The organism is Fibrella aestuarina BUZ 2 (genome assembly GCF_000331105.1).
Classification (GTDB): Bacteria; Bacteroidota; Bacteroidia; order Cytophagales; family Spirosomataceae; genus Fibrella; species Fibrella aestuarina.
The window spans coordinates 288,358-346,028 of sequence record NC_020054.1; the positions used below are offsets into that span (position 1 = coordinate 288,358).

Below are 57,671 nucleotides of genomic sequence, written 5' to 3' on the forward strand. Positions count from 1 at the left end.
ACGTGAGCAACAACTGGCTCTGTTTCTGCTCCGTTGCGTACTGACGGGCAAAGCGCTGATCCAGAAACTGATACTCGAACACGCCCCCCGGTTCGACCTGCTGGTACACCTGCTGAATCAACGCCAGTGCGGCTTCGGTCTGCCCCGCCCGAATGCGCACGTAGACGTTATCTTCGTCGTTGGCGTCGGGCGGGAGTTGCAGCACCAGCGGCTCAATTTTGTGTTGCAGCGAGTGCGTGTGAAAATCCTTCACCACGCCCACCACCTGCCGCTCAGCGGGGCCTTTGTTCGAGAAGAACTTCACCCGTTTGCCAATCGGGTTCTGCCAGCCAAGCGCCTTGACCAGCGTTTCGTTCACCAGCACGGCATACTGCCGGTCGGCGGCGACGTTCTGGCTCGAAAAATTCCGCCCTTTCGCCAGCTTGATTTCCATTGTCGGCAGAAAATCGGGATCGACTTTAAGCGTGCGCGTCATCCGGGTCGATTCGCTCATCTTGCCATCGACTTCGAAGAAGTAGCCGCTCCCGCCCAGGTCGTTGGTACCGACGGGGTTGCTCGCCGCCGCGACGCGGTCGATCAGTGCGCTACCCAGCAGTTGGGCTTTGATCGCCGGGAGCTGCGTGCGGCTCTGTTCGTCGTTCAGGTGGAAGGTCAGCACCTGCTCTTTATTGAACCCGAGCGGCCGGGTCAGCGCGAACCGCAGTTGCTGGTAAATAATCCCCGAGGCGGCAATCAGCGCCACCGTAATCACAAACTGGAACGTGACCAGCGACTTCCGAAACGCCAGCGTCGCGGCCTGATCACCAAGTTGCCCGCGCAGGGCCGTAACGATGCGCGCCCGCGACATAAACAAGGCTGGATACGCGCCGCTGAGCAGCGTAGTCAGCAGCAGGAAACCCAAAAGGGCCAGTATGCTATAGCCCGGCCCAAACCGTTCCAGCGAGAGTTGCTTGCCGGTCAGGTCGTTGAACAGCGGCAGGGTGCTTTGCGCCAGCAACAGCCCTAGGGCCGTAGCCAGCGTGGTTAGCAGCAACGTTTCGGCCAGAAACAGCCCCACTAACTGCCCCCGCCCGGAGCCAATCGCCTGCCGGATACCCACCTCGCGAATGCGGATCGTCGAGCGGGCGGTGCTGAGGTTCATGTAGTTGATGCTGGCCAGTAGCAAAATAAGGCCGGCGATGATGGCAAACACCCAGACCGTCTGGCTGCTGCCATTGGGCCCGGCTTCGTAGTCGAGGTCGGAATGCAGGTGAATGGACGTGAGCGGTTGCAGGTCCATCCTGTAAGCCACGTCGCCCAGTTTTGCCTTCAGAACTTTCTGGAAAAAGGCGGGAAACTGTGCTTCCAGCGCGGCCGGGTTGGTGCCGTCGCGTAGCAGCAGGTACGTATACAGGCTCGACTCCTGCCACTCGCCCGAAAAGTTGGCGGGCAGTGAACGGATACCGCTAAACGTCAGGTGCGCGTGGCTGGGTACGTCGTCGATCACGCCCGTCACGACGTTACCAAAATTATTCTCGAACAGCACCGTTTTGCCCAGCGCCCTGGCCGGGTCGCCAAACAGGCGGCTGGCGAGCGTACGGGTCAGCACGATCGACTGGGGTTTGCTCAGCGCCGTTTGCGGATCGCCGTACAGAAACGGATGCGTAAACACCCGAAACAGGCTCGCGTCGGCAAAGACAATATCGCCGACGTTAAGCTTCGTGTTGGCGTATTGCAGCGTACCACCGCCTTCGGGCAGCACCCGCACAGCCTCTTCAATGGCGGGGTACGTTTGTTTGAGCGTCGGCGCAAAGGGGGCCGACGTAACGGCGAGGTGCAGGTCGCCACCCTCCCACTGCATGTGGTGCACCACCCGGTAGATCCGGTCGGCCTTTTCGTTAAAGCGGTCGTAGCTCAGCTCATTGGCCACGTACAGCGCAATCAGCAGGCAGGTCGCCAGCCCCACCGCCAGCCCCACTACGTTGATGCCGCTGTAGATGCGGTTTTTCCACAGGTTGCGGAACGCGATTTTGAGATGATTTTGAAGCATAACGATGTCTTAGTTGTGTAGCGCTCGCCGTGACCCTTGTGGGGCTACTCGGCGCGTAAAGAGTTGACGGGATTCATCAGGGCCGCTTTGATACTCTGAAAACTGACCGTGGCCAGGGCAATGGCGATGGCTAACGTACCGGACAGGGCAAACACCCACCATTCGATCTGGATCTTGTAGGCGAACGTACCCAGCCATTGATTCATGGCCCACCAGGCCAGCGGCGAAGCGATGAGGATGGCGATGAGGACCAGCTTGAGAAAGTCTTTGCTCAGCAGGGCTACGATGCTGCCCACGCTGGCGCCCAGCACCTTGCGCACCCCGATCTCCTTTGTGCGGCGGGCCGTGCTGAACGTAGCCAGCCCAAACAGGCCCAGGCCAGAAATCAGCAGGGCCAGCAGCGCGAAGCCGCCGAAGACCTGGCCCGTCCGGAGGTCAGACTGGTACGTTTTATTGAAGCTGTCGTCCAGAAACGTATAGGTAAAGGGCCGGTCGGGGAATTGACTCTTCCAGGTACGTTCGATCTGCTGAATCGTCTGGGGCAGGTTGCCCGCCTGTAGGCCAACGGCCATCTGACTTTCCCAGCCTTCAGCCAGCGAATAGATCATCGGCTCGACGGTACGTTTCAGGTCGGCGTGGTTGTAATCGTCGACCAGCCCCACCACCTCGCCAACCTGCGGTAGTTCTTTATAGCCACCCGCGCTGTTGGGGTCATAGACGAAGTTGTAGTAGCCCGTTCGTTTCCCCGCAATGGTCGTCCAGCCGAAATACCGCATGGCGGCCCGGTTGACGAGGAAAGTTGTCTTGTCGGCGGCCCGGTTCCGGTCGAAGTTGCGCCCTTCCAACAGCCGAATACCGAAGGTTTTCAGGAAATCCGCATCGACCGTCAGGCGTCGGATACTGCCGGTTTGAGCTCCTTTCGGCACAAATTCACTCACCAGTTTGCCCCCTATCGCGGCCCCCGACCCCGGCAGGCCAAACGCCCGCGTAGCCGACCGGACACCCGCCAGCGTCTCGACCTGCCGTTTGAATTGCTCTTTGGCCTCGTTGGGTGCATCGCGCAGGTCGAGCGTCAGTACCTGCGCGCGCTGATAGCCCACGTTGGTTTGCTGCACATAGTGGAGTTGGGCGTAGACAACCAACGTAGCCACGATCATCCCCACCGACACGGCAAACTGCCCCACCACCAGCGACTGCCGGAGGGCCGCCCCGCGTGTTCCCTGTTCGGTGGCTTGTCCGCGTAGCACCACTACCGGCTGATAACGCGCCAGCACAAAGGCCGGATAGCTACCCGCCAGCAGTACCAGCGCCCCGATCCCCAGCGCAAACGCCAGCAGCCGCACCGGTGTAACCAGCGCTAGCACTGACAGGTCTTTACCGGCAATTTCGTTGAGCAGGGGCGTCAGCAGGGCCGTGAATAGCAGCGCCAGCCACAGCGATACGCCAACTGCCAGCGCCGCCTCGCCCAGAAACTGCCGCCACAATTGCGGAACCGACGAGCCGAGGGCCTTGCGGATACCCACTTCTTTGGCGCGGGCCATGGCGCGGGCGGTGGCCAGGTTGATGTAGTTGAAAACGGCCAGCCCCAGAATCAGCAGCGCCACCAGCGCAAACGTGTAGACGTAGGTCAGCCGGTTTTGGGCGAAGAGGTTGGTGCGCAGGTACAGATCGCGCAGGGGTACGAGGGCCATTTTCCAGATGGCTGCGTTGGGGTCGCCCAGGCTTTTCACGTAGGCAGGCAGTTGGCTTGCCAGATCGGCGGGTTGGGCGTTGGGCGCCAGCAGCAGGTACGTGTAGGTATCGCTGCCGCCCCAGTAATTGGTCGTTACATCGAAGCCAAGTAATTCATTGGCATTGGCGTAGTTGACCAGAAAATCGGGGCGAAGGTGCGTGTTGGCAGGCGTTGGGGCCAGCACGCCCGTTACGTGGAGGGTGGCTTTCGGCCCGCATTTGATTAGCTGCCCCAGTGGGTTCTGGTTCGGGAAATAGTGGCGGGCCATCGCGTCGGACAGGACCACGCCGTATTGCTCGCGCAGGGCGGTGTTGGGGTTGCCCACGGCCAGCCGGTAGGAAAACACGCCAAACAGGCTGCTGTCGGCAAAAAAGACTTGTGGTTCGTAGCGAGCCAGCGCGGGCGTGGTCATCAGCAGGTTGGCGCGGGTGAGCCGGACCGCCTGCTCGATGGTGGCGAACCGGCTTTTCAGGTCAGTCGCGAATTGGCCGCCACTGCTGGGTGCATTGTCGAATTGCTGCAACAACACGATCCGGTTGGCGTTGGTATGAAACCGGTCGTAGTCGATTTCATCGAGCACATAGGCCGTCACCAGCAGGCAACCGGCCAGCCCCAACGCCAACCCGATCAGGTTGATCATGGTGATGGATAACTGAGTGCGCCAACTGCGCCAGACTGAACGAAGAGTAAACCAGATCATGGGGAGTGGTCATTACGCCGCGCGGTCTCTGGCCGGTCGGGCATTACGCCGTCGGGCCGGGATCACGAAGCCACTGTTCCTCGTCCAACAGCCGTGCCAGCTACCAAAAAGGCCGTTTCTGGTTTAGAAACGGCCTTTTTTTCGAGTCTCCCTGTCCGATACTGGACAAGTTTTCGTCCGAAAGTGTACGGGTCACAGCCCTGGCTGATTAGCATTACTTTTAGGCCTACTCAGTCCGTATCGACTTGACCGGGTTGGCCAATGCGGCTTTTAGCGCCTGGAACACCACCGACACCAGCGCAATGCCCACGGCCATCAGCCCGGCTACGGCAATGTGCCACCACTGCGGCTGCGTGTGGTAGGCAAAGTAGCTCAGCATGGTGTCGCCCAGCCACCAGCCGATGGGCGCGGCAATCAGGATGGCCAGCCCCACCAGTTTGAGAAAATCGGACGACAGCAGCACGGTAATGTTGGCGACGCTGGCCCCCAGTACTTTGCGCACGCCGATCTCTTTGGTACGCTGCCGGGCCACGAGCGTAATCAGCCCGAAAATACCCGCGCAGGCCGTCAGAATGGCGATGAGCGTGACGAAGCTCACCATCTGCCAGATGCTGTCGATGGGTTTATACGCCTTCTCGACCTCGTCGGCCAGGTACGTATACGACAGCGCCCGCCGGGCCGGTATCTTCTTAAACTGCCGCTCCATCTCCCGGATCAGGACGGGGGCGCCCGCTTCGTTGGCAAGACGCACCGACAGGAACGTGCTGAGCCGCTCGCGACCACCGTACCATTGCAGCATCGGACCAACCTTGTCGGTCAGGTCGCGGTAGTGGTAATTTTTGGTCACGCCGATGATGGTATAGGTGTTGGGATCGCTTTTCTGACGGAGCTTTTTACCAACGGCGGTGGTCCAGCCAAACGCTTTCATCAGTGCTTCGTTGATCACGACGGCCCGGTTGATTGAGTCGGCGGGCGTGGCGGCTGAGAAGTTGCGGCCTTCCAGCAGCGGGATGTTGAAGGTTTCGGTATAATTGACCGCCCCCTGCACGTGCCGGACGTTTACCTGCCGGGCATCGTCGCCATCGGGGTAGTAGGTGTTGAAATTATCCCAGTAGTAGGCAGGCGTCAGTCCCGAGCTGGTGAACGACACCACATTGGGGTTCTGGCGCAGGCTGTTCAGGATGCTTTGCCCCTGCACGGCGGCCATTTTCTCGTTGCGGTACGCCAGATCGGTCTTGAATACCAGCACATTCTGGGGGTTGTAGCCCACGTCGGCGCGCTTCATATACTGAAGCTGCGCACGCATACCGATGGTGCCCAGAATCAGCAGCACGGCCAGTGTAAACTGCACCACAATGAGTGCATTCTGCCGCAGCCGGCCCTGTTTGGGGCTGGCCGAGAGTTTCCCTTTCACGGCCTCGGTGGTTTTGAGGCCCATCAGGTACAGCGCTGGGTACGTTCCCGCTACCGCCGCTACCAGCAACGACAGCCCCAGCACGGTCAGGATGGTAGGCGAGTCGGTAGCCCAGTTGATGTCGAGCTGCATATTGCCATCGCGCAGGGCATTGAACCGGGGAATGAGGTAGTAGATCGTGAAAGGTACGGCCAGGGCCAGCGACGTCAGCACGACCAGCGCCGACTCGACCCAGAATTGCCCCAGCACCATCCATTTGGAGGCCCCCACCACCTGCCGCATCGCCACCTCTTTGGCGCGGGGCAGTGCCGACGCCGTGTTGAGGTTGATGAGGTTGATGCTCAGAATCAGCAGCAGAAAGATGGCGATGGCAATGGCGCCGCCAATGAGGTTTTTGAACGTTGGATTGGCCGTGTGGATGAAGTCTTTGAAAGCCGCCAATAGCAGGGTACGATTCTGACCGTCGGCGCTGAAGTGCTTCTTCACCAGTTGCGGCAGCTTGGCTTCCAGCCGGTTTTTATCGGCCCCTTCTTTCAGCAACACAAACATGGTCGAGAAGTTGTTGTACCAGTTGGCGTTGTCGCGGAAACCGGCATCAGCCAGTAGGTTGGCGGTGGGCAGCATCACCTCAAACTGAAGCGATGAGTTGGCCGGTAGTTTGGCCAGTACACCCGTCACCGTGTATTGCAGCGTGTCGTCGAGCGTGACCTGCCGCCCCACCGGATTAACCGCACCAAAGAGGTTCTGCGCCATTTTCTCGCTAAACACCACCGAGTAGCGGTTTTGCAGCGCCGTGGCCGGGTTTCCGTATTTCAGCGGCAGCTTGAATACCTGAAAAAACGTCGAATCCACGTAGTCGGTTGGTTCCTGCATGTCTTTACCGCCATAACTAATCCAGGGGCGGCTCCAATTCTGCACGTGCGTACCGGCTTCGATGTCAGGGTAATCGCGCAGCAGTTGATCGAGCAGCGGGTATACGCTCTGGTTATACGGGTTATCCCCGCCCTCTTTGGTCTGGATCGTGTAAATCCGGTCGATGTTGGGATGGAAGGTGTCCCAGGTCAGGCCTTTTTGGGCAAACAGCACCAACACGACCACACAAGCCAACCCGACCGATAGGCCCAGCATGTTGATGGCTGTGAGCAGGCGGTTGCGCATCAGTTGGCGCAGGGCGATTTTGAGGTAGTTGCGGAACATAAAGGGAAGGGTTTATTCGGTTTTCAACGACGTCACCGGGTTCATCAGCGCCGCCCTGACTGACTGGTAGCCCACGACCAGCAGCGTCAGCAGCAGCGTGCCGCCAACGGCCAGCGCAAACACGCCTACGTTCAGATCGATGTGGTAGATGAACCCCTGCAACCAGGTGTGCATGGCCCAGCCCGCCAGCGGGGCGGCTACCGCAAAGGCAACCAGCACCAGGGCAATAAACTGCCGATCAAGCTGCCAGATAACGTTCCCTACGCTGGCGCCCAGCACTTTGCGCACCCCGATCTCCTTGGTCCGTTGCGCCACCACGAAGGTGACCAGTCCGTAGAGCCCCAGACAGCCGATCAGCAGCGCGATGGCCGCAAACGCCAGAATGAGACGCAGCATCTGCTCTTCCAGCTGGTAGAACCGGCCAATGTGGTCATCGAGAAACTGGTAGCTATACGGGAACGCCGGGAAAATACCGTTCCAGGTACGTTCCAGCGCCGCTAGTGTGCCAGGTACGTTGCTCAGGTTGATTTTGAGGGCGCAGAGGTTATAGTCGGGGAGCGACGTGGTGAGGCAGAGGGGTTCGATCACCTCGTGGAAGGAGAGGTTATGAAAATCTTTCACAATGCCCACGATGGTGCCGGGTTTTTCGTTGACCTGAATGGTTTTGCCGATCGCCTCCTCGGGCGTACGCAGCCCCAGTTTCCGGGCGGTGGTTTGGTTGATGAGGTACTCCCGAACGGTATCGGAGGGCATCAGGTTGCGGCCCGCCACGAGCGTGAGGCCAAAGGTTTCCAGGTACTGCTCATCGACGTGTTTGAGGTTGATGTTGAACGCCTCGCGGCTGGTGCGGGTGTCGTACCGGAAACTGGTGCTCTGGTTGAATTCGGAAGCGGGGGCCGCCGCGCAGAAAGACATCGTCGTGACGGCGGGCAGTTGCGCCAGCTGGTTTCGTAGCGTGGCAATATTGGCTTTGCTGGCTTCTGGCACGGGCAACAGCACAACGGCATCTTTGGTGAAGCCCAGATCGGCCTGCTTGGCGTAGCGCATCTGACTCGTGATCACCAGCGTGCAGATCACCAGCGCCTGCGCGATCACAAACTGCCCCACCACCAGCACCCGCCGTAGCGGAAAGCCGCCAATCTGCCGCTGGTTGATCTTCCCCCGCAGCGCCGTAATGGGCTGGAAACCGGCCAGTACCAGACCCGGATAGCCGCCTGCCAGCAACACCACCAGCCCCGACAGCACGACCAGAAAGCCCAGCAGTGGCCCATTCTGGAACAGGTCGAGCGAAATATGGGTCTGGAACCATTCATTTATAAACGGCAGGGCCGTATTGGCCAGCCCATAGGCCAGAACGGTGGCGATCAGCACCAACAGGGCCGTTTCGGCCATAAACTGGTTCAGTAGCTGGCTTTTGTGTCCGCCCAGCACCTTCCGAACCCCCACTTCTTTGGCGCGTTTCAGGGCCTGTGCCGTGGCCAGATTGATAAAGTTAAGACAGGCCGTAACCACCAGCACCAGCCCGATCAGGCCGAGCGTCAGCAGGTATTTCTTCTCGACCTTTCCCCCGAAACGCGCATCAAAGTGCATATCGGCCAGGGGTTGTAACAGGTATTTGTTGAACCGTTCGGGGGTGGGTTTGTCGTATTTCTTCACAAAAGCCGGAAAGACCCGGTCGACACTTGCCGCCGACACTCCCGGCCGCAGCTTTATGAAGCACTGCATCCCGCTGTAGATGCCGCCCCAACTGTCGTTGCTGGACAGCCACTGCATCAGTGGGTCTTTGGCGCCTTTCAGCGTCGAAAAGGCCGTGTAGAGTTGCTGGGGTAAATCGGTCTGATTGGGTACGTTGGCCAGCACACCAGCCACACGCAAGTCAAGGTCGTTGTTCCAGCGGATGGTTTTGCCTAGCACGTCGGGCAGGGGCGTGGTGGTGCCAAAATAGCGCCGGGCAACCTCCTCCGTGATGAGCACCGTATTGGGCTCGGCCAGGGCGGTGCGGGCGTTTCCTACCCGCATCGGAAAATTGAATATGGCAAAGAAATCGGGGTCCACGCAGGCAATGCCCGCCGCCTCAGTAAACTTCAGCAACTCGTTCTGGCGCTTTACAGCCATGATCTGTTCCTCAAACTGGGCGGCACGAGCCACCCGTTCGGCCAGGTCATAATCGGCCCGGAAGCGTTCGCCCAACGGCCCCGGCACCGCCCCAACGTAGGATATATCTTCGCGATGCGACTCCGTAACGACCCGGTAGATCCGGTCGCTGTCGGTGTGAAACGTGTCGAAATTGAGGTGATACCCAACCACCGCAAAAGCCACAATGGCGCAGGCCATGCCCAGCCCTAAGCCCACCAGGTTGATGATCGTATAGCTTTTGTTACGCTGTAAATTCCGACGGGCAATATTGATGTAGTTGCGAAGCATACCGGGTAGCCTGATTAACTGACCACTTCCCACACAAAGCCTATGCCGCCATATTAACCAACTAATTATCAGTGTCTTACCCTTAAGCGGGACACAAAAAAATGTCCGCTAACGGACGGCTTGCGTTCGTCGGCGGACAGCGCGATGGGGAAAAAGAGTTGATTACCGGGTGCGCCGGAACGTAATGGGCATGCAGGCCGTAGCGGCAGGATCGCAGGTTTCCTGCAAACCCGCATCGAGGCTATTGTTCACCTCCCCAGGTACGTTGAGCCGAAACTGAATCACCGGCAGACCATTCAGCGGCGTTGATGAGCCGGTCAGAATAAAGGCGTCGGAGTCGTTATACGTTTTGTTGTCACCCGTTCCCTGGTTCCAGCCGGTCAGTTTATACGCTTTTTTGCCCACGCGCAGGAGTTGATGCTGGGTATCGAACTGCTGCGTGGCCAGGTCGACGCCGATAGCGATCAGGTACGTAGCATTGCTGGGTAAGGGAAGGCTCGCGCTCGACCGGAAGCTGTAGCGCCCCTCTTCGTTGGTCCGGGTTGAGGCCAGCCAGTTGCCATCGGCGGTGTAGAGCGAGAGCCTTACACCCGCCAGCGCCGGTTCGTCGGGATCCTGCACGCCGTCGCCGTTGGTATCGACCCACAGTCGGTTGCCGATGGCGACGGGGGCCATATCGCACAGGGCGCAGAGCATCCCTAAACCGTTGGCCGAACCAAACGTAGCCCGGGGTGCCGCGGGATCACTGCTGAGGCCATCACGGTACACTTCGTAGCGCCGGATCAGGTCACCATTGTACATGTCGAACATCGACGCCCCACCCGACCAGGTGGTGAGCGGATTGTAGACCGAAGCAACGAGGTTTGTCAGGTTTGGATTCGCCAGCAGTGAGCCGGTAAAGGTTTCCTGGTTGGTTGTTGTTGCAAACGGTGGGTTGTACTGCTCCCAGGCGTAAAATTCACCGTTCGCCGTGCCATCGCTGGGGCCTTGCCCATTGCCCACACCGCTGCCCGAGTGCGAACCTGCCGAACCGTTGGCCTCAAGCACGTACGTATCGTTCAGCAACGCAGCCCGTAGCAGGTCGCCTCCTGCGTAGCCACTGTAGAGCACCGTTGGCGTCGGTGACGACTCGGTGGGCGACGGCTGGTTACGCGATGTCTGGTGGCCGGTGCGGTCCATAAAGCCCAGCACCATGGCGCCTTCGGCGTCAAAGACGATCGACGACAGGATGGGTTGCGGGCGCACCACGCGCAGAAGCTGCGGCGTGCTGCTGTTGTTGAGTACATTGGTGCTGTAATCGGCCCAGTTGTCGCTCCACCACTCCCAATGGTTGGCCAGCGACGACGCGTCGTCGGCCCCGCGCAGGGTCCAGCCTTTCTGGTACGCCAGTGAGACAGTCAGAACGGGCGTCGGATTGAACTGCTGCGTCGCCAGGTCAAATGCATAGACATAGGCTTTCAGGTCGTTTCGGTTGCGGCTTATGGAGGCATCGTTGACGACGCCGACGTAGAGTTGCCCGCGGTAATAATTGACCGCCCAGGGTCGGTTAATCCCCTTGTCGGTATCCAGTTGCGGAATGGCGTAGCTGGTAAAATCGCCCGCGCCAATCTGGCTACCGGGCCGGGCGGGTGCGCCCAGGTAGATGCTCACCAGCGTTTTTTCGTACAGATTGACCGTCCAGAGGCGGTCTTCCTGCGGCGTGAACGTAGCCCCACCGAACCCAACCTTACCAATCATCGGGAACACCGACGCGTCGACACTGGTGGCACCTACGGTAGCAGACAGCGTGCGGGAGGCTAGGGCGGTTTTGTCAGCATTGGACGCTAGCGTCAGGAAATTGCCCGCGTCGACGTACGAGACGGTGCCGCTGTTGCCGCTATTGGCCCAGTAGATACCGCCCAGCCCCAACGGCCCCAGCGCAGCATGCCGTTTCAACACGCTCAGCGTAAACAGTTTTTGCGACTGCCGCTGATAGGCCGTGCCCCAGACCGTACCCAGGCTGTTGCTCGACGTGACCTGCGTAGGCGTGACGTTGTCGGCCAGGGCCGTCGTCAATACCGTTGCTGGGAACGAGACCATACCCTGGGCCTCGCGCAGTGCCCCACTCTGGTACACCGGTACGGCCAACGGGGCGTCGGCCTGGCAATAATCGCTGGGATCGCCCAGGCCGAAGAGTACGGTGGTGGTGGGTGCCTGTACAAACTGCACCGACGAACCCGTACCGGGCGAGTCAAACGTGTAGGGGAGCCGGTTGGCCAGTTCGAGGCGAACCCGTTTGCCACTGGGGACCTGGCTCGCGTCAAACGTAAAATGGCCATCAAGACCGGTTGTTGCCGTGACGGGCTGCGGGATACCTTCTACGTAGGCTAGTACGGGAAGGCCAAAAGCACCCAATTCAGCCGGCTCGGCCGTTGACTGAATGCCATTACGGTCAAAATCCCAGAAAACGACGCCGCTTACCTGGGCCGATACGGGTGTGCTCCCCAGGCTAAGAACGAGTAGTAACACGCCACTGACCGCCCGGCAAGTATGTTGCGAAAATAACCTAAGGCACAGGCGAACGTGCGTCCGCCGAGCTAAGGCTACGAGGCCGTGATTCATGAATTTCCACATTTACAGATGTATAGAGGGCGTAGCCAAAACCGTGCCATTTCCAGTGGCGCGTATTTTCCTCTATACTTGCGCAGCGTTTGGCCTTATTTATACTCAACTTGCTGAGGGGTCGCTAGTTGGCGGCAAGCCACTTGCTGGCAGCCCGCTTCGTTATCAGACCTCAGGCCAACATCAGTCCGGCGCGTTTTTCTGATCTACATGTACCACATCGTAACGCATAACTCCGCTTCTACGCCGGCCTTACCAGCGTACAGCGAAGCAGGGTTCTGGTTCAACGAAGAGGCGCAGCTTCGGCAGCAGGACGGAGGCAATTTTCGGTTGTTGACAGTCCACAATCCGCTTACCCGGCTGGCCGATGCCCGTTGCGCTTTGTTTATCGACGATCAGTTGGCCACTAGCCCCAAAGCGGCCCCTTTCGGGTCGATCGAATTCGTGGAAGCCCTGCCCGACTCAGCCCTGCATGCGCTGATCGATTCGCTGGAGGCCGAAGTACAGCACCTGAACGTACCGACCCTGCGGCTCACCAACTACCCGCACGCCTATGCGGCCCGGCAGGCCGAGCGGCTCGTGGGGCTGTTGCGGCGGCGTGGATACCGGGTAGCCGACCAGTTCCTCAACTTTCATATCGACGTGTCGGCGCAGCCTTTGGCGGGCAAACTGCATCGATCTGAGCGGCGTCGGCTGGCAAAATGCCTTCGGAGTGGGTTTACGGTGGCGCATTGGGCGCAGCCACCCGTTGCCGAGGTAGTTCGGTTTATTGAGCGGAGTCGGCAGCAGCAGGGCTATCCGCTCACGATTTTGCCCGACCGCTTGGCGCAGCTGCTGAAGCGGTTTCCTGAGCAATACCCCGTCTTCGCGGTATGGGACGGCAGCACGCTTGCCAGCCTGACGGTGGCAGTGCGGGTACGGCACGACATCCTGTACAATTTTTTACCGGCTGACAATCAGCATTATCGGACTTTTAGCCCGGCGGTGTTGCTGACCCAGGGACTCTATACCTTTTGCCAGCAACACGCCATCACGCTGCTCGACCTTGGCGTTTGCCTCGACGCCCAACGAGCGCCCAAGCCCAGCCTCATGCGGTTCAAGCGCAATCTTGGCGCGACGGCCAGTTGGAAGGTTGTGCTGGAAAAACAGCTACAGGTACGTTGATCGAGCAGCTGGCAACGTACCTGAACGCTTAGAGCGTTTCGCTGATCAGGCGGCCGATAGCCTCCAGGCCCTCTACATCGGCCTGCGTGAAATCGTCGAGCTGATCACTATCAACGTCGAGCACCATAGCTACCTCGCCCGCCCGATCGAAAATGGGTACGACGACTTCTGACTTCGACAGCGAGCTACAGGCAATATGCCCCGGAAACGCTTCTACGTCGGGCACGAGCAGGGTTTCGCGGCGGGTGTAGGCGGCGCCGCACACGCCCTTATCGAAGGCTATCCGCGTGCAGGCGATAGGTCCCTGAAACGGCCCCAACACCAGTTGATTGTCTTTTTTAAGGTAAAAGCCCACCCAGAAAAACCCAAAGGCTTCTTTGAGCGCCGCCGCCGTATTGGCCAGATTGGCGACCAGATCGGATTCACCGGCCATCAGGGCCTGTAGCTGCGGAACCAGGCTATCGTAAACAGCCGCCCGCGCCTGCCGGTTGGCCGGGTCTACTTGCGGGAGAATCAGGGATTCAGCCATAGAAAGGAAAAAAGATAACGGTCAGTTGCCGACGGTATTGTCTGGTATTGACAACCCCGCCAGACAGCGAATCAGCTCAATTTACCGAACCGCTGTCTGGAAAAAATAGCGCTTCAGCCAGGTTGACTGAGCGGGCACTTGCCATTGCGACAGGTAGTCGGCCTTGGTTTTGATCAGAGTGTTGAACACCGGCGTGTCAGGCGTGAGTGTCCCATCGGCTACGGCAGCTTTGATCGCGGGCAGGGGGAGTGCCTGTACCGACCCATCGGCCGCCAGGTACGTTGCCGAGCGGTCCATGAAGTCGACAGGCTCACCGTCGCGGCTCAACTGCTGGCCAATGGCCTGCACGGTATGCACCGATGAATCGATGGAACAACCACTGGGCAAACCGGCTCCTTCATCGACAGCCAGCAGCAAAAACCGGTTGTTGACCACCTGTGCCGAAGCCAGCAGCGGATGGCCGTGGGCAGCCCACGACTCCAGGGCGGGCCGGATCGCCGTTTCGATGGCCGATGCCTCAGCCGTCGTCAGAGCGCGGCTGGCCTGATACACCCAAAGCCGGGCGCCGGGCGTGATTTGATCGAATGAGATGAACATAGCAGCGAATGAATGATGACTAGTGGACAGTGTACACAGAGCTCATGCGTCGGCCCTTGTACCTTGTCCATTAGTCATCATTCATTCCTTACAACCCCTGCCCCTGGGCGATGAGTTCCGAAATGTCGTAGACCCGAACACTGTCTTCGCGGTTCTGATTTTTGACCCCGTCGCTCATCATCGTCATGCAGAACGGGCAGGCGACGGCGATGGTATCGGCCCCCGTGGCGAGGGCTTCCTGGGTACGTTCGACGTTGACGTCTTTCTTGCCGGGTTCGGGCTCTTTAAAGTATTGTGCGCCACCGGCTCCGCAACACAGACCGTTGGCTTTCACCCGCTTCATTTCGACCAGATCGGCATCGAGCGCAGCCAGCACGTCGCGGGGCGCTTCGTAGACCTTGTTGGCCCGGCCCAGGTAGCACGAATCGTGGAAGGTAATCTTGCGGCCTTTGAATGACTGGCCCCCTTCGATCTTTACCCGGCCTTCGTTGATCAGCTGCTGCAAAAATTGCGAGTGGTGAATCACTTCGTAGGTACCGCCCAGATCGGGATACTCGTTTTTCAGGGTGTTGAAGCAGTGCGGGCAGGCCGTCACGATCTTCTTCACGTTGTAGCCGTTCAGCACCTGAATGTTGCTCACGGCCTGCATCTGAAACAAAAACTCATTACCGGCCCGGCGGGCGGGGTCACCCGTGCAGGCCTCTTCAGGACCCAGCACGGCGAACTTGATGCCCACGTGGTTCAGGATGCGCACAAAAGCGAGCGTCACGCGTTTGTAGCGGTCATCAAAAGAGCCGGCGCAGCCAACCCAGAACAAAATTTCGGGCTCCTCACCAGCGGCCATCATGTCGGCCATAGTGGGCACCGAGAAAACTCTTTCAGCAGTATCCATATCAATTCGTCCAATTACGTCAAAACAGCCCGTCGCCGGGGGATTTGTCGCTTTGTGACCAGTTGTTGGAAGGCTTTTCTGACGAAATAGGCGACGCTTATCAGCATAACTAAGCCCAGGCAGTATTCGGTAACGTTCAGGGGTGTGCGGATGAGCTCGACGCGCGTGTAGATGGGTTCATTGAGCGACCACCACAGGGTAGGATGAATGGCCGATGCCGCCGACAGAATTAGTAGCATCACCACGTCGCGCCGCTGCTGCCAGTCGATTACCAGCAGCACGAGCGGCAGCAGGATGATATAGGCGTAATTGCCGAATGAGCTTTTATGCACCAGCATCAACGAGCCATACACAACCACCCATACCATGGGCAACGCCCGTTCGTAGGACGCCGACGCCTGCCGGGCTTTCCAACCGGCAAAGCCGCTGATCAGCAGCATGGCAACCAGCCCGATGGCGCTTACTTGACCGGCATACGCCATAAAATCGCCGATAAGGGGAGCCGCCACCGTCCAGAGGTTGGGGGCAAAGCGCATCTCGCCCATCGCCAGCGGCGTGAGCATTTTTTCGCCCGTCAGCCAAACGGTCAGCGCCAGCGCAGGTATGCCCACGGTTGCCAGCCCCAGCACGTAGCGCCAGGGCCGGGCTACCCAAGCCAGCACGGCCAGCACCACAAACAGCGTCAATGCTTTGGTGGTGAGCAGGGCAACAGCCCACCACACCCCCAGCCAGAACGCGTTACGCCAGCGGTGCCATACCAGCACGCTACCAAGGGCAAACAACCACATCAGGATGTCTTCCTGCCCGCCCAGCACGGCGAACACCAGGGGGGCCGGTAGCATCAGGTACAGAATGGCCAGAAACGTCGGGTTACGGGCAGGCATCGTTTGGCGAGCCAGCTGGTACGTCAGCCACCAGGCAATCCCTTCCAACACGAGCATTTGCAGCGTGATCATCCTGACGTCATGCCAGACCAGCAACGGCAAGCCGGTGAAATAACTGAACAGCGGGCTGTAGGGCGACCAGAAATCGCGGTAGACCACATCCCCCCAAAGCGCCTGCGTAGCGGCCTCGTAGAAGAGCGGCACGTCGGAGCGAGGTTCCAGCCCTAGCACCAGATAAATGCCAACAAATGGCACAATACGACAAAGAACAAAGGCACCAACCAGCAGCCTGTACGTCTGCGGTGGTTTTAATTGACCCAGGTACGTTCTGAACCTGCCAGCGGTTAAACAACCGATGGTGGCCAGCACAACGAGGGCGATTTTTAACAAAAGCGTATTCATAAGTAGGTGATCACTGAACGGCGGTTGCCGAAAGTTACGCCTATTTTGATACGCAAGTAAGCCAAAAGGTAAGGTGAGAAATGCTAAGTCTTTTTACTTCGAAACCGGCTCATTGACCTGCGCGGCCCAGTTAAACCGATCGCTCGGCGAGAACTTCCAGGGGGCCATGTTATTCTCCACGTTGCTGAACATAGCATTCCAGGAGGCGGGTGCCTGTGCATCTTCCATCACTTTAAAGCGGCGCATCTGCAAAATGATGTTCAGCGGGTTGATGTTGACCGGGCAGGCATTGACACAGGCCTGGCAGGTCGTGCAGGCGTTAATCTCCTCGACCGTCGTATAGTCGCCCAGTAGCGATTTACCATCGTCGTAATCGGCGCCGTGCTGTTGCCGGTTGTTGATAATCTCTTCGGCTCGCCAGCGCGTATCCATCATGATCTTGCGTGGCGAGAGTTTCTTGCCCGTGATATTGGCCGGACAGGCGGCGGTACAGCGGCCACACTGCGTGCAGGAGAACGCGCCCATGACATCGACCCACGACAGGTCAGGTACGTCTTTGGCGCCAAAGCGCCCGATGTCCGACGGCTGCTCGCCGTTTTCGTTGGGCTGACTCCCGTCGGCTTCCACCGTCTCCGGCGAGTTCGCGTCCGGCTGAATACCCAGCGCCAGCTGCACCTCTTTGGTGATACTGGGCATGTTCTTCATTTCGCCCTTCGGTTGAAGATCGGAGAAATAGACGTTGGGGAAAGCCAGGCCAATGTGCAGGTGCTTCGAGTAGGTTACGTAAGCGGCAAAGAACAGGATGCCCAAGATGTGGAACCACCAGGAGAACCGCTCGTAGGCCACCAGCGCGGTATCGCTCAGCCCCGTGAAGAGCGGTTTCAGGTACTGGCTGATCAGGAAATCGGGCACGACGCCCTTCAAATCGCCGTAGTAGCCAACGCCCCGGTCGCGCAGCACACTGTCCGACGCGTTCCAGGTCAGGAAGGCAATCATGAGCACGATCTCGAAGACCAGAATAAGCGTGGCGTCGAGGCGGGGCCAGCGCGGGCGCATCTCCTCGTGATTGTCAGCTTGCAGGCGGGGCACGCGGGTCAGGTAGCGGCGGCTCAGAAAGACCACGCAAACGGCCAGCACGCCGAAGGCCAGCACCTCGAACACGTTGATCAGGAACGGGTAGACGGGCGCGATGTAGGGCGCAAAGACCCGGTGCGTACCCAGGAGACCATCGATAATGATCTCCAGAATCTCTAGGTTGATGATCACAAACCCCAGGTAGATAACCAGGTGCATTAGTGCCACGGTGAGGTTGGTAAACATCTTTTTCTGCCCAAACGCCACCAGCAGCATCACCTGAAACCGTTCGGCCGCGTTGCCGGAGCGATCTTCGGGACGACCCAGGTTAATGGCGCTGGCAATGTATTTTACCCGCCGGGTGATGATGACGGCCGCCGCCGCCAGCGCAAGAGCAAACAGAATTTGTTGAACGATGTGCATGTAAGGATTTATAAAAGATGACTGACGATGTACAAAGTAGCGATCATTTTACAGGCTAACCAGACGACTAAACGCACTGACCACCAACCGATAGCGACTGGCACAGCCGGAGCTAACCGTGTAGTAGAAACTTTTTTTCGGGCTTAGGGTTGCAAAACCTGTATCTGCCCCCTACTTTTGCACCCACGTTTGACACACAGACGTCGCGGTGATGTAGCTCAGTTGGTAGAGCAAAGGACTGAAAATCCTTGTGTCGGCGGTTCGATTCCGTCCATCACCACCGCGCCGAGCCTCACTGCTCATGAAAGCCTTCCCCATCGGGAAGGCTTTTTTATTGGCCCAACTGGCCGTTGCAGGCCACAGACCGGCAACAAAGGTTTGCGATGGAAGCGAATTACTGACACTGACTTTCATGGCGGCGAAGGTACATATTTTTTTGAATAGTATGCATGCATACTATTTCTGCTATATTTGTGCTTATTCCGAACTAACTTTTGTTATTACAGAAAAGACGTAACGAGCGGTCTGTCGCTACACGCGGAACGCTACGGTTACGCCTCTACGAATATGGACGCATACATTGTTGCTGGCTATCGTAGCCCCGTTGGTAAAGCCCCGCGCGGTGGCCTTCGTCTGACCCGCCCCGACGACCTTGCGGCAGAAGTTATCAAGCATTTGCTGGCGCAGGTGCCCAACCTTGACCCCGCCCGCGTTGAAGATCTGATTGTTGGCAATGCCGTGCCGGAGGCCGAGCAGGGCATGCAGATTTCGCGCTACATCGCGCTGCTGTCACTGCCCAATAGCGTACCCGGCATGACCATCAACCGCTATTGCGGCTCGGGGCTGGAAGCCATTGCCATTGCATCGGCCAAAATCCACGCCGGGCTGGCCGACTGCATCATCGCGGGCGGCACCGAGTCGATGTCGATGGTGCCGGTGATGGGCTGGAAGACAGCGCTTAACTACAATATCGCTCAGGCGCACCCCGATTATTACATTGGCATGGGCCTGACCGCCGAGCAAGTCGCTCAGCAGTTCAACATCAGCCGCGACGCGCAAGATGAGTTTGCCCTCGAATCACACCAGAAAGCGCTGAAAGCACAGGCCGACGGCAAGTTTGCCGAGGAGATTGTGCCGATTAACGTGAAAGAAACGTACTTCGATGCCGATAGCGGCAAGAAGAAAACCCGCGAATGGACCGTTGCCCAGGATGAAGGGCCCCGTAAAGACACGAGCGCCGACGGACTGGCCAAACTGAAGCCGGTTTTTGCGGCGGGCGGTTCGGTAACGGCCGGTAACTCCTCACAGACGTCGGACGGTGCTGCGTTCGTGATTGTGATGTCGGAACGGCTGGTGAATGAGTTAAGCCTGAAACCGGTAGCCCGGATGATGTCGTACGCGACGGCCGGGGTGGAACCGCGCATTATGGGCATCGGACCCGTGGCGGCTATTCCCATCGCGCTGCAGAAAGCCGGTCTGAAGCAGGATGACATCGATCAGATCGAGTTGAACGAAGCCTTTGCCGCTCAGTCGCTGGCTGTTATTCAGGAACTGGGTCTCGACCGCAGCAAAATCAATCACAACGGCGGGGCCATTGCCCTGGGCCATGCCCTCGGCTCAACCGGTGCTCGCCTGTCGGTACAGCTGCTGAACGAGATGCGCCGCCGCGACGAAAAATACGGCATGGTGTCGGCCTGCGTAGGTGGCGGGCAAGGTGTCGCTGGTATCTTCGAGCGCATCAACTAACGCATACGCTTTCCAACTAGAAGGGCGTTTTCCGAGCAGACCACGATTGTTCTGCTCGGAAAACGCCCTTTTTATAACGTACCTGGGGTTAAGTTCCGGTCAACGTGCCGGAGGCAACGTCTCGTCGGGCGATTTGACCAACCCCCGATGATCGTGTGTGTCGTCGCTTCGTAGCTTCTTGCCGGTTTCTCTGATGGCTTCTTCGACGGAGTGCGATTTTCGCAGATCACTGGCCTGTCGCGTCAGCTCGGCCATGGTGTGGTAATGTTCGCACAGAATCTGTAGCTCCTGTTCCGTGAGCTCTTCAACCGAAACGAGCCGATTGCTGGCGCCTTTGGTGGCGGCAATCAGCTCGTTTAGCTTAAGCTGAACCGCCAGCGATTCTTTATTCTGGGCTTTCTGAATGACAAAAACCATCAGGAAGGTGATGATGGTGGTCCCGGTGTTGATCACCAGCTGCCAGGTTTCGGAGTAGTGGAAAACCGGTCCTGTAACCGCCCAGATCAGTACGGTGCCCAGCGCTAACAGGAAAGCGGTTGAGCTGCCGGTGATGCGCGTAATCTTGAGCGCAAACTGATCGAACCGCTCCGACCAGCCTTGATGCGGCTTGACGTCATGGGAAAGGGTCGTGTCTGTCATATCGAGTGAAGTGTTTTGCGGTGAACGTTGGCTTCTGCGTAAACGCCTTATTCGTACCAAACGGCCTGCCGAATACCATTAAAATGATTATAAATCGAGCAACGGCCCCAACCGTTCGCCAGGTTAAACAAGGCTACGCCACCGCTGCTGTGTTGACCAGTGGCGGTGGCGTAGCCTTGTTTACTGAGATCAGGCTGTGAGGGCCTCTTCCCGCTTCGCCTGCTTTTTGCGATGCTGCCGCGTGTAGATCAGGTCGTACATAACGGGCAGGATGAGCAGCGACAGAATGGTGCTGGTGATCAGCCCGCCGATCATGACGGTGGCCAGCGGCTTTTGCGTTTCGGAACCGATGCCCGTTGAGAGGGCCGCCGGCAATAGCCCCAACGAGGCCATCAGGGCGGTCATCACGATGGGTCGCACGAGCGAAATGGCGCCTTCACGCACGGCATCGTTGATATTCATCTTATTATGCTGATTTTCCTTGAAACGTCCCAGCAGAATCACCCCGTTGAGTACCGATACACCAAATAGGCAGATAAACCCAACGCCCGCCGAGATGCTGAAGTTAATGCCCGTCAGCCACAGCGACAGGAAGCCTCCGATCAGGGCAAACGGTACGTTCAGAATGACGAGTGTGGCGTCGAGCGCCGACCCAAACGTGAAGAGCAAGATCAGGAAGATCATCACTATGGAGATGGGCACGACCATTTCCAGCGTTTTTTCGGCGCGGGTCTGGTTTTCAAACTCACCCGCCCAGCGCATCCGGTAGCCGTCGGGCAGTTTGACCTTCTGAGCCACGGTTTTCTGCGCTTCGGCGATGGTACTGCCCAAATCGCGGCCTCGCACCGAGAATTTGATGGCGATAAACCGGGCGCTGTTTTCGCGATACACGAACGCCGGACCCGACTGCGTGCCGATGGTGGCAATCTCTTTCAGGGGCACTTTGGCGCCCGAGCGGGTCGGCACCAGCAGGTTCTCGATCAGTTCGGGCGAGTAGCGGAACTGCTCACCGTAGCGCACCTTCACGTCGTAGCGGCGTTCGCCTTCAAAATATTGCGTCACGGTCTTGCCCCCAATCGCCGTTTCGATCACCGACTGCGCCATCTCCGTAGGTACGTTGTACAGCGCGAGTTTCTGCGGGTCGAGCGTGATCCGGAATTCCGGCTGCCCCAGGTTGCGGAACACCCCGAGGTCTTCCACGCCGTTGATCGTCCGCATCACGTTGTAGACCTGCGTGGCTTCCTTGTCGAGTACGTTCAGGTCCTGCCCGATGATCTTGATCGCCATCGACCCTTTTACGCCCGATACGGCCTCTTCCACGTTGTCAGAAATGGGTTGCGAGAAGCCAAACGTAACACCCCGGAAACGAGCCAGTTTCTGGCGCATCTGTTCGATCAGCTCTTCTTTGCTCACCGCCTTGCCGTTGTTGCGCTCGGGCCAGTCTTCTTTCGGGTACAGGTCCACGAAGAATTCGTTGTTGAAGAAGCCCGTCGGGTCGGTACCGTCGTTGGGACGGCCCGTTTGCGAAATTACGCCGCGCACTTCGGGGAATTCGCTGAACACCGCCCGGAACTTGCGGGTGTAGGCGTAGCTTTCGTCGAGCGACACCGAATAAGGCAGGCTGGCCCGCACGTAAATCGAGCCTTCGTTCAGGCCCGGCAGAAACTCGGAACCGACCCGCGTCAGAAAGAGGAAACCCGATACCAGCAACGCCCCCACGGCAATACCGATGATGGTTTTGGGCTTACGAATGGCCCAGTCGAGGGCGGGTGTGTACCCTTTAGTGAGCCCTTCGACCAGCGGGTTATGCCGCTCGCGGACGTTCTTTTTCAGGAAGAGCGAACACAGTAAGGGAATGAGCGTAAGGCTCACGATCAGGGCACCAAGCAGCGCGAAGCCGATCGTCCAAGCGAGTGGACTGAAGAGTTTGCCTTCGACTTTCTGGAAGGCGAAAATGGGCAGCAGGGCCGTGATGATGATGATCTTAGCGATGAAGATCGACTTGCCCACTTCGGTGGCCGTGCCCGCAATCCAGCTTAGCTTCGCCCGCTTGTTGAACTGCATCATCCCCATGGTTTCGGCCCGGTGCGCCAGCATGACAAACACCCCTTCGACCATCACCACGGCCCCATCGATGATGATCCCGAAATCGAGTGCGCCGATACTGAGCAGGTTGGCCGTCATGCCCCGCGCTTTCAGGCAGACAAAGGCAAAGAGCAGCGCCAGCGGAATTACAATGGCCACGGTGAGCGTGGTGCGCCAGTCAGCCAGGAACAGCAGCAGGATGACCGTAACGAGGAAAATACCCAGAAACACGTTTTCGCCCACCGTATGCATGGTGTAGTTATTCAGCGTGGTGCGGTCGTAGAAGGTTTTGATCTTCACGTCCTTGGGCAGGATCGAATTGTTCAGCTCGTCGATCTTCTCTTTCAGGGCGGGAATTACCTCGTTGGGGTTTTCGCCTTTCCGCATCACCACGATGCACTCAACCACGTCGTCCTGCTTGTTGCGACCCACGATACCCAGCCGGGGCTGGAAGGATTCGCGCACCGTGCCCACGTCACGTACCCGGACCGGCACGCCGTTGACGTTATCGATGATAATGCCCGCCACGTCTTCGGGTTTGGTGAGCAGGCCAATGCCCCGCACCACGAGCGACTGATTGCCTTGTTTGATCACATCGCCCCCCACGTTGATGTTGCTCTGGTGAATGGCATCATCCACGTCGAGCGTCGTAAAGCCGTAGTTAGCTAGCAGCGTAGGGTCGAGACTTACCTCGATGGTTTTCACTTTCCCGCCGAAGCTCACCACGTCGGCAATGCCAGGAACACTCTTGATCTGCCGCTCGATCACCCAGTCCTGGATGGATTTCAGCTCGGTGATGTCTTTGGTTTTGCTTTCCAGCGTGAACCGATAAATCTCGCCCGTCGGGCCATACGGCGGCTGAATTTCAGCCTGCACGCCTTCGGGCAGATCGACGTTGGCGATGCGGTTGGCCACGTTAGTCTGTGCCGTGAAATTGTCGACGCCATCGTCGAAAATCATGGTCACGACAGATAGCCCAAACAGCGACACCGACCGCAGCGTCGTCTTGCGCGGCACCGAGTTCAACTCGGTTTCGAGCGGGATGGTCACGTAGCGCTCCACCTCCTCGGCTGATCGGCCCGGCCATTGCGTGATCACAATGGTGTTGGTGTTGGTCACGTCGGGAAACGTCTCGACGGGGGTATTCAGAAAGCTCACCACGCCGCCCACAATCAGGAGCAGGATGCCGAAGAACACCGCAAAGCGGTTCGTCAGCGAGAAGGTGATGATACTGCGAATGAACTTGTTCATAAGCTTAAAGAGCGAACGAATGAACGAGCGAAAGAGCGATGCCTACACCGCAAGAGAAACAGGCCCCGGCAGGCCACTCTTTCATTCGTTCACTCATTATTTTTAGTCCGTTAAATCATTGTATAGCAGCAGACTTCCTTCCGTCACGACGGTGTTGCCGGGCTTTAGGTTACCCCCTTCCACGAAGGCATAGCGAGTCGTGTTTTTCTCCACGTTCACTTCCCGCACTTCGTATTTGTCTTTACCTGTTTGCAGAATCACGTAGTAATGGTCGCGGTCGAAAACGACGGCTTTCTGGGGCACCGCGAGCACATTGGCCGACGTACCCCCTACCGGACTGGCACCGCCGTTGTTGCCTACGTGCACGTGGATGGTGGCAAACATATCGGGTTTGAGCAGCCCGTCTCTGTTGTCGAGCACAATCCGCACCTTGAGCACCCGCGCCTGATTGTCGAGGATGCTGCTCACGTTGTCGATGTGGCCGCGAAACGTGCGGTCGGGATAAGCCAGCACCTGCACGTCGACGGCTTCACCCTGCTGAATCTGGGGAATATCCTGCTCATAGACGTTGGCCATCACCCAGATCCGTTGCAAGCTCGAAATGGTGTAGAGCGGGTTCTGGTTGTCGGCGCGCAGGTCCTGACCCGTGTTCACGTTCTTTTCGACGATGTAACCGCCAATGGGGGCTTTCACCGTGAAGTACGGCTGCCCGTTGCTGGCGTTGGTGCCACCGTAAACCCGCAGCACGTTGGCCGACTTACCCAACTCTTCCTGCGCTTTCTTGAGGTTGTTTTTGGCCGTCAGCATATCCGTCTGCGAGGCAAACCCAGCTTTGAACTGCGCTTCGGTGTTTTTCAGCGCCTGTTGCGCCACTTCCAGATCGGCCTTATCCGACTGGTAGTTGTTCACATAATTCGAGATATCGCCCGAGCGGATCACGGCCAGGTCCTGCCCCTTTTTTACGTAAGCGCCCAGCGTTACGTTGGCTTTCTCGACGTTGCCCGATACCAGCGGAAACACCCGCACGACGTTGTCCTGGTCGAAGGTAACAGTACCGTTGAGCGTCAGTTCGTTTTCGGGGTTCATGCGCCGAACCGAATCGGTCAGAAAGCTGGCCGTTGAATCAGCGGCAGACGTGGGTACGTTGGCCGCTTTTTCGTCCTGTTTATGCCCACAGGCAGCCAGCAGCAGCAGGGCGGGAATGATGAGGTGTGTCGTTTTCATGGAGTCGAAAAGTGAGAGCGCGAAAGAGTGAATGCGGAACGTACCTGCGAAGAGCATTTCGCTCATTCACTCGTTCACTCATTAAAAGAAGCGCGTGTTGGTTACGTAATCGAGCTGTTGCTGGCTCTGAAACAGGTTGTTAAGCAGATTGATGTGGTTGAGTTGCGCCTGTTGGTAGGTCCTGATTTTGTCGAGGTAATCGAGCAAGCCAATGACACGGCCATTGTAGGCCTTGGTAGCTTCCGTCGAGATCGTCTGGATGCGGTCGAGGTAACCAGCGGGGCGATCGTTCAACTGTGCGTAATAGGCGTTGAGTTTGTCGTAGGCGTTGAGCACATCGCTCTGCACCACGGCCTGCTGGTTTTCGACGCCCGCCTCCGCTGTTTTCGACGCCAATTCGGCGGCTCGAATGCCCCCCTGATTGCGGTTGCGCACGGGCAGATCCATCGCCGCCTGTAGTCCCGTAAAGTTGGTGAAGGCGTTGCCGTACCGCTCATACAGCACACCCAGCGTCAGATCGGGCGTGCGTCGGGCCTTTTCGAGGGTCAGGCTACGCTGCGCGTTGGTGATCTGTTCCTGCGTCAGGGCCAAGTCGGGCCGGTTGGTCAGGGCCGAGTCGAGCGCCGACGCCAGCACGGGCATCGGTTTGGTGGTCACGGGCAATTCGGTCGGTAAAATGAACGTACCGGCGCTCTGACGAAGCAGGACCCGTAGCGTCGCCTGCTCATCGGCAATCTGCGCCCGGTAGTTCGAGATGTTGGCTTGCAGGTCACGGTTGGCCACGTCGAGCCGGGTTACCTCATACTGGGCTGCGCCGCCCGTTTGCAACGCAATCCGCGTCGACTCGACGAGCCGCTGCTGCCTGGCCAATTCGGCCTGAAACAGGTTCAGCGCCTGCAAGTCGAAATACAAATCGGCGTAGGTGCTGTAAAGTTGGTAGCGGATCGACCGCAGTACGTCGCGAAAGGCGATCTGCGCCAGACTGCGGTTGCTTTCGGCCAGCGCAATCAGTTTGCTACGCTTACCCGCCAGCAGAATCACCTGCTGAAGTTGCAGGGCAACGTACCCACTGTTGAATGTCTGCGCGTTGAGTTCGGCCTGCGACGGTGTCGCCAGTGGCAGCACTTTTCCCGTGTTGGGGTTATACAGGTTGGTTTGAAACCACAGGTTTGGGTTGGGGCGCAGACCCGCCTGCGTGATGTTGGCACCAGCGATATCGATCTGGTATTTCTGAGCCAGCAACTGGTAGTTTCGCGCTAGCACCTGCGCTTCCAGTTGAGGCAGATTCAGGCGAATGGTGTCGGTAGCCGTTGGTGTGGTGGGCACATCAACAGTGCGGGGCTGAGCCTGCGCGGCCAGGCCAATGAGCCAAAACAGATTAGAAAACAACCAGCTTCTGGGGCCGCTTCCAATGCTAAAAGTCATAGTAATAACAGCGTTCGGTGTAGTAGTCGGCCCTATGTAGAATTACATCGGCTTTCTGGCTGCAAGTACTCGTGGTGCTGTTAAGGGCCGCTTAAAGAGCTATTAAGCCTGTCTTAAATACCTTGTTGTTTATCCTTAGTTTTATCATGGCCTTTTAATTAACCCCTCATCTGTCTTTAATACCCCCCCGGTAGGTTGCGCGCTTTCGCCAGATCACACTGAGCCATGCGCTTTCTCATCAGCCGTACCCCTTGTTTCGTTCTCCTTTTTTCCGCGCTTTCTTTTTCCGCCATCGCTCAGAAAGACAACAACAATAATTACCTGGACTCATCCAGCAATTGGAGCTTACACTACCAGTTCACAACGATTGTGCAGGGCCACACGGGCTTCCGGGGCGCTGGGTACGTTGGCCGAAACACGCTCAGCGATTTACCCGACACAACGCTTTCGGTCACGACAACCCTGTTTGTGGGGCGGCGGCTCTGGAAAGGCGCCGGCCTCTACCTTAACCCGGAGATTGCGGGCGGGCGGGGTGTGGGGCACCGCGATCCGAGTGCGCCTTACGACGAGACGCTCTACAATGCAGCGGTAGGGCTGGGTGGCTTTCCCAACGGCGAATCGTTCCGGATCGGGAGTGCCAAGCCCGCCGTGTATGTGGCTCGCTTTTATATGGAGCAGGTGTTTGCGCTGCCCGGTGCCCAGCCGGAGAACATCGAATCGGAGGCGAACCACGTGAAGCAGCAACGGCCCGACGCCCGCGTGGTCATTACGGCGGGGAAATTTTCGGTGGCCGATATTTTCGACAACAACCGCTACTCACATGACCCCCGCACCCAATTTATGAACTGGTCGCTGATGAGCTACGGCGCCTGGGATTACCCCGCCAACACGCGTGGCTATACCTGGGGGCTGGCGCTAGAATATGTGCGGCCCGCCTATGAACTGCGCGTAGCCTACAGCCTTATGCCCAAAACGGCCAATGGCGGCGTGCTTGACTGGAACGTGGGGCAGTCGGGGGGGCTGACGGTCGAGCTGGAAAGCCGCTATCGCCTGCTGAAACAGCCCGGCACGGTGCGGCTGCTTGGCTTCCGCAACACGTCGAAAGCGCCGCACTACGCCGACGCCACGCAGCGGCTGCTAACCGGCACGTATAACCCAGACCGACCCTACATTATATATGGTGATCAATATGGCGGGGTGAAGTATGGTTTCGGGCTGAGTCTTGAGCAGCCTCTGGCCCGGAATAGCGGCCTGTTTGCCCGCGTCAGCTGGAACGATGGCAAAACGGCGACCTGGGCCTTTACCGAAATTGACCGGAGCCTGGCGGTGGGGGCGTTTCTGGCCGGTCATGCCTGGGGGCGGCCCGAAGACGCGCTGGGCATTGCGGGGGTCGTCAACGGACTATCGCCCGAACACGTGGCCTTTCTGAATGCAGGCGGCGTGGCCTTTATGCTCGGTGATGGCCGACTACCCAATTACCAGACGGAGCAGATTCTGGAGGCCTTTTACAAGACCCGCCTCACCCGCACCCTGTTCCTAACCGCCGACTACCAGCTGATCGACAACCCCGGCTACAACGGCGACCGCGGCCCGGTGAACCTGTTCGCTATACGTACCCACGTGGAATTTTAAAACAGAGGACTATTTTTTTACTCTTCCGCCAGCACGCGCGAGATATTCATGCGGTAGACGCCTAACGCGGGCAGCGCCGCCGATACCAGCCCGATACCAATGGCGACGGCAAGCAGCCACCATTCGTCGGGCAGGATGGCGAGGTTGGCAAGGCTGTAATGGTAGTTTCCCTCGACAAACTGCGACAGCAGCCACAGCCCCAGCCGGCTGATGGCCAACCCGGCAACGAAGCCAATCAGCGCCAATACCAGTCCTTCGAGTAATAACATTCCGAATAGCTGCGCCCGCGTGGCCCCCATCGAGAGCATCAGCGCCATTTCATAGCGGCGTTCTTTCAGCGAGTTGTAGAGCGATACAAACACGCTGATACCCGCCACGATGATAATGGCCAGGGCCAGCCCGCGCAGGGTTTGCACGCCAACGCCCAGCAGTTCAAACAGCCGGTTTACCTCAATGGCTGGCAGGGCCGCCTGTAGCTTCGAATTGTTGTCGATGCCCCGCTTGAGCATCATCCCCATCGGGTTACGGAATTTGATCAGCATGGCCGTGATCTCGGGGCCGGGGCCAGCTTCGTGCTCGTCGGGGCCTTCCTCTGATACCGCTGCGCCCGGCCCGTCAGCGCCCGCAGGTACGTTGGCCGCTACCTCGTCGTGGTGTTCTTCATGCTCGTCGTGTCCGGCTTCACCATCTTCGTGCTCCTCATGGTTGTGCACCGCCCAGATGCTCGACACGTTGGTCAGGATGAGCTGATCGCAGACGCTGTTGCTGGGGGCCAGAATGCCGACCACCTTGTATTTTTTGTCGCCATGTTCTTCGCCATTGGCGTCCAGCCCGTGCTGACTGGCGAATGAATCGCCAACTTTCAGGCCTGTGATTTCGGCCACGCGCGGGCCAAGCACCACCTCCAGATCGGCCGCGAAGGGTTTTCCCTCACCAATGGTAGCCCCGAAGTGATCGAGGTATTTCTGGTTGGTACCCACGATACGAAACGAGCGGTAGCTGTCGCCCATCGCCAGCGGAATCGCCGTTTTGATGAGCGGATTGCGCGTCAGGCGTTGGGCTTCCTCAAGCGGAATATTGCCGGTGGGTGAGTCGATCTGGTAGATACTCGACAGAATCAGTTGCAGCGGCGATCCTTTGGCCCCAATGACCATATCGATCCCGCGCACGTTGCGGCTAAACTGATCCTGCAATTGCTTGTTGAGCAGCAGCAGCAGCGAAATAATGGCAATCCCCAGCGTCATCAGCAGGCCGCTCAGGAAGCTGCTCAACGGCTTATCTTTCAGGTTACTCCACGAAATCTTGGCGAGGTTCATAAATAAAGAGTGAAAGAAGGAATGAGCGACGGCGGAAACCCGCGCCCGACGGGGTCAGATCGGCAGAGAAAAATGATGGCTACTGATACGGAATCGTTTGTTCAGGTAAAGGCGGTGGGCCTCGGCGCGGTTCTCGCCATGGCCCGAATCCAGCGAGACCTGCTGAAAACCAGCCTGCCTAGCATGGTCGATCACAAAATCGAGCAACGCGCCTGCGTAACCATTACCCCGCGCCGTCGGCAGCGTGGAAAGATCATCGATATAAATCGTTTTGCCCGATACCAGCAGGGTCATTTTCCGAAAGGTAATCACAGCGGGCGCGTCGGTCTCGTCGCCGAGATCGACAAACGCCACGCTAAACCGCTCATGGGCCTGCTGCTCCTGCACAAGCGCCAGAATCTGTTCGGCAGTCAGGTGGGGACGCAGCGCCAGTAGGGCGGGTAAACAACGACGCAGGTCGGCTTCGGTTTGGGCAAGACGAATGAGCATAACGATGATGAGGGTGAGTAGACCGGTTAGAGTGCCGCCCGAATGCCCTGTAGCATAGCGTCGCCACCCCGCGTCAGCACGGCTTCGGCAAGGTCGTGACCCAGTTTTTCGGCCTCAGCAGGTGGCCCCACAAAGGTTTCGCGCAGCCACTCGTTGCCATCAAGGCTGATGATACCACCCGTCAGGCTGACCTGGCCCTCGGTCGTGTGGGTCGCCAGCGCAAACACGGGAATGCTACAGCCACCTTCCAGCCGACGCAGGTAAGCCCGTTCGGCTTTCACGCACACTTCGGTTGGTTCATGATTGGTCAGTCGACGAACGGCGGCCAGCTTATCGAGGGGCAGTGTATCGGCCACTTCAATGGCCACACTCCCCTGCCCCACGGCTGGCGTAAAGTCGTCGGTGGGCAAATGTTCGGCAATGAGGTCATCATAGTGCATCCGGTGTACGCCCGCATAGGCCAGTAGCAGCGCGTCGCATTGGCCTTCGTCGAGTTTGCGCAGGCGCGTTTGCAGGTTGCCGCGCATATCGACGACCTTGATGTGCGGACAGTAATGCTTCAGCATAGCTACCCGCCGCGTTGACGACGTACCCACGACGAAAGCCTGCCCACTCGTCAGCGAGAGAGTGGTATCACGGCTGACGAGCACATCGTTCACCCGTTCGCGTTCGGTAAAGGCAATAAGGCTCAGATCAGCGGGGAGGCTCGATTGCAAGTCTTTGGCCGAATGCACGGCGATGTCGATCTGCCCGGCGCGGAGCTGATCTTCCAGTTCCTGCGTAAATACGCCCTTGCTTCCTATCTTCGACAGCGACCGGTCCAGGATCTGATCGCCTTTGGTTTCAATCAACACCAGTTCAGACGTGAGGCCACCCGCCTGAAGCAATTCCTGTATGTATTCAGCCTGCCAGAGTGCCAGCCGGCTGCTACGGGTTCCAATCCGAATATGCATAGTACAAAGGTACAAACCATTAGCGGACGCGTGATGAGCTACAATGGATTGGCTGCACCGCTGAAGCCGTTCAGCCGCTACGATCTCTACAGTTGTGCGCAATTTTTGCCACACTGTTTCCCACATCCCACACTAGCTTCAACGCCAGTAACAACCCGCCAAAAAGGCTGATTTTGAGCCAGAATGGCTGTTTTCTCTGACACATTGGCGTTAAAAAAGCGCATTTTTCAGGTCGGCACAGGATTTGAATAATGGTATGCAGAACAGTAAACAACCAATACGATGAGAGCCATAGATCATGTGTTTAAAGGGAACGGCGGTCAGATCGACCTGCTGAACACCTTATACGGTGGGTCGAGTATGACCAATATGGACGTGAAACGTGAAGACGAGCGTCTGGTCATCAAACTGTCGGCCCCCGGCGTTAGTGCCAACGCGTTCAACGTACTGGTTGAAGGCAGCAAACTGGTGCTGTACACGTTGTTGGTGCAGGATAGCGACGAGGCATCGCAGCGTCTTGCCGTACCAATGTTTCTGAAAGTGGTAGACATCCCTGAGTTTATCGATGCCGAGCAGATCGAAGCCGAGCACGATCATGGTCAGGTAATGGTGTACCTGCCCTTTAAAGACGAAGAACATCTGCATCGCAAGATCGATATCAAGAATCTCTTCTAATGCTAGTGTTTTGCCTCTCAGGGCTACCTAAGTCGCCCTGTCAATCATAGATGCGTGCCGCCCAGCCTTACGAGGTTGGGCTTTTTTTTGCCCGACGCACTAGCGGCCTGATGGTATCCCACTCTACCGCTACCACGCAGCTCAAAAACAGCCCAAACAAGGCAAGATGGTATGGCACCGATAACCAGAGGTTGCGAATCTGGATAAACGAAGCCAGGTAAATCAATAGGCCCCCACCGGCAACGTACCCAACTGCCGATGCTACGTTATACGGAACAGGGTAATGCTTTTCGCCCAATACGTAACAGAGCGCCATCATCACGAAGCTGGAAATCAGAAATGCCCACGCGCACCCCATGTAGCCCAACTGCGGTATCAGCAGCCAGTTGAGCAGGAACGTTACGGCCAACCCTACGACGGTGATCAGCGTGCCGTATTTCGTCTTATCGGATAGCTTGAACCAGAACGAAATATTGTAATACACGCCCAGAAACAGGTTGCCCAGCATCAGCAGCGGCACCACGCCCAGCCCCACCCGGTACTTTTTCGACAGCACCAGGCCGGCCAAGTCCATATTCAGGCTGACGGCAACCCACAGTGCCACGCACACGATTACAAACCATTTGGTAACCCGCGCCAGCAAATCGGGCGCGTTTTTGTCTTCTGCCTTCCCAAAGAAAAACGGTTCCGCCGCAAACTTAAACGACTGAATGGCAAGGCTGATAAATACCGACAGCTTGAAGCACTGCCCGTAAATGCCCAGCGCATCTTCGGCAGTCTGCCCCGGATAAAAGCCGTCGGGCAGGAATTCGCGCAGAAAGAGGCGGTCAGTGAGGTTGTTGAGCACAGCCGCCAGCCCCGTCAGCATAATCGGGAAGGCGTAGGTGACCAGCGTTTTGGCTTCGGGCCACGCCAGTGTGAAGCGGAAGCCCCGGAAAGCGTTGCGCAGGATCAGGAAATAAAGCGCATTGGCCAGCAGGTTGGCCAGCAGAATATAGCCGGGGCCAATACTGGGCCGGTAGAAGAAATTCGCCAGCGGTTGCAGTTGGGGCAGGTAATCGCCCTCGGTGATGTCTTTGCAGAGGATCACGAAAAACACGTTCAGCAGCACGTTCAGGCCAATGTTGATGAGCTTGGCAATCACAAACTGCTTCGCTCTCCCCTCGACCCGCAGCCGCGCAAACGGAATAGCCATGATCGCGTCGATGCCCACGAGCAAGGCTGCCCATTGAATAAACAGCACTTCATCGGGGTATCCCATCGCTTGGGCAAGCGGTACCGAAAACACCAGAATCAGCGCCGTAGCGACCGCGCTGATGGTAGCGACAATGCTCAGCGTACGGCTGAAGACCTGCACTCGCTCGGCTTCGTTTTCAGCCCCCTTGTTGCGGGCGGCAAACCGAAAAAAAGCCGTTTCCAGCCCCAGCGTGTATATGGTCAACAATACACCGATCCAGGCGTAGAGCGTTACGTTCGACGCCAGCGAGGCGGGCTGCTTAAACGCGTACGTCTGAATAGGAGCCAGCAAGAAATTGACCGACCGCGCGGCAATGGTGCTGATACCATAGAGCGCCGTATCGCTGGCTAATTTTTTAAATGCACTCAAGGAAGTAGAAGTCTCGTCGGGAACGTACCCAGTTCCGCCAGGTACGTTGCAAAAGTACACCATACATCAGCCCGATGGCACATGCCGCCGCAGAACTGGCTTCTTCGCGTACACCAATGCCAACACCTTATGAAATGAGTAAAGCAACTGCATCTCTCTTTTCAACGAACCCCTGCTCTGGTCATGCGTTTCTTGCTCGTCCTGCCTATCGTATTGGTCTTCATAGTCCACACCGCTAGAGGCCAGGCTCATTTAGTACCTACCGATGGCTATTTTACACCTTCAGGTTCTGAACAGGCCTATTACCGCACGCTGCGGCAGAAATTGCTCGTTGGCCTTAGCGATGACAGAGGGCCAATGGCGCTGATTGTCGTTCAGCCTACGTTTCAGCCAGAGTACATACTTCATCTGTCCCGAAAAGGACCGGATCACACGCTCACAGTCCGTACGTGTCACCGCATCATCTGGTCCTTGTTAAAGCAACAGAATGGAGCTGATAGCGTGGCCAGTTTACCGCTCATCGAACACCGGCGGTTGATCGATCCGTCCCTGTTTGCGCAGTTAACCGAACTGTTCATTACCTGCACGAATCAGGCACACTACCGCAAACGAAAACGCCCAATCTCGGTAGCAGGCTCACCAGCGCTCATCGAACTCGATGTGGGCGTCGATGGCACTTATTATGACTTCGTGGCTTCAGATGGTGGACGTACCTGGTCGGGCAGAACCTATTCGCCAGCGGACCGGTCCTTGATGGGTGAACTGGTAGCCCTCACCGACGATCTCGTTGCTTTGGCCAACGGAAAAGGTACCGAAGCCGGGCTGCGGGTACGTACCCAGCGCTTATACAAAAAGATCGCGGCAGAATAGGTTATCTTTGTGGCCTGTTAATGAACCGGGTAGCGGGCCTGCCGGGTTCGGTTACCCATTTTACAATCCTGATGAAAATCTCTGCTGCGCTGCTGTCTGTGTATTACAAAGACGGCCTCGAACCCATTGTCCGACTGCTCCACGAACAGGGCGTTACGCTCTACTCGACCGGTGGTACCCAGACGTTTATCGAACAGTTGGGTATTCCCGTTATCCCCGTCGAATCGCTCACCGGCTACCCGTCGATCTTCGGGGGGCGCGTAAAAACGCTGCACCCGGCCGTATTCGGGGGCATCCTCTACCGCCGCGACAACGAGGGCGACGTGGCGCAGGCGCAACAGCACAGCATTCCCGCCATCGACATGACGGTGGTCGATCTGTATCCGTTTGAAGAAACCGTCGCCTCGGGGGCGTCAGCGGATGACATCATCGAGAAAATCGACATCGGGGGTATTTCGCTCATCCGGGCGGGGGCCAAAAACTTCCAGGATTCACTCATCGTATCGTCACGTACCCAATACGCCGACATCCTGCGCGTGCTCACCGAAACCGACGGGCAGCCTGACCTGGAAACCCGGCGGCGCTATGCGATGGAAGCCTTCGCCACTACGTCGCACTATGACACCGCCATCCACGCCTATTTCGCCGGACAAACCCCGGCTTCAACCAGGGGGACGGGCAACGGCCCCGCAGTCTCATTGCGTTACGGCGAAAACCCGCATCAGCAGGCAACGTTCTACGGCGACCTCGACGCCATGTTTGACAAACTGCACGGTAAAGAGCTGTCGTTCAATAACCTGGTCGACGTCGACGCCTGCGTGGGCCTGATTGACGAGTTTCAGAACGACGGTCCCACATTTGCGATCATCAAGCACACCAACGCCTGCGGTATTGCCTCGGCTCCCACGGCGGTTGAAGCCTATACCAAAGCCCTCGCCTGTGATCCGGTATCGGCCTTTGGCGGCGTGGTCATCACCAACGTACCGGTCGACCTCGCCACGGCGCAGGAACTCAACAAGCTGTTCATGGAAATCCTGATCGCACCTGCTTACGAGCCGGAAGCCCTGGAGCTGCTTAAATCGAAGAAAAACCGCATTCTGCTGACGCGTCGGCCTGTCGAGCTTCCCAACAAGCTGGTCAAAACCATCCTGAACGGCGTGCTCGAGCAGGACAAAGACAACGTCGCCGAAACCGCCGATCAGTTCAAGACTGTGACCGATAAGGCCCCGACAGCCGACGAGTTGAAAGCCCTCGAATTTGCGCTCAAAGTGTGCAAACACACTAAGTCGAATACCATCGTACTGGCTAAACCCGGCGTATTGCTGGCGAGCGGCGTTGGTCAGACGAGCCGGGTCGATGCGCTGCGGCAGGCGATCGAAAAAGCCCACTCGTTTGGTTTCGACCTAACCGGATCGGTCATGGCGTCCGACGCCTTCTTCCCCTTCCCCGACTGCGTCGAAATCGCCCACAAAGCAGGCATCACAGCGGTTGTGCAGCCCGGCGGTTCCATCCGCGACCAGGACAGCATCGACTACTGCAATCAGAACGGCCTGGCCATGGTCACGACTGGCGTTAGGCATTTCAAACACTAAATGAGTGAACGATGTACAATTGACAATGTACAATGGGACTAGTCGGATGCATTGTACATTGTCAATTGTACACCGTTCATTAAAACACCCTTATGCTTTACACGGCCTGGTGCGTACTGGTCTTTTCGCTGACATTTCTGCTGATGGTGCCGTTTGTGCTACTAGGTAGCTGGCTGGCTTCGAACAAAAGCTCGTTTGGCTTGCGGCTAGCCCACGGGGCCATACGTACCTGGGGGTATCTGGCCTTTCCGCTGGTCGGTATGCCCATCCGGGTTGATTGGCGATTCCGGCCCGAGCGCGGGAAGGCCTACGTGTACTGCGCCAACCATTTCTCCTACCTCGACATTGCCGTGCTGGGTGTTGTCATCCCCGGCCTGTACGCGTTCATCGGAAAAATCGGCGTAAAAAAGATCCCGCTCTTCGGCTACATGTTTGCCAAGCTGCACGTGATGGTCGATCGGTCGAGTGCCGAAAGCCGGGCCTACTCGCTCACCAAGTGCATGCGTACACTGGCAAGTGGGCGAAGCATCATTATCTTCCCCGAAGGCGGTATCAAAGCCCCCCTGAAACCCGACGGTTCGCCCCCAACGATGGTCTATCCCTTCAAAGATGGCGCCTTCACGATGGCCATTCAGCAGCAGGTGCCCATTGTGCCCGTCACCTTGCTCAACAACTACCGGCTCTTGCCCGATGCCAGTCCGTTTCGGGTTCATTGGGGAGCGGTGAAAATCGTCGTACACGAACCAATCAGCACCACCGGCCTGACGCCCAAAGACGTAGACGTCCTGCGCGAACGTACCTACCGGATAATCGAAGCAGAGCTTGGTCATTCATTGTCATTAGCCGCGCGTCATCAATAGTCATTGATTGTCATTTGTAGTCATTGATGGTCATTAGCTGCGCGTTATTCAATAGCATTCGTAGTGTTGATTTCGACAAAAACCAATCAATGACCATGAATGACAATCAATAACATTTACCTCATGAAAGTCGATACCGAAACCTTACACAAGATTGCCCATTTAGCCCGGCTCGAAGTCAGGCCGGAGGAGGAGGCCGCCCTGCTCAACAGCCTCAACAGCGTACTCGACTGGATGGAGCAGCTCAACGAAGTAGACACCACGGGCGTTGAACCCCTCACGCACCTGTCGGAACTAGACGACGAGCACGTGTTGCGCGACGATGTCGTGGCCAATCAACTACCCCGCGAGCAGGCTCTTGCCAACGCCCCCGCCCATGATGAGCAGTTTTTCAAAGTAACGAAAGTACTCTAATGCCAAACCGCCGGATCGGCGCGAGCCGTGACGCCTCTCCAGTGCCAGCAACAACCCATTGCCAATCAAACAGATAGCTAAAAACTAATGCTGACGTGTGTGTGAGGCCGGGGATTGATGCTTTACAGGAGACAAAAAATTTCTGAATTGGCTTGATTTTAGACCATTCAGCTTGTTATCTTTGCACTCGCAAATGCGAAATAGCTCGATAGTATAAGGGTAGTACGACAGATTTTGGTTCTGTTTGTCTAGGTTCGAATCCTGGTCGAGCTACTTACAAAAGCCGATTCCTCACCGAATCGGCTTTTTTTGTTTTTCAACGCGAAGGCGCAAAGACCGCGACGTTTATCGTCTCGTAAAAAGGTCTTTGCGTTCTTTGCGACAGCCTTCGCGTTAAGATTACGAACCATGAATTACCTTTCAGCCGAAAACCTTTCGAAAACATACGGCGACCGGACCCTCTTCCGGAACGTTAATTTTGGCCTGAGCCGGGGGGATAAAATCGCGATCGTCGGGGCCAATGGCTCAGGCAAAACCAGCCTGCTCTCGATTCTGGCCGGGGCTACTCCACCCGACGACGGGCTGGTGAGCGTTCGGAAAGACATCACCGTGGGCTACCTCGATCAGCAGCCTGACCTCAACGAGGCGCTGACCGTGATGGAGGAAGTGCTGGCGGGCGAAAGCGCCCAACTCGACGCCGTGCGCGCCTACGAAAAAGCGCTCACCCACGACGACCCCGCCGCCCTCGAACGCGCGATGAGCCAGATGGAGAAGCTCGAAGCCTGGGATTACGAGGCTCAGATCCGGCAGATTCTGGGGGAGCTGGGCATTCAGGACGTGGAGCAGCGCGTGGGTACGTTGTCGGGCGGGCAGCGGAAGCGCGTGGCCCTGGCGCGGGTGCTGATTCAGAACCCCGACCTGCTGATCCTCGACGAGCCGACCAACCACCTCGATCTGGAAGCCATCGAATACCTCGAAAGCTTCCTGAACACGCAGAACGGTACGTTGCTGATGGTTTCGCACGATCGGTACTTCCTGGATCGCGTCTGCAACCAGATCGTCGAACTCGACAACGGGCAGTTGTATGCCTACAAGGGCAACTACGCCTATTTTTTGGAAAAGAAAACCGAACGGCTAGCCGCCGATGCCGCCGAATTCGAGAAGAACAAAAACCGGTATAGCCGCGAGTTGGAGTGGATGCGCCGCCAGCCAAAGGCGCGGGGCACCAAAGCCAAATACCGCGAGGATGCGTTTGAAGACCTGGAAGGCAAGGTAAAAGGTCGCCGCACAGAAGGCGAACTCGACCTGAACCTGCGCGTGTCGCGGCTGGGCAGCAAGATTCTGGAAGTTGAGAACCTGAGCAAGCGCTTCGGCGAAAAAGTGTTGCTCGATCATTTTACTTACACGTTCAAACGGCAGGATCGCGTGGGGCTAATTGGCAAGAACGGCATGGGCAAAACCACGCTGCTCAACATGCTCACCGGCGAGCTGCGCCCCGATTCGGGCAAGATTGTGGCGGGGGGCACTGTCAAATTCGGCTACTACACCCAAAGCGAACTCGACATTCCCGACAATCAGCGGGTGATCGATGTGGTGCAGGATGTGGCCGAGGTGATGAAACTGGCCGACGGGCAGACCATCACGGCCAGTCAGTTGCTCCACCACTTCCTCTTCGACCGGCAGAAACAGTATGACTTTGTGGCCAAACTGAGCGGTGGCGAAAAACGGCGGCTGCAACTCCTGCTGGTGCTGGTGCAGAACCCCAACTTCCTGATCCTCGACGAACCCACCAACGACCTCGACATCACGACGCTGAACGTGCTGGAAGATTTTCTGCTGAACTTCCCCGGTTGTGTGTTGATCGTGACCCACGACCGCTACTTCATGGATCGGCTCGTGGAGCACGTCTTCGTGCTGGAAGGACAGGGCAAGGTGCGCGACTACCCCGGCAACTACACCGATTACCGCGAATGGCGCGACGCCCAGCCCAAGAAAAACACGGCGACCAAAGAAGCCGCTTCAGCCAGCCATAAACTGGCCCCGGTTGACCTGTCGGCGGCTCAATCGGCGGCACCCGCCCAGAAGAAAAAACTGAGCTTCAAAGAACAGCGCGAATATGAATCGCTGGAGGGTGAAATCGAGCAGTTAGAACAACGGAAGGCCGAGGTGATTAACTTGCTGAACGGCGGCGGCCACCACGAACAACTCACCGCCTGGGCCACGGAAATCGAGCAACTCGACAACCAGATTGCCCAAAAAACCGACCGCTGGCTAGCGCTGGCGGAGTTTATTTAATGGACAATGTATGATGAACAATGCACAATGGCTCTGCTTTAGCGTCTAATTGTACATTGTGCATCATACATTGTCCATTCACTACGTATGCAAGACATCGTCGACTTTTTCCGCTACCTGCTCAATTCGGAGGAGATTATTCGAACGGGGGGGCTGGTTGTTGTAACCCTGATCGTTTTCATCGAGAACGGCGTCATTTTCGGGTTCTTTCTACCCGGCGATTACCTGCTGTTTCTGGCGGGCGTTTTTGCGGGTACCAAGGTGCTGGCGGTGTCGCTGCTGCTCTTGCTAACCTGCATTTTCAGCGCGGCGGTGCTGGGGGCGTTGCTGGGGTATGGTATCGGTTATTTCTTCGGTCGGCGACTGCAGAACCGGCCCGATTCGCTGCTTTTCAAGCAGGAATACATCACCAACACGCGCAAAACGTTTGAACGATATGGCAATCAGGCGTTGATCGTTGCCCGCTTTTTGCCGGTTGTCCGCACGTTTGCCCCCTTGCTAGCGGGCATCATCCACATGAATTTCATCCGCTTCATGAGCTATAACCTCATCGGCGGCGCACTGTGGACATTCGTGCTGGTGGCAGGCGGCTATTACTTCGGCGTGCAGTTTCCGTGGATCATCAACTACGTCCACTGGATCATTCTGTTCTTTTTGGGTGTTACTACGTTTACAGTGATCAAGGGATATTTAAACTCCCGCAAGCAGGCATAGCCCAGGAACCGATACGAGGTCCGCAGCTTGTGGCGCTGTGCCTGTTCCTTGTAAACCGTAGTAAACCGACAAAGACGATGAACCAAGAACGCAGTAAAGCTGCCCGGCAAGTTGCCGTTGCACTTGGTGTAGGCCTGATTCTCGGCGTTTCGACTCCGACGCTTGCGCAGGATTGGATTGGCCCGACGCCCATGGACTACGCCAATATGACTATGAACACGACGAACACCGCCATCATGAATTATCAGATTGAGCGGATGACGGGCGCCGATAAGCTGAAAAAGTCGCGCAGCAAGACTACCACGTCACGCTCGAATCGCATCGTATCCCCGGCTACGTATACCTACACCGCGACCGATGCCCAGAAGGCGTCGGTGCTGAACGGATACATTCAGGCCGTCGCTAAAACGAATGCCGATCTGGCGGCAAAGTTGCGCGAACAATTCACGAAGTACCGCTACGATGCCATCTTCAATGGGCTGCTTTCGGGCACCGGCCTGGCGACGAACAACCTGGCCGACGTGCTGGCTGCCTATACCGTGCAAAGCTGGATGATTGTCCACAATAAACAGACGGACTTATCGTCGGCTCAGATTGCAGGGGTACGGCAGCAGTGGGCCAATGCACTGGCCACCACAAAACTGGCCAACGATGCCTCGGCCCGGACGCGAAACGCCGAAGAGTTAAAAATCAGAACGGTGCTGTTAAATGCGGGTTGGAAAGACGCCATGAAAGTGGGGGGGCTACCGGCCTACGGTTCGCTGGTCGACAAGGCGTTTCGTTCGCTGTTCAAACTAGATCTGACCGGCCTGACCATTACATCGGCAGGGCTTGTGAAAAAATAAGGCGCTAGTTCAACGGACCTGGTCCCCGAGCTGCCAGTGTATCAGCCAAAAGGGCCTCGACACGCTTGTGTCGAGGCCCTTTTGGGTTTCATAGTCATCCAGCAACCCGGACCTGTTGCGTTTGGCCACCTTTAGAAATCACCGCCCAGTGCGCGCAGCAGGGCCACTACGTATTGCACTTCCTGGCTGCGTAGCTGAACGGCCTGCTGTTCGGCGGATAGTACCGTCCGCTGGGCATCGAGCACTTCCAGGTACGTTGTGAACCCTTTCACATACAGTTCCCGGTTGTACTGTTCGGTGGTGCGGGCCAGCGCGACGGTCTGGTTTTGCAGGCCCAGTTGCTCGCGCAGGTACGTCAGGTTGTCCAGTGCCGTTTCGGCTTCGCGCTGGGCGACCTGCAGCGTCTGCTCATACACCTGCTGACTCGTGCGGGTTTGCTGCTTCGAGAGCGCGACGGTTTCGCGGTTACGGCGCCCTTCATAGAGCGGCACCGATGCGTTGACGCCCAGCAGGTACGTAGCACTAGTCGGCACAAACCACGACGCGATCTGTCCTGACAGTACACCGCCCGACCCTACCAGCGTAACACGCGGCTGCGTACTCGCCTGCTGCACCAATAGCTGGGCATCGGCCACCTGGATCGCACGTTCGGCCTGCAACAGATCCGGCCGACGACGGAGCAGATCGGGCGGAATGTTGGCGTAGGGGAAGGTAGGCACTGAAGCAGGCAACGTACCTGTGGCCAGATTGAACGTAGCCGGGTCCTGCGCCGTTAGCTGCGCCAGCGCATTGACCAGTTCGACCCGCGCCCGTTGCAGACCAGCGATCTGTACGCGCAGTTGCGCCAGATCGGTTTCGGCCCGCTGCACATCAATCTGGTTGACCAGCCCCACCCGAAAACGCTCGCGGACGATGCGCACGGTTGAATCGCGGGCGGCAATGTTGCGTTGGAAAACGGCTTGCTCCGCTTCGTTGCCCCGGATGAGGTAATACGTTCGGGCAATATCGGCGGCAAGCGTAAGGCGCAGCGCATTCAGGTCGGCCTCAAACGACTGTGCCTGCAACTGCGCCACCGTAACGCCCCCCCGAATACGCCGGAACACGTCGAGTTCCCAGCTGGCATCGACCGGCAGCAACTGAAACGTATTGAGTTGAAACCGCGGCAGCCGATCGGTGGCCGTTGGGATGGCCACGGGGCGGTGCTCCGAAAGGCTCTGCGTGGTGATGAGCGCGCTGCTGCGGATGGATGGTTGCAGAAACGACTGCGCAATCCGAATGCGTCCCCGCGACTCTTCGATGCGGCTCACAGCGGCGCGCAGGTTGGGGCTGTTGGTCAGGCCCAGTTGCACCAGATCAGCTAGAATGGGATCGCTGAAACGCAGTACGCCGCTGGTGGGCAGATCAATGGCGGCACTGGCATTGCTGGCGCCGTTCCCGACGGGTACATTGGCCGCCGTTGCGGGTGCCGAGGGCTGCACGGTTCCGGCACCGGGCTGCAAGGTCACGGCCCCACCGGGCGGCGATACCTGGGCCAATACGGCCGTGCCTGTTAGCAGAAAAAGTAAAATAAGTCGATTCATAGGTTTCTGTGTGTCGTCTGGTCGGTGAGCCTTGTATACTGGTCAGACGATACGCTACTCATGGCGCTACGCCGCGCTGGGTTTAGCCGCTTTTTGCTGGCGCAGGCGCACCTTCATCCCATCGCGCAGGCGGTCGTTGGGGTTGGTGATGACGCGCTCGGTACCGGTCAGGCCGGTGGTTACTTCGATTACGTTACCGTAGTCGCGCCCTAGCTTGATGGCCTGAAAACGCACTTTCATATCGGGCTCCAGAATAGCCACCTGTGCCCCCTGCGGTGTCATTTTCAGGGCGTTGGCAGGCAGCATTACGCTGGCACCAGCACTACCCCGCGGCGCGAATTTCACCTGCGCGTAGAGCCCCGCCGGGATCTTACGGCCTGGATTGGCGATTACCACCTCCGTGAGCAGAGTGCGCGAGTCGCTGCTGAGCGAACCAGCTGTACGGGCCACGGTGCCAGTAAGCGTACGGTTCTGCAATTCGGGAATCTGCACGACGGCGGGCATACCCACGCTGATCTGCTGGAAATACGATTGGGGTACGTCGACAAACACCCGCAAGCGATCGAGTTGGGCGAGCGTGTACATGGGTTGCGGGCTTGTTGGCGAAATCAGGTCGCCTACTTCGACGCCCCGCGTGGTGATGATACCCGTAAACGGCGCCCGGATTTCCTGCAACCCCCGCACCGACTGAAACCGGCGCAGGTTGGCTTCGGCTACCTGCACGGCGGCGCGGCGGTTGTCGATATCCTGCTTCGAGATGGCCCCAGCCAGCGTCACGCTCGTTACACGGGCGAGGTTCGTTTGGGCTAGATCCAGGTCGGCGCGGGCGCGGGCGATGTCTTGCTCAATTTCAGGTACGTCGAGCAAAGCCAGCACCTGCCCCTGCCGAACGGTATTGCCAATGTCGGCTGTCCGCTTGCGCACAAACCCCTGCGAACGGGCGCGGATGGGTGTTTCCATGAACGGCCGGATCTGGCCCGGCAACGTCAGGCCGGTGGAGTCGGTACCTTGCCGGAGGGGTACGGCGTTCACGATCAGCTCGCGGGTACGTTCGGCTTCGGCCTCGGCGCGAAGTTCCTGCTGGTTTTTGATGCGCGGCAGCACGCCCACAAAGACAAACAGCGCCACCAAGCCGAGGGGAATCAGGAAGAGGAGTAATCGTTTCATAGGACAGTAGCACCGAAGCTCCAGCTTCGGCAATGGCTCGTGCTCGGAGCCGGCTATACATTACCGAAGCTGGAGCGTCGGCGTTACAGGTTCCACCGTCACTACGGCGTCTTTGTTAAGTACCGCGTAGAGGTGGGGAAAATGTTCGTTATTCGTTGCGGCTTCATAGCGCAGATCACCCGTCAGCTTGTTGGGGTCGACGTGCAGTACCAGCAGGTCAGGTACGTCGTGGTAGTACCGTTCCAGCACACCCGGCACCTGCTCCGCTGTCGAGAGGTGAATGAACCCCTCCGTGTGCAGGCTGTCGGCTTCGTAAAGCGGCTCGTCGGCCTGTTTTTCCCAATTTGCGCGGGTCGTAATGTGGTAGATCATAGTAATTGTCATTGGCTACACGTCATCTGGCTTCGCCGTCATTGATTGTCATTCGTTGTTCGTCAAAGCAACTCGTACGCTTAATGACAATCAATGACGGCAAAGCCAGATGACTAGGCATGACTTTTTTTCTCTTTAGCCAAATAACTGAATACGGTTGGTACAAACAGCAGTGTGGTAAAGGTTGCCAGCAGCAGACCACCGATCACGGCGCGGCCGAGCGGGGCGTTTTGCTCACCGCCTTCGCCTAGCCCCAACGACATGGGCAACATCCCGATAATCATGGCGATGGCCGTCATCAAAATGGGGCGCAGGCGCGTACGCCCAGCTTCGAGGGCCGCTTCGTAAGCATTGTTGCCGACGTCGGGCAGGTGGTCTTTGGCGAAACTCACCATCAGGATGGAGTTGGCCGTGGCGACCCCCACGCTCATGATGGCGCCCATCAGCGACGGGATACTGAACGTGGTGCCCGTCAGGAAGAGCATCCAGACCATGCCGCAGAGTGCGCCGGGCAACGCCGTAATGATGATGAACGGGTATTTGAACGACTGGAAATTGACCACCATCAGCAGGTACACCAGCAGAGCGGCAAACAAAATACCGATACCCAGGCGGCTAAAGGCACTTTCCATGCTCTCGACCTGCCCCCGGATGGCAATCTTGTTACCCGGCTTGAGTTGGGGTTCAAACTCCTTCGCCAGTTTTTCCAACTCCTTCGCCACCGAACCCAGATCGGTGCGTTCCACGGCGGCATACACGTCGTAGGTCGGCTGCGTGTTGACCCGGTTGATGATCTGCGGCGTCGTGCTACGTTTGATTGTCGCTACGTTGCTGAGCAGTTGCGGCGTAAGCGTCTGCTGGTTGCTGATCAGCGGCGTACGGAGCAGCTTGTCGTAGGAGTCGAGTTGGTAAGGCGGCGTCTGTACGGCAATCAGGTAGGGGAAGCCCGTAACCGGATCGGGCCAGAAGTTGGGACGTACCTGCGCGGTGCCGCTGAGCGAGATATTCAGGTTGGTGGCCACGCGCTGTTCGGTCAGGCCAAACTGGGCAGCCCGCTCCCGATCGACGGTCAGAAATAGTTCGGGCGCATCGAGCACCTGATGCAGGTGCACGTCGACCGTTCCGGGAATCTGGGCGATCCGCTGCCGAAGTTCCCGCGCAATTTTGAGGTTGTTGCCCCGGTCGAAGCCACTCACCTGCACGTCGATGGGCGAGGTCAGCCCGAAGTTCAGAATCTGACTGACGATGTCGGCAGCTAAAAAGAAGTAAGTCACGTCGGGCATCTCGTCGCGGAGGCGGCTGCGCAGTTCACGCACGTAATCGTCGGTGGGGCGATCGCGATCTTCCCGTAGTGAAATCAGCAGTTCGGCATCACCCGCACCGGCGGCGGCATTATCGGTGAAGATGAAGTTGTAGCGCTCCGAGGTGAGCCCGATGTTGCTGATCACCGATTCGATGGCCGCTTCGGGGATGGTTTCGCGCACTATGGCTTCCGTTTCGGCCGCCACGCGCTCAGTTTCTTCCAGCCGCGCCCCCACCGGAGCCCGCAGGTGTAGTTTAATCTGCCCGGCATCGACGTGCGGGAAGAAGTCACGACCCACGAACGGCATCATCACCACCGTAACGCCCACCATCAGCGCAAACAAGGCTAGCACGGTCTTGCGGTTGTTAAGCGCCCAGGTCAGCCCCTTCATGTAGTTGTTCTGAAAGCGATCAAAGCCGCGGTTAAAACGCGCCACGAACGAGTTGGGTGAACCACCGTCGTGCCGCTCATTTCGCAACATCAGATCGGCCATCATTGGCACCAGCGTCCGGGAGAGGATGTACGAGGCGATCATGGCGAAGACCACGGCCATGGCCAGCGGCCCGAAGAGGAACCGCGCCGGTCCTTCCAGAAAGAGTACCGAGACGAATACGATACAGATCGTAGACGTGGCCACGAGCGTGGGCGTGGCAATCTGCGCCGCCCCGACCAGAATGGCTTCCCGCAGCGGCAGGCCCAGTTCTTCATTCCGGTGGATGTTTTCGATGGTTACCGTGGCATCATCGACCAGAATCCCGATGGCCAGCGCCAGCCCGCCGAGGGTCATGATGTTGAGCGTTTCGCCCAGCAGATAGAGCGTGGTGAGCGAGGCCAGAATAGATAGGGGAATCGACGTGGCGACGATGAGTGTAGAACGCCAGCTACCCAGAAAGAGCAGAATCATGGCGGCGGTGAGCAGGGCGGCAATGATACCCTCGACCACCACGCCTTTGATGGACGCCCGCACAAACACCGACTGATCGAACAGATCGACCAGCCGCAGACCCGACGGCGCCGACGCCCGCACGGTGGGCAATACCCGGTTTTTGATCTCGTCGACCACGCGGGTGGTTGACGCGTTTCCCGTTTTCACGATGCTCAGCAACACCCCTCGGCTACCGTCCTGCTTCACCACGTTGGCCTGCACCGCCGAGCCGTCGTGTACGTTGGCGACATCGCGCATGTGGACGGTAGTGCCCCCGACTACTTTGATAGGTACGTCGTTGAGCGTCGAAATCACGTCGGGTTTGCTGTTGAGGCGTACCGTGTATTCGCGTTCCTGCATCCGTAGCGAACCGCTGGGCAGCGTCAGGTTTTGGGCCGACACGGCGTTGGTCACGTCTTCGGGCGTAAGGCCGTGCGCCAGCAGTTGCTCCGGCTCCAGATCGACCATGATCTGCCGGGTACGTCCCCCAAAGGGCTGCGACATCCGGCTCCCCGACACCGTGGCAATCTGGGGGCGGATGCGCGTAGCGGCGTAGTCGGTGATCTGCGATTCGGTCAGGCTGTCCGACGAGAGGCCCAGTTGCAGCACAGGTACGTCGGTGGCGTTGTAGCGGACAATGAGCGGGGGCTGCGTGCCGGGCGGCATCCTGACGATGATCGTCTGCGAAATCGCCGCCACCTGCGCCAGTGCTTCTTCAATCTTGACGGTCGGCTGGAAATAAAGCTTAATGACGGCCGTCCCGTTGTAGGTCTGCGATTCGACCCGCTGAATGTCCGACACGTTGTTGATCAGCGAGGTTTCCGAGAAGTTGGTTACCATCTTCTCCATCTCGTTGGTCGACAGGCCCGAATAGCCCCACAGCACCGTCACGACGGGAATGTTGATGCGCGGAAAGATATCGGTGGGCATTTGCAGGCTGGCTACCGTCCCCAGAATGAGGATCAGCAGCGCCATCACCGCAATGGTATATTTTTTCTCAAGCGCAAGGCGTACAATCCACATGAGGGCGTAGCTGGTTTATGAAAAACGGTGGTTAAGTAAAAGCGCTGACCGCATCTACTTAACCGGCGCTGCCAGTGTAAGTAAATTTGTATATTTTCAAGAAAATCGATCGAAAATAATCTACCACGCCAACAATTGGTGGGTAAAATTGGTTGCCAGCGAACTAGTTATCCTAACAAGGAAAGAGGGGAAAGGAAAAATATAATTGTATAATATCAAGAAAGAATTTTAGACGTACTAGCTGTATACCGATTGACTCCTCTTTGAGCCTGATTGTATCCTGTTACTTTCTTGTAAGAGCTGTGTGTCGATGGGTTATTACAATTAGTTTGTCTGGCTAAAAAAAACAGCAAAACACCCCGGCTAGCCTAAGCTAACCGGGGTGTTCTTTTCATAACGTTGAGTTGATTGGTGCAAGCTGGGCTATGCTAGCCGATATGCAGGGAGCTTTTCGCCTTGTCAACACCTGTCTTTAGCCCGTCGATCAGGCTATCGGCTTTGTCTTCGGCGTCTTCGCTGTATGTTTTCACTTTGTCTTGAATCTTGTCCTTCGCATCGGCCAATGCCTCGCGGGTGTGAGCCGTGGTCTTGCGCCACGTTTTTTGCAGTTCGTCAGCTTGGTTTCCCGTAGCCTTGGCGATCTGCCGGCGCAACTTCTTACCTGACTTTGGAGCGAACAGTAGGCCAATAGCCACACCAGCCACCAGGCCCGTCAAGATACCGGTTGCATAACTGCGGTCACTGCTGATGAGATCTGAGATATAATCTTGGGGGCTTTTGCGTGATTCGAAATTCATGGTATTCGTTGAGTGCTAGTGCACAGTGATGGTACGCCTACTCATAAGTCAATATCGTGCCAGAGCAATTGAATAAATACAATTGGCTGTCTATTAGCAAGTTGTCGATTCATATTAGTTGATACTCAACCTGGTAGTGTGGGTATTGTTACTCGATTCTGTGGTTTGAGTGGGACAATCACTGAAACTCATGTTTGTCGACGTCGACCAGCGAATCGCCAATCGAAGGCAACCGAACTGGTACTTAGCAGCGACCCCTCATCCGACCCCTACGCCGCCTGCCAAGCAACGTTTTGCAACCTCCTGTTGACTGGCGTAGTTTAGTAGCTATAAACAACGCATCGCCATGACACCCACTCGGCAATCTTCTTTGATCCGGCGTGTAAAAGACATCACGCTGGGGGCTACGCTTTCCCTGACGCTGCTCGGGGGCGCGGCGGTTACGCTGCAAAGCTGCGGCAATAACGACGACCGCGCTAAGGGCGACTACGACGATGGGGCGGGTGGTGATGTCGTTACTTACAAAAAAGGCGTGCGGTCAGTGATCACCGAAACGACGCCAGGTGAGTTCAAAATTACCGATGAGGTGGAAGCGGACCCCAGTCAGTCGGGGGCGATCGTGAAGTACCGCGATGGGCATTCTGATACGCTGAGTGTGGAAGCCGCCCGCCGACTGGTGCAGAATGACCCATCGACGAAGCAATATTTCAATAACCCGAACCAGTATGGCAGCTACCACCACAACGGGCTGGCCAACGCGCTGCTGTGGGGCGGTCTGGGCTACATGCTGGGCCGCAACAGTGCCAATTATAACGAACAGCGCTACAGTTCGGGCTTTTATACCAACTCCAACCTTTATAACCGGTCGCAGCAGTTGGGCCGTACCATTACCTCGTCGCGGGTGGTGACGAGCCGCCCCAGCGGTGGACGAAGCGGTTTCTTCCGCAGCCGGAGCGGTGGCGGCTTCAGCCGGGGTTTTGGGGGGTGAGAAACTACGTTCAACGTTCAATGTCCAAGGTTCAATGTAACTGACGTGCCATACTGAGACGTCAGCTACATTGAACCTTGGACATTGAACGTTGAACGCTATTTACGCCAGCAGATTGCGGCAGTAGTCGACGCATTTCCTCACTTCGGCGACGGCGGTTGAGCCTTCCGGCACTTTGTATTCCAGTTCGACGGTGGCCGGAAAGGCGTATTTCTGATCGCGCATCAGCTTCAGCACATCGGTAAGAGGCGTGTTGCCCTGTCCCCACGGCAGGTTGCCTTTGCCGTGCGCCGGGTCCTGCCGGTCTTTAATGTGCATGCTGGCAATCCGGTCGTGCTTCTGGCGGATCAACCCCAGCGGATCGGGCTGACCAGCGGCGACGTAGTGGCCCAGATCGAAGTTCATCGCGTTGCCGGGCGATTGCGCCAGCGCCGTATCCCAGAAGGTGGGCGTCTGCTGCTCGTGGCCGTGGTAGCCCACCCGGATGCCGTGCTTCTGCGCCATCTGCCCCAGCTTGAGCGTGTGGGCGTCATTGGCCGGGTGCTCGAGCGTTACCTGGTTGGCGCCCAGCGTTTTGGCCGCTTTCATGCCGTAGGCAATCTCGGCATCGGAGTTTTGCATCCCGAACGCATCGGGCTTGAAGCCGTAGATGCTCACGCCCGCTTTGTTGTACAGCTTACGAAGCTGTTCAAACTTGCTCATCGACGCCGATTGCCGCCAGGTAGCCATTTCGGCCCGATAGGCCTTCATCTGCTTGTCGGCTTCGGCCAGTTGCTTCTGTTCGTCGTCGGTCAGGGGTTGGTTATCCCGGCGTTTGCGCATCAGCGGAAAGAGTGCCCGCATATCCACCGTGTTTTTCGGGGCACCCGCAAAGGTTTCGGCGGGGCCGCCCATCAGTTCGATGGCGTTGATGCCGCTGTCGAGCACGTATTGCAGCGTAGCCTCGGCGGTCTGGTCGGGCATGTCGCGGAACGAATAGGTGATGACCCCGATCTGAACGCCGCTGATAAGCGAATTGGGTTTGTCGAGGTGGCGCACAATGGCCGGTGCCCCGAACAGCTTGTTGGTACCCAGAACGGCACCCGAAAGAAGGGCCGCCGACGTACCCAGAAAATGACGACGTGACTGTTGATTATTCATGCTAGTAAGGCGGTTATGTATGTTGGGTTGGTAGAACAGACTTATTGCTGAGCGAATACTTTCAACTGGCGCATCGACCAGGGTACGTCGTCGGGGTTGCTGGGTACGTTCTCGGCGAGGCTGAGCCGCAGGTAACGGGTCTTGGGGCTGTTGACCAGCAATACATTGTCGCCGTCGGTCCCTTTCTGATCGGCTTTGGCCACCTGCCAGTGCTGCCCATCGGTTGAGGTTTCGACGGTGTAGGTACGTGGGTACGTCTGAATCATCGGTGGGGGCGTCGGCGGGGCACCGGGCGTTGGTTTCCAGCCCGGCCGCCGCACCGGACTGGCCGTAAAATGCAGTTCGGCCACGCGTACGTCCTGCGGCAGTTCGATCTGGTACCACATGCCTTTTTCCTGCCGCCCGCCCGTCGACCAGCCTTCGTAGGTGAAGGCGCTGGCGGGCGATACGTTGCCGCCGATGCGCGTTGAACTGGTATGGCTGGCGGTCGCTTTCAGGGTTTGGGGTTGTAGTTCAAACGGCGTGAGTTTAGTCAGGCTGGCGAATTGGTACGACCCTTTCTGGTCGATGGTTTTGGCCCGAATGGCAGCAACCTGTTGCGCCGACACGAGCGGCGCGTCGTTGGATAGTCCGTTACGGATGTACGACAGCACATCGGCCATCCATTCGTCGGACTGCTCTTTCATGCTCGCCATCATCCCCCCGGCGTAGGTCTTGCCCTCGATGGGTCCTTCCAGCCCGTGCAGCACCACCCGGACGGCATATTCGGGGTGGCCCTGCAACCGGAGCGAACCAGCCAGCGCCGGAGCCAGCAGCCGCCCGTTGCCCGCCGGTGTACCCAGGCCCGTGTTGCCGTGGCACTGCGAGCAGAGTTCATTGTAGATCAGCGCGCCCCGCTCGACCGATGCCTTCTGTACTGCACTCAGCTCCGGCGCGCCAAACGGGCCCATGTTGCGGGGCCGGGCTGGGGTCAGAATCTGCTCGCCAACCAGTTTGACACCCGCCGCCGTGTTGCTGGCCATCGCCGCTTTTATGCTCGTTTCCAGATCAGGCAGTTTCAGCACTTTCGCCGTCAGCATCGCCTGAATCTGCACGTCGGTATCGGTGTCGGCCATCGCCTGCTTGAGGGCTGGCTCCAGCGTTTTATCGCCCGTTTTGTACAACGTTTCACCTGCCCGCAAGGCCTGAATCCGGATTTTTGGATTGGGGTCTTTCAGCAGTTGCTGCACGGTAGCGGCGGGCAAAGCGCCCAGCCCTTCGAGCGTCCAGAGGGCGTGGGTACGCGCCAGATGGTTGGGGCTCGTGCGGGCTAGTGCCGTTAGTTGCGGCACCACCGATAGGTCTTTGCGTTGCACAAGCACCTGTTGGGCGGCGTCGCGCCACCAGCCGTTGGGGTGCGCCAGGTGTTTCACCAGTGCCGCCGACGGGCTGCCGTACATATTGGGCCGGGTTTTGTCGCGCTCCTTGCCCGTGTACGTGATGCGCCAGATGCGCCCCAGCCCCACCACTTTATCGAGCTGGTATTGTTCGATTTTGGTGCGCAGGTACGTACCCCGCTGCGTCCATTGCCCTTCCTGAATAATGCCGTGGTACATATCGGTGATGTACAGGGTGCCGTCGGGGGCGGTGGTCATGTCGACGGGGCGGAACAGCGGATCGGTCGAGCGCAAAAACTCCGACTGCTGTTCCTGGTACACGTTGTGCAGGGTAGTGAGGCCCTCGTTTACGACAGGGTTGATTTGCCGGACAATGCGGGCAACGGGTTCGCCGTAGAAGTACTGGCCTTTCAACTCAGCCGGTAGGCGGTCACCCCGGTACACGTCATTACCGGCCGAACCCGTCACGCGTTTGAGCGAGCCGTCGGGCTGGCGCACTTCGTCCATACCGCCCTGCATATCGGCTAGCTTGACGGCCGCACCCCAGGGTACGTCGAAACCCTTCGCGAACTCGTTGGGTACGTCGAAATTGCCGTAATGAATCGGAAACTGGAAGTACGAAGGCAGGCCACTGGCCCCACCCTGAAACCACAGTTTGCCGTTGTCGTCGTGCGTGACGCCCCACTGCGCCCGGTTAAAGCCCGTTTTTTCACGAATCACCCCGTTGGGCGTTTCGCGCACCCGGAAGGCGTTGACGGTGCTGTAGAGCCAGTTGTCCATGCCCCAGTACATGAAGGCCTGCTGATGCTCCACGTTGCCCGACCGACCATATTTGTTCGTAAAAAACTCTTTTTTGTCGGCCTTGCCGTCGCCGTTGGTGTCGGTGTATTTATAGACGTTATCGGCGTCAGATTCCATCGACAGGATGCAGTCTTTGCCGTAGGGCAGTACAAAGCGCGGGAAGATGAGGTTATCGACGAAGGTGGTACCGGTTTCGTAGATGCCATCGTTGTTTTTGTCTTCCCAGCGCGAAATTCGGCTCGTGGGGGCCAATTCACCTTTCGAGTCGGCGTCGAGCATGTAGGTACGTAGTTCCAGTACGTACATTCGCCCGTTGGCATCGAACGAAATGGCGGCGGGCTGCTGAATGGCCGGTTCGGTCAGGATGGGTTCGATCTGGTAGCCGGGCGGCAGCAGAAACTGCTTGGCTTCGTCGGCGGGCGACAGGGGCTGAACGGGCGCTTTCGATTCCAGATCGACGTCTTTCCAGTCGGGATCGTTGGGGTCGGCGCCTTCGGGCAGGCTCAGCTTAGGCAGCGTATCAGCCGCCAGTGTTTGCCGGAGACGCACCTGCCTGACGGGGTTGGTGTCGACGTAAGCCGATAAGCCACCGATGAGCAGGGCACCGGTCAAACAAAGGAGGGTAGTAGGACGTATCAACATAATCCTGAATCAAATTTGTTACCGGCTGGCCCCCGCACCTGCGCGCCTCGACCACCTTGAATTACCATTTATCCTAAGGAAAATACAGCCAGAAGCTACTATGATTTCGCTACGATCCCTTACGCAATCCCCCGATGCGCAACTCCGGCAACTCGGCTGGGAATGGATGCTGGGCACTGACACTCTCCCCTATCTGACTAACGAAGCTGTGGTGGTCTCGGCCAGCGACGCCGATGCCTACGCCCAGGCAGCCAACGAACTGTTTGAGATGCTGGTGGCGGCGGGGCAGCGGGTGATCGATCAGGACCGCTTTGCCGAACTGGGCATTCCGGCCAATCTGGTTGACCTGATCCGCCACTCGTGGGACGACGATCGGAATATTCTGCTCTACGGCCGGTTCGATCTGGCCGGGGGTGATTCGGGGATTAAGCTGATCGAGTTCAATGCCGATACGGCGACCTGCCTGCCCGAAACGGCGGTGGTTCAATATGCGCACCTGCGTGCCAATGGCCTCGACGACGATCAGCAATTCAACGGGCTGTTTGAGGCGCTGGTGAGCCAGTTCAACGAGTTGAAAAGCCAGAATCCGGATCTGACACCCACGCTGTTGCTCTCGGCCATGCGCGAGGCACCCGAAGACGACACCAACGTGGCGCTACTGGGCGAGGCGGCGCGGGAGGCCGGTTTCGAGGTGGCGTTTGCCTATATCGATGAGGTCGAATTTTCAGCCGACGAAGGCATTTATCGGTTCGAGAAGGGACCGGATGGCCGCCCGCAGTTTACGCGCTACGACTTCTGGTTCAAGCTCGTACCCTGGGAGTACATCGCCGAGGATGAGCCCGAGCTAACTGCACTACTGACCCAGATTGTAAAAGGGCGGAAAGCGGTGGTCCTAAATCCGGCTTATAGTTTGCTGTTTCAGTCGAAAGCGATCCTCGTCATCCTTTGGGAATTATACCCTAATCACCCGCTGCTGCTGCGCACCGAAAGAAAGCCGCTGACGGGCATCCCATCCGTTGAAAAAGTGCTATTCGGACGCGAAGGGGCCAATATCCGGCTGCTCGATGCGGGCGGACAAGCCACCGAAACGGCCGAGGGCGACTACGGCGATTACCCCAAAATCTACCAGCAATACATTGATTTTCCCAGCGATGCGGCGGGGCATCGGTATCAGGCGGGGGTGTTTTTTGCGGGCGAAGCCTGTGCGCTCGGTTTTCGGCGGGGCGGCAAGATTCTGGACAATACGGCCCAGTTTGTGGGGCACGTGGTAGTCGACTAGCGGCTACTTGCGCGGGTCTTGCCAGATCAATTCCCGGTTGGTTGCTTCGGTCCAGAAATCAGGGCAACGGCCATCGCCACTGCCGCCCAGCCCTCCGTCGGGCGCACAGAGCGCGGTGCACGTTTCGTCGATCAACTCGCTGAACTGATCGCAACAGTCAGGCGGAAGGTAATAGACCGACTTGCCTTTGTAGGTGTAACGGTAAACGCTTCCCGGCGGGTTGCGGACGGGCGCGGCCTCCAGTTGTTGAATGCGCTGCCGTATGCACGCCGGTACGTTGGCAAGGACGTGCTCGTTTTTACACGACAGCCCGGCCAAGGCAATGAGAACTAGATACACGAACAACCGGCTCATCGTCAGCGACTTGTTATACTAGTACGTAACGCTACTTATTGGGTTTTGGTTGAGCGGGCAGAGCTACTTCCAGCGTGTCGTCGTCGAAAACAGTCGTGTCGGTCAGAATCAGCCCATCGGCCAGGCTGTCGGTAGCCGGGTCGGCGGGATCATTTTGTGAAGCCTGGTTGGGTGATGAGCAGGCACCGCCTGCCAGTAAGCTTAGCAGGAGGAAAGAAGCCATAAACCGATACAGTAAAGACATGCCAGGTACGTTCTATTGGTGAATACGTTGACGAAATCACCGTGGGTACGTTGGTGGATTCGTCGTCATGGCCCGGCGCCGTTCATCCTATTTAACCGATACCGTGCAACGCGACGCGTCGGGCTGGCATCTTCCAACTGGGCTACGGGGCAATAATTCCGGGGCTACTCAGTACAAATGAAGTCTATATTCGCGGACGATCCTGCAAACGGACGTCGTCAACTTATGAAACAACGAATGCTATGGGTTTGGCTATTGGGTTTATTCCTTTTTTCGGCCACCACCACCCGGGCGCAGGCCAGTCTTCAGGGCTTTAGCCATATCGTGTTGCCCATTCGCGAACTTGGTGTGAGTCTGCCTTTTTACAGAAATGTGCTGGGGCTAACGGGTGTGGCCGTGCCGGGAGCGCTCTCGGGCAGTCAGGCCTGGTTTGATATTGGCGGCGGGCAGCAACTCCGGCTGGTCGAGCGCCGAACCGACGTGAGCAGCCTGCGCACGAGTGGCGTACACGTGGCGTTGCAGGTCGGCTCGTTGCGGCAGACCGAACAACAACTTAAACAGCGAAGCGCCGCCGTAGCCCGCCAAGCTGGCGCATCGGGGCAGCCCGTGCTCCAGTTGACCGACCCCGATGGCTACCTGATCGAGCTCTACGAAGGCCGGGCCAACAAACAGGGCTTTATTCAGTCGGCGGGCAAATGGTTCTGGAAATCAATCACTTCCGTCGATTAACACCATCGACGACTCCACTCCCACCCGTAACTTCATTCACACCTGTCTATGCTTGCCTTTCCGGCCTGTAAAATCAACCTGGGTCTTCAGCTCACCGAACGCCGCCCCGACGGGTTTCATAATCTGCTATCGGTATTTTACCCGGTCAACTGGTCCGATGTGCTCGAGATCATTCCGGGTCAGCCAGGGCATTCGTCGGTGATTACGGATTCGGTTCAGTTCAGTACGAGCGGCCTGCCCATCCCGGGCGATCCCGACCCGGGCCGGAACCTGTGCGTTCGCGCTTACACCCTGCTCCGGGCCGACTTCGACCTGCCGCCGGTTCAGATGCAGTTGCATAAGGTGGTGCCCATCGGCGCGGGGCTGGGTGGCGGTTCGGCCGATGCCGCTGCCACGATCAACCTGCTCAACAGCCAGTTTTCGCTGGGATTAAGCGTTGATCGACGCGAAACCTACGCTCGGCGACTGGGCAGCGACTGTGCTTTTTTCGTCCAGAATAAGCCGCAGTATTGTGTCGAGAAAGGCGATGTTTTCGAACCCATCGACCTCGATTTAGCGGGATATTACATCCGGCTGGTGTACCCTAATCTGGCCATCTCGACCGCCGAAGCCTATGCGGGCGTGACGCCGCGTAAGCCAGCCGTTCCGCTACGCACGCTCATTGAAGCGCCCATCGACCAATGGCGCGACACCGTTCACAACGACTTCGAGGATAGTCTCTTTCCGAAATACCCTGTTTTGGACCAGGTAAAACAGCAATTGTACGACGACGGAGCCCTTTACGCCAGCATGAGCGGCAGCGGCTCGACCATCTACGGCATTTTTTCGTCGCCCCCGGATAAAACCGACGCCTTTTCGGGTTATACAGTCTGGGAAAGCAAGCTTTAACGTAGTTTCGAGTTTGGCGCCTCGGGTGTTGACGTTTACGAACGCAGTAGCTAACGTCAACCCAAAACACCAAACGCGAAACTGTACACTATGAGTCGTCTGACAAAGCGGCGGGAGCCGTTTCGGTTTATGTTGTGGCTGGGTATTGGGGGCAGCGTTTTGCTGTTCACGGTACTGCTGGGAATTTACATTGTGCGGCAAACCGGGCCGGGTTGGGCCGACGTGGCGCTGCCGAATGTCTTCATCCTGAGCACGCTGGTTATCCTGCTCAGCAGCCTGACGCTCCACAACGCGACCCGCGCCTTCCAGCACGAGCAGTTCGCCAATTACCGCATCAACGTCGCCACGACGCTTATTCTGGGTACGTTGTTTATCCTGTTGCAGGCCTGGGGCTGGCGGCAGATGGTGAGGGCGGGGGTGGGCCTGGAAGGCAACCCGGCTGGTGGGTTCGTGTATGTATTGTCGGGGCTACACCTGCTCCATATCCTGATCGGCCTGATTTTCCTGACCATCGCGCTGGTGGAAGCCCTGCGCCGTCGGGCCTACGTGGAAGCGTTCGTCTACAGCGTCAACCCACCCAACCAGTTAAAAATCAAACTACTGACCCTCTACTGGCATTTCGTCGACGTGCTGTGGATCGTGCTGTTCGTCTTCCTGCTCTTCCACCACCGCGTCGACTGGCGGCTGATGTAGGCGAATGAATAATGTACAATGCACGATGTACAATGAACCGGGTGCGTCAGCATTGCAGTAGCGTCAGCGGTCCGCCGCCCCATCCATTGTACATCGTGCACTGTACATTATTCATTCGCCAGCGTTTTACCTTTGCACGCTATGCAATACATTCTCTTTGATGAGCCGGGCATTCGGACGGCAATGCTGCCGTTCACCTTTACCCGGCCCGTTGCCCATATCCGTATCGGCATCTGGACAATTACCGAAAAGTGGCAGAACTGGCTGGGAAGTCCCGTTTCGCACCTGACGGAAGCGTATCTGCAAACCAAATTTCCGCAACAGACTGCCGACGATAACGTCTATATCAACGGCGCCATTTGCCCGACCGACGCGCTAGTAACGGCCATTCAGCAGCTTGCCAATGGAGAGGCGCTACTGCTCGCCGATCAGACGCTGGTGGCGGTACGTACCCAACAACGACTCGGCGCGGCCCCCACGGCGGCTGGGTACGTTGCGCTAACGACGACCGAATCCCCAACGGTACTACGGCAACTGCCCGATATTTTTCTACAAAACGGCGATCAGATCCGGGCCGACTTTGCCAAGATCACAGCCGGCCGCACCTCAGCCCCGCTGACCGACCCGTATACCCGCGTCTACGGAGCCGAGAATCTGTTTATTGAAGAAGGAGCCAC

45 protein-coding genes and 2 tRNA genes (2 of these 47 only partly in view) are annotated in these 57,671 nt (G+C 57.8%); 20 read left to right on the forward strand and 27 right to left on the reverse strand.

Going from position 1 to position 57,671, the window contains the following annotated elements; all coding sequences use genetic code 11:
• The 5 genes from FAES_RS01080 to FAES_RS01100 all read right to left on the reverse strand — a co-directional run.
• Positions 1-2,029 carry the 5' portion of an ABC transporter permease gene (locus FAES_RS01080; RefSeq protein WP_015329330.1) on the reverse strand. 362 nt of this gene lie to the left of the window's left edge, so 2,029 of the gene's 2,391 nt are visible here — the first part of the coding sequence; it begins with the start codon at positions 2,027-2,029; its stop codon lies beyond the left edge, outside the window.
• Between the two features lie 44 nt (positions 2,030-2,073).
• Positions 2,074-4,461, reverse strand: a complete 2,388-nt coding sequence (locus FAES_RS01085) for an FtsX-like permease family protein (protein WP_015329331.1) — start codon at positions 4,459-4,461, stop codon at positions 2,074-2,076.
• A gap of 226 nt (positions 4,462-4,687) precedes the next feature.
• The gene (locus FAES_RS01090; RefSeq protein WP_015329332.1) at positions 4,688-7,072 is read right to left on the reverse strand and encodes an ABC transporter permease; all 2,385 of its coding nucleotides are present in this window, start codon (positions 7,070-7,072) and stop codon (positions 4,688-4,690) included.
• 12 nt (positions 7,073-7,084) lie between these two features.
• Entirely contained in the window at positions 7,085-9,496 is a 2,412-nt protein-coding gene (locus FAES_RS01095; RefSeq protein ID WP_015329333.1) for an ABC transporter permease, read from the reverse strand.
• 162 nt (positions 9,497-9,658) lie between these two features.
• A complete protein-coding gene (locus FAES_RS01100; RefSeq protein WP_041257333.1) occupies positions 9,659-12,004 on the reverse strand; it encodes an SdrD B-like domain-containing protein in 2,346 nt (781 codons plus the stop codon).
• A 303-nt stretch (positions 12,005-12,307) separates the two neighbouring features.
• Between FAES_RS01100 and FAES_RS01105 the strand changes: the two genes are divergently transcribed.
• On the forward strand, positions 12,308-13,261 hold the full coding sequence (locus FAES_RS01105; protein ID WP_015329335.1) for a hypothetical protein: 954 nt from the start codon (positions 12,308-12,310) through the stop codon (positions 13,259-13,261).
• Positions 13,262-13,289: 28 nt separating this feature from the next.
• Here the strand turns inward: FAES_RS01105 and msrC are convergent, their stop codons facing one another.
• From msrC to FAES_RS01130, 5 genes are all read right to left on the reverse strand, one after another.
• The gene (msrC, locus tag FAES_RS01110) at positions 13,290-13,790 is read right to left on the reverse strand and encodes a free L-methionine (R)-S-oxide reductase MsrC (RefSeq protein WP_015329336.1); all 501 of its coding nucleotides are present in this window, start codon (positions 13,788-13,790) and stop codon (positions 13,290-13,292) included.
• Positions 13,791-13,871: 81 nt separating this feature from the next.
• Complete coding sequence (locus tag FAES_RS01115) at positions 13,872-14,387, reverse strand: hypothetical protein (RefSeq protein ID WP_015329337.1); 516 nt, start codon at positions 14,385-14,387, stop codon at positions 13,872-13,874.
• Between the two features lie 88 nt (positions 14,388-14,475).
• The gene (locus FAES_RS01120) at positions 14,476-15,279 is read right to left on the reverse strand and encodes a (Fe-S)-binding protein (RefSeq protein ID WP_041257335.1); all 804 of its coding nucleotides are present in this window, start codon (positions 15,277-15,279) and stop codon (positions 14,476-14,478) included.
• Between the two features lie 14 nt (positions 15,280-15,293).
• Positions 15,294-16,565 carry a hypothetical protein gene (locus FAES_RS01125; protein WP_015329339.1) on the reverse strand — a complete coding sequence of 424 codons (1,272 nt, stop codon included), beginning with the start codon at positions 16,563-16,565 and terminating at the stop codon, positions 15,294-15,296.
• Positions 16,566-16,658: 93 nt separating this feature from the next.
• A complete protein-coding gene (locus FAES_RS01130; protein WP_015329340.1) occupies positions 16,659-18,062 on the reverse strand; it encodes a 4Fe-4S dicluster domain-containing protein in 1,404 nt (467 codons plus the stop codon).
• Positions 18,063-18,269: 207 nt separating this feature from the next.
• On the opposite strand from FAES_RS01130, the gene FAES_RS01135 reads away from it, so the two are divergent.
• The 3 genes from FAES_RS01135 to FAES_RS01145 all read left to right on the forward strand — a co-directional run bounded on the left by FAES_RS01135 (position 18,270) and on the right by FAES_RS01145 (position 19,808).
• Positions 18,270-18,342 (forward strand) — tRNA-Phe (locus FAES_RS01135).
• Between the two features lie 21 nt (positions 18,343-18,363).
• Positions 18,364-18,579 carry a hypothetical protein gene (locus FAES_RS29410; protein ID WP_065814275.1) on the forward strand — a complete coding sequence of 72 codons (216 nt, stop codon included), beginning with the start codon at positions 18,364-18,366 and terminating at the stop codon, positions 18,577-18,579.
• 50 nt (positions 18,580-18,629) lie between these two features.
• The gene (locus FAES_RS01145) at positions 18,630-19,808 is read left to right on the forward strand and encodes an acetyl-CoA C-acyltransferase (protein WP_015329341.1); all 1,179 of its coding nucleotides are present in this window, start codon (positions 18,630-18,632) and stop codon (positions 19,806-19,808) included.
• A gap of 99 nt (positions 19,809-19,907) precedes the next feature.
• Here FAES_RS01145 and FAES_RS01150 read toward each other — a convergent pair whose 3' ends face one another.
• The 4 genes from FAES_RS01150 to FAES_RS01165 all read right to left on the reverse strand — a co-directional run bounded on the left by FAES_RS01150 (position 19,908) and on the right by FAES_RS01165 (position 26,432).
• Positions 19,908-20,447, reverse strand: a complete 540-nt coding sequence (locus FAES_RS01150; protein ID WP_015329342.1) for a low affinity iron permease family protein — start codon at positions 20,445-20,447, stop codon at positions 19,908-19,910.
• Positions 20,448-20,636: 189 nt separating this feature from the next.
• Positions 20,637-23,783, reverse strand: coding sequence for an efflux RND transporter permease subunit (locus tag FAES_RS01155; protein ID WP_015329343.1), 3,147 nt, complete (start codon positions 23,781-23,783; stop codon positions 20,637-20,639).
• Between the two features lie 102 nt (positions 23,784-23,885).
• The gene (locus tag FAES_RS01160) at positions 23,886-25,007 is read right to left on the reverse strand and encodes an efflux RND transporter periplasmic adaptor subunit (protein WP_041258486.1); all 1,122 of its coding nucleotides are present in this window, start codon (positions 25,005-25,007) and stop codon (positions 23,886-23,888) included.
• A gap of 81 nt (positions 25,008-25,088) precedes the next feature.
• The gene (locus FAES_RS01165; protein ID WP_015329345.1) at positions 25,089-26,432 is read right to left on the reverse strand and encodes a TolC family protein; all 1,344 of its coding nucleotides are present in this window, start codon (positions 26,430-26,432) and stop codon (positions 25,089-25,091) included.
• A gap of 225 nt (positions 26,433-26,657) precedes the next feature.
• Between FAES_RS01165 and FAES_RS01170 the strand changes: the two genes are divergently transcribed.
• Positions 26,658-28,064, forward strand: a complete 1,407-nt coding sequence (locus FAES_RS01170; protein WP_015329346.1) for a carbohydrate porin — start codon at positions 26,658-26,660, stop codon at positions 28,062-28,064.
• Between the two features lie 17 nt (positions 28,065-28,081).
• Here FAES_RS01170 and FAES_RS01175 read toward each other — a convergent pair whose 3' ends face one another.
• Genes FAES_RS01175 through hemC form a run of 3 tightly spaced genes read right to left on the reverse strand, consistent with a single transcriptional unit; the run spans position 28,082 to position 30,822 of the window.
• Entirely contained in the window at positions 28,082-29,380 is a 1,299-nt protein-coding gene (locus FAES_RS01175) for an ABC transporter permease (RefSeq protein WP_015329347.1), read from the reverse strand.
• Positions 29,381-29,434: 54 nt separating this feature from the next.
• The gene (locus FAES_RS01180; protein ID WP_015329348.1) at positions 29,435-29,869 is read right to left on the reverse strand and encodes a GNAT family N-acetyltransferase; all 435 of its coding nucleotides are present in this window, start codon (positions 29,867-29,869) and stop codon (positions 29,435-29,437) included.
• A gap of 26 nt (positions 29,870-29,895) precedes the next feature.
• Positions 29,896-30,822: a hydroxymethylbilane synthase gene (gene hemC, locus FAES_RS01185; RefSeq protein ID WP_041257337.1), complete on the reverse strand. Its 927-nt coding sequence runs from the start codon at positions 30,820-30,822 to the stop codon at positions 29,896-29,898.
• A 282-nt stretch (positions 30,823-31,104) separates the two neighbouring features.
• On the opposite strand from hemC, the gene FAES_RS01190 reads away from it, so the two are divergent.
• Positions 31,105-31,497, forward strand: a complete 393-nt coding sequence (locus tag FAES_RS01190) for an Hsp20/alpha crystallin family protein (RefSeq protein ID WP_015329350.1) — start codon at positions 31,105-31,107, stop codon at positions 31,495-31,497.
• Positions 31,498-31,564: 67 nt separating this feature from the next.
• On the opposite strand, the gene FAES_RS01195 is transcribed toward FAES_RS01190, so the two are convergent.
• Positions 31,565-33,103, reverse strand: coding sequence for an MATE family efflux transporter (locus FAES_RS01195; protein WP_041257338.1), 1,539 nt, complete (start codon positions 33,101-33,103; stop codon positions 31,565-31,567).
• 183 nt (positions 33,104-33,286) lie between these two features.
• Here FAES_RS01195 and FAES_RS30265 point away from each other — a divergent pair, with 183 nt between their 5' ends.
• The 8 genes from FAES_RS30265 (at position 33,287) to FAES_RS01240 (ending at position 40,693) form a co-directional block, all read left to right on the forward strand.
• Positions 33,287-33,973 carry a hypothetical protein gene (locus FAES_RS30265; protein ID WP_015329352.1) on the forward strand — a complete coding sequence of 229 codons (687 nt, stop codon included), beginning with the start codon at positions 33,287-33,289 and terminating at the stop codon, positions 33,971-33,973.
• 71 nt (positions 33,974-34,044) lie between these two features.
• Positions 34,045-35,565: a bifunctional phosphoribosylaminoimidazolecarboxamide formyltransferase/IMP cyclohydrolase gene (gene purH, locus FAES_RS01210; protein ID WP_041258488.1), complete on the forward strand. Its 1,521-nt coding sequence runs from the start codon at positions 34,045-34,047 to the stop codon at positions 35,563-35,565.
• A 92-nt stretch (positions 35,566-35,657) separates the two neighbouring features.
• Positions 35,658-36,425 carry a lysophospholipid acyltransferase family protein gene (locus tag FAES_RS01215; protein WP_015329354.1) on the forward strand — a complete coding sequence of 256 codons (768 nt, stop codon included), beginning with the start codon at positions 35,658-35,660 and terminating at the stop codon, positions 36,423-36,425.
• 123 nt (positions 36,426-36,548) lie between these two features.
• Positions 36,549-36,839 (forward strand): Asp-tRNA(Asn)/Glu-tRNA(Gln) amidotransferase subunit GatC, encoded by a 291-nt coding sequence (gene gatC, locus FAES_RS01220; protein ID WP_041258489.1) that lies wholly within the window; start codon positions 36,549-36,551, stop codon positions 36,837-36,839.
• 202 nt (positions 36,840-37,041) lie between these two features.
• Positions 37,042-37,112: transfer RNA gene (locus FAES_RS01225), tRNA-Gln, on the forward strand.
• A gap of 135 nt (positions 37,113-37,247) precedes the next feature.
• On the forward strand, positions 37,248-39,134 hold the full coding sequence (locus tag FAES_RS01230) for an ABC-F family ATP-binding cassette domain-containing protein (protein WP_015329357.1): 1,887 nt from the start codon (positions 37,248-37,250) through the stop codon (positions 39,132-39,134).
• 87 nt (positions 39,135-39,221) lie between these two features.
• The gene (locus FAES_RS01235; RefSeq protein ID WP_015329358.1) at positions 39,222-39,848 is read left to right on the forward strand and encodes a DedA family protein; all 627 of its coding nucleotides are present in this window, start codon (positions 39,222-39,224) and stop codon (positions 39,846-39,848) included.
• Between the two features lie 77 nt (positions 39,849-39,925).
• The gene (locus tag FAES_RS01240) at positions 39,926-40,693 is read left to right on the forward strand and encodes a hypothetical protein (protein ID WP_015329359.1); all 768 of its coding nucleotides are present in this window, start codon (positions 39,926-39,928) and stop codon (positions 40,691-40,693) included.
• Between the two features lie 131 nt (positions 40,694-40,824).
• Here the strand turns inward: FAES_RS01240 and FAES_RS01245 are convergent, their stop codons facing one another.
• The 5 genes from FAES_RS01245 to FAES_RS01265 form a co-directional block, all read right to left on the reverse strand.
• The gene (locus tag FAES_RS01245; RefSeq protein ID WP_015329360.1) at positions 40,825-42,273 is read right to left on the reverse strand and encodes an efflux transporter outer membrane subunit; all 1,449 of its coding nucleotides are present in this window, start codon (positions 42,271-42,273) and stop codon (positions 40,825-40,827) included.
• A 66-nt stretch (positions 42,274-42,339) separates the two neighbouring features.
• Positions 42,340-43,440, reverse strand: coding sequence for an efflux RND transporter periplasmic adaptor subunit (locus tag FAES_RS01250; protein ID WP_015329361.1), 1,101 nt, complete (start codon positions 43,438-43,440; stop codon positions 42,340-42,342).
• 60 nt (positions 43,441-43,500) lie between these two features.
• Positions 43,501-43,812: a DUF952 domain-containing protein gene (locus FAES_RS01255; RefSeq protein ID WP_310589898.1), complete on the reverse strand. Its 312-nt coding sequence runs from the start codon at positions 43,810-43,812 to the stop codon at positions 43,501-43,503.
• A gap of 113 nt (positions 43,813-43,925) precedes the next feature.
• A complete protein-coding gene (locus tag FAES_RS01260) occupies positions 43,926-47,063 on the reverse strand; it encodes an efflux RND transporter permease subunit (protein WP_015329363.1) in 3,138 nt (1,045 codons plus the stop codon).
• Between the two features lie 428 nt (positions 47,064-47,491).
• Entirely contained in the window at positions 47,492-47,860 is a 369-nt protein-coding gene (locus tag FAES_RS01265; RefSeq protein WP_015329364.1) for a YtxH domain-containing protein, read from the reverse strand.
• Positions 47,861-48,206: 346 nt separating this feature from the next.
• Between FAES_RS01265 and FAES_RS01270 the strand changes: the two genes are divergently transcribed.
• Positions 48,207-48,848 carry a Cj0371 family chemotaxis-regulating polar lipoprotein gene (locus FAES_RS01270; RefSeq protein ID WP_015329365.1) on the forward strand — a complete coding sequence of 214 codons (642 nt, stop codon included), beginning with the start codon at positions 48,207-48,209 and terminating at the stop codon, positions 48,846-48,848.
• 102 nt (positions 48,849-48,950) lie between these two features.
• Here FAES_RS01270 and FAES_RS01275 read toward each other — a convergent pair whose 3' ends face one another.
• Positions 48,951-49,988: a sugar phosphate isomerase/epimerase family protein gene (locus FAES_RS01275; protein ID WP_015329366.1), complete on the reverse strand. Its 1,038-nt coding sequence runs from the start codon at positions 49,986-49,988 to the stop codon at positions 48,951-48,953.
• A 41-nt stretch (positions 49,989-50,029) separates the two neighbouring features.
• Positions 50,030-52,777, reverse strand: coding sequence for a DUF7133 domain-containing protein (locus FAES_RS01280; protein WP_198409032.1), 2,748 nt, complete (start codon positions 52,775-52,777; stop codon positions 50,030-50,032).
• 130 nt (positions 52,778-52,907) lie between these two features.
• Here FAES_RS01280 and FAES_RS01285 point away from each other — a divergent pair, with 130 nt between their 5' ends.
• Entirely contained in the window at positions 52,908-54,086 is a 1,179-nt protein-coding gene (locus tag FAES_RS01285; protein WP_041257342.1) for a glutathionylspermidine synthase family protein, read from the forward strand.
• Positions 54,087-54,089: 3 nt separating this feature from the next.
• On the opposite strand, the gene FAES_RS01290 is transcribed toward FAES_RS01285, so the two are convergent.
• Positions 54,090-54,440 carry a DUF6970 domain-containing protein gene (locus tag FAES_RS01290; RefSeq protein WP_015329369.1) on the reverse strand — a complete coding sequence of 117 codons (351 nt, stop codon included), beginning with the start codon at positions 54,438-54,440 and terminating at the stop codon, positions 54,090-54,092.
• 31 nt (positions 54,441-54,471) lie between these two features.
• A complete protein-coding gene (locus FAES_RS01295; protein WP_158408741.1) occupies positions 54,472-54,663 on the reverse strand; it encodes a hypothetical protein in 192 nt (63 codons plus the stop codon).
• A gap of 246 nt (positions 54,664-54,909) precedes the next feature.
• Between FAES_RS01295 and FAES_RS01300 the strand changes: the two genes are divergently transcribed.
• From FAES_RS01300 to FAES_RS01315, 4 genes are all read left to right on the forward strand, one after another.
• The gene (locus FAES_RS01300) at positions 54,910-55,413 is read left to right on the forward strand and encodes a VOC family protein (protein WP_158408742.1); all 504 of its coding nucleotides are present in this window, start codon (positions 54,910-54,912) and stop codon (positions 55,411-55,413) included.
• Positions 55,414-55,461: 48 nt separating this feature from the next.
• Positions 55,462-56,301, forward strand: coding sequence for a 4-(cytidine 5'-diphospho)-2-C-methyl-D-erythritol kinase (locus tag FAES_RS01305; protein ID WP_015329372.1), 840 nt, complete (start codon positions 55,462-55,464; stop codon positions 56,299-56,301).
• Between the two features lie 90 nt (positions 56,302-56,391).
• On the forward strand, positions 56,392-56,994 hold the full coding sequence (locus tag FAES_RS01310) for a cytochrome c oxidase subunit 3 (RefSeq protein WP_041257345.1): 603 nt from the start codon (positions 56,392-56,394) through the stop codon (positions 56,992-56,994).
• Between the two features lie 141 nt (positions 56,995-57,135).
• Positions 57,136-57,671: the 5' end (the start) of a putative sugar nucleotidyl transferase gene (locus tag FAES_RS01315; protein ID WP_015329374.1), read on the forward strand. 643 nt of this gene lie beyond the right edge of the window; 536 of the gene's 1,179 nt are visible here — the first part of the coding sequence; its start codon is at positions 57,136-57,138; its stop codon lies beyond the right edge, outside the window.

What these genes read in the sequence shown, in the direction of transcription:
- FAES_RS01085 (WP_015329331.1), bottom strand. Translation starts at nt 4,461, where the DNA reads ATGATCTGGTTTACTCTTCGTTCAGTCTGGCGCAGTTGGCGCACTCAG.
- FAES_RS01090 (WP_015329332.1), bottom strand. Translation starts at nt 7,072, where the DNA reads ATGTTCCGCAACTACCTCAAAATCGCCCTGCGCCAACTGATGCGCAAC.
- FAES_RS01095 (WP_015329333.1), bottom strand. Translation starts at nt 9,496, where the DNA reads ATGCTTCGCAACTACATCAATATTGCCCGTCGGAATTTACAGCGTAAC.
- FAES_RS01105 (WP_015329335.1), top strand. Translation starts at nt 12,308, where the DNA reads ATGTACCACATCGTAACGCATAACTCCGCTTCTACGCCGGCCTTACCA.
- msrC (WP_015329336.1), bottom strand. Translation starts at nt 13,790, where the DNA reads ATGGCTGAATCCCTGATTCTCCCGCAAGTAGACCCGGCCAACCGGCAG.
- FAES_RS01115 (WP_015329337.1), bottom strand. Translation starts at nt 14,387, where the DNA reads ATGTTCATCTCATTCGATCAAATCACGCCCGGCGCCCGGCTTTGGGTG.
- FAES_RS01120 (WP_041257335.1), bottom strand. Translation starts at nt 15,279, where the DNA reads ATGGATACTGCTGAAAGAGTTTTCTCGGTGCCCACTATGGCCGACATG.
- FAES_RS01125 (WP_015329339.1), bottom strand. Translation starts at nt 16,565, where the DNA reads ATGAATACGCTTTTGTTAAAAATCGCCCTCGTTGTGCTGGCCACCATC.
- FAES_RS01130 (WP_015329340.1), bottom strand. Translation starts at nt 18,062, where the DNA reads ATGCACATCGTTCAACAAATTCTGTTTGCTCTTGCGCTGGCGGCGGCG.
- FAES_RS29410 (WP_065814275.1), top strand. Translation starts at nt 18,364, where the DNA reads ATGAAAGCCTTCCCCATCGGGAAGGCTTTTTTATTGGCCCAACTGGCC.
- FAES_RS01145 (WP_015329341.1), top strand. Translation starts at nt 18,630, where the DNA reads ATGGACGCATACATTGTTGCTGGCTATCGTAGCCCCGTTGGTAAAGCC.
- FAES_RS01150 (WP_015329342.1), bottom strand. Translation starts at nt 20,447, where the DNA reads ATGACAGACACGACCCTTTCCCATGACGTCAAGCCGCATCAAGGCTGG.
- FAES_RS01155 (WP_015329343.1), bottom strand. Translation starts at nt 23,783, where the DNA reads ATGAACAAGTTCATTCGCAGTATCATCACCTTCTCGCTGACGAACCGC.
- FAES_RS01160 (WP_041258486.1), bottom strand. Translation starts at nt 25,007, where the DNA reads ATGAAAACGACACACCTCATCATTCCCGCCCTGCTGCTGCTGGCTGCC.
- FAES_RS01165 (WP_015329345.1), bottom strand. Translation starts at nt 26,432, where the DNA reads ATGACTTTTAGCATTGGAAGCGGCCCCAGAAGCTGGTTGTTTTCTAAT.
- FAES_RS01170 (WP_015329346.1), top strand. Translation starts at nt 26,658, where the DNA reads ATGCGCTTTCTCATCAGCCGTACCCCTTGTTTCGTTCTCCTTTTTTCC.
- FAES_RS01175 (WP_015329347.1), bottom strand. Translation starts at nt 29,380, where the DNA reads ATGAACCTCGCCAAGATTTCGTGGAGTAACCTGAAAGATAAGCCGTTG.
- FAES_RS01180 (WP_015329348.1), bottom strand. Translation starts at nt 29,869, where the DNA reads ATGCTCATTCGTCTTGCCCAAACCGAAGCCGACCTGCGTCGTTGTTTA.
- hemC (WP_041257337.1), bottom strand. Translation starts at nt 30,822, where the DNA reads ATGCATATTCGGATTGGAACCCGTAGCAGCCGGCTGGCACTCTGGCAG.
- FAES_RS01190 (WP_015329350.1), top strand. Translation starts at nt 31,105, where the DNA reads ATGAGAGCCATAGATCATGTGTTTAAAGGGAACGGCGGTCAGATCGAC.
- FAES_RS30265 (WP_015329352.1), top strand. Translation starts at nt 33,287, where the DNA reads ATGCGTTTCTTGCTCGTCCTGCCTATCGTATTGGTCTTCATAGTCCAC.
- purH (WP_041258488.1), top strand. Translation starts at nt 34,045, where the DNA reads ATGAAAATCTCTGCTGCGCTGCTGTCTGTGTATTACAAAGACGGCCTC.
- FAES_RS01215 (WP_015329354.1), top strand. Translation starts at nt 35,658, where the DNA reads ATGCTTTACACGGCCTGGTGCGTACTGGTCTTTTCGCTGACATTTCTG.
- gatC (WP_041258489.1), top strand. Translation starts at nt 36,549, where the DNA reads ATGAAAGTCGATACCGAAACCTTACACAAGATTGCCCATTTAGCCCGG.
- FAES_RS01230 (WP_015329357.1), top strand. Translation starts at nt 37,248, where the DNA reads ATGAATTACCTTTCAGCCGAAAACCTTTCGAAAACATACGGCGACCGG.
- FAES_RS01235 (WP_015329358.1), top strand. Translation starts at nt 39,222, where the DNA reads ATGCAAGACATCGTCGACTTTTTCCGCTACCTGCTCAATTCGGAGGAG.
- FAES_RS01240 (WP_015329359.1), top strand. Translation starts at nt 39,926, where the DNA reads ATGAACCAAGAACGCAGTAAAGCTGCCCGGCAAGTTGCCGTTGCACTT.
- FAES_RS01245 (WP_015329360.1), bottom strand. Translation starts at nt 42,273, where the DNA reads ATGAATCGACTTATTTTACTTTTTCTGCTAACAGGCACGGCCGTATTG.
- FAES_RS01250 (WP_015329361.1), bottom strand. Translation starts at nt 43,440, where the DNA reads ATGAAACGATTACTCCTCTTCCTGATTCCCCTCGGCTTGGTGGCGCTG.
- FAES_RS01255 (WP_310589898.1), bottom strand. Translation starts at nt 43,812, where the DNA reads ATGATCTACCACATTACGACCCGCGCAAATTGGGAAAAACAGGCCGAC.
- FAES_RS01260 (WP_015329363.1), bottom strand. Translation starts at nt 47,063, where the DNA reads ATGTGGATTGTACGCCTTGCGCTTGAGAAAAAATATACCATTGCGGTG.
- FAES_RS01265 (WP_015329364.1), bottom strand. Translation starts at nt 47,860, where the DNA reads ATGAATTTCGAATCACGCAAAAGCCCCCAAGATTATATCTCAGATCTC.
- FAES_RS01270 (WP_015329365.1), top strand. Translation starts at nt 48,207, where the DNA reads ATGACACCCACTCGGCAATCTTCTTTGATCCGGCGTGTAAAAGACATC.
- FAES_RS01275 (WP_015329366.1), bottom strand. Translation starts at nt 49,988, where the DNA reads ATGAATAATCAACAGTCACGTCGTCATTTTCTGGGTACGTCGGCGGCC.
- FAES_RS01285 (WP_041257342.1), top strand. Translation starts at nt 52,908, where the DNA reads ATGATTTCGCTACGATCCCTTACGCAATCCCCCGATGCGCAACTCCGG.
- FAES_RS01290 (WP_015329369.1), bottom strand. Translation starts at nt 54,440, where the DNA reads ATGAGCCGGTTGTTCGTGTATCTAGTTCTCATTGCCTTGGCCGGGCTG.
- FAES_RS01295 (WP_158408741.1), bottom strand. Translation starts at nt 54,663, where the DNA reads ATGGCTTCTTTCCTCCTGCTAAGCTTACTGGCAGGCGGTGCCTGCTCA.
- FAES_RS01300 (WP_158408742.1), top strand. Translation starts at nt 54,910, where the DNA reads ATGAAACAACGAATGCTATGGGTTTGGCTATTGGGTTTATTCCTTTTT.
- FAES_RS01305 (WP_015329372.1), top strand. Translation starts at nt 55,462, where the DNA reads ATGCTTGCCTTTCCGGCCTGTAAAATCAACCTGGGTCTTCAGCTCACC.
- FAES_RS01310 (WP_041257345.1), top strand. Translation starts at nt 56,392, where the DNA reads ATGAGTCGTCTGACAAAGCGGCGGGAGCCGTTTCGGTTTATGTTGTGG.